This is a genomic window from Photobacterium sp. CCB-ST2H9 (assembly GCF_023151555.2).
Classification (GTDB): Bacteria; Pseudomonadota; Gammaproteobacteria; order Enterobacterales; family Vibrionaceae; genus Photobacterium.
This window is the reverse complement of the sequence record NZ_CP100426.1, coordinates 115,343-173,013: the sequence shown is the minus strand read 5'-3', so window position 1 is coordinate 173,013 and position 57,671 is coordinate 115,343. Positions and strand designations below refer to the sequence as shown.

At 46.4% G+C, this 57,671-nt stretch carries 49 protein-coding genes and 1 pseudogene (1 of these 50 cut by a window edge); 9 read left to right on the top strand and 41 right to left on the bottom strand.

All coding sequences use genetic code 11. The features are described 5' to 3' along the window. Window positions 1-49: the 5' end (the start) of an AraC family transcriptional regulator gene (locus tag L4174_RS17290; protein ID WP_248142668.1), read on the bottom strand. Its footprint begins 659 nt before the window's first position; the window shows 49 of its 708 coding nt (coding positions 1-49); it begins with the start codon at window positions 47-49; the stop codon falls past the left edge of the window. A gap of 139 nt (window positions 50-188) precedes the next feature. Between L4174_RS17290 and L4174_RS17285 the strand changes: the two genes are divergently transcribed. Continuing rightward, complete coding sequence (locus L4174_RS17285) at window positions 189-830, top strand: DJ-1/PfpI family protein (RefSeq protein ID WP_248142669.1); 642 nt, start codon at window positions 189-191, stop codon at window positions 828-830. 63 nt (window positions 831-893) lie between these two features. Here the strand turns inward: L4174_RS17285 and L4174_RS17280 are convergent, their stop codons facing one another. From L4174_RS17280 to L4174_RS17265, 4 genes are all read right to left on the bottom strand, one after another. Then, complete coding sequence (locus L4174_RS17280) at window positions 894-1,229, bottom strand: DUF1840 domain-containing protein (RefSeq protein WP_248142670.1); 336 nt, start codon at window positions 1,227-1,229, stop codon at window positions 894-896. Between the two features lie 11 nt (window positions 1,230-1,240). After that, the gene (locus tag L4174_RS17275) at window positions 1,241-1,819 is read right to left on the bottom strand and encodes a rhomboid family intramembrane serine protease (protein WP_248142671.1); all 579 of its coding nucleotides are present in this window, start codon (window positions 1,817-1,819) and stop codon (window positions 1,241-1,243) included. Window positions 1,820-1,892: 73 nt separating this feature from the next. After that, window positions 1,893-2,702, bottom strand: a complete 810-nt coding sequence (locus tag L4174_RS17270) for a crotonase/enoyl-CoA hydratase family protein (protein WP_248142672.1) — start codon at window positions 2,700-2,702, stop codon at window positions 1,893-1,895. 103 nt (window positions 2,703-2,805) lie between these two features. After that, the gene (locus L4174_RS17265) at window positions 2,806-3,360 is read right to left on the bottom strand and encodes a hypothetical protein (protein ID WP_248142673.1); all 555 of its coding nucleotides are present in this window, start codon (window positions 3,358-3,360) and stop codon (window positions 2,806-2,808) included. Between the two features lie 136 nt (window positions 3,361-3,496). Here L4174_RS17265 and L4174_RS17260 point away from each other — a divergent pair, with 136 nt between their 5' ends. Continuing rightward, the gene (locus L4174_RS17260; protein ID WP_248142674.1) at window positions 3,497-4,030 is read left to right on the top strand and encodes a DUF4136 domain-containing protein; all 534 of its coding nucleotides are present in this window, start codon (window positions 3,497-3,499) and stop codon (window positions 4,028-4,030) included. A 57-nt stretch (window positions 4,031-4,087) separates the two neighbouring features. On the opposite strand, the gene aroG is transcribed toward L4174_RS17260, so the two are convergent. The 6 genes from aroG to L4174_RS17230 all read right to left on the bottom strand — a co-directional run bounded on the left by aroG (window position 4,088) and on the right by L4174_RS17230 (window position 11,090). Next, a complete protein-coding gene (gene aroG / locus L4174_RS17255; RefSeq protein ID WP_248142675.1) occupies window positions 4,088-5,143 on the bottom strand; it encodes a 3-deoxy-7-phosphoheptulonate synthase AroG in 1,056 nt (351 codons plus the stop codon). A gap of 267 nt (window positions 5,144-5,410) precedes the next feature. After that, window positions 5,411-6,913, bottom strand: a complete 1,503-nt coding sequence (locus tag L4174_RS17250; RefSeq protein ID WP_248142676.1) for a cobyric acid synthase — start codon at window positions 6,911-6,913, stop codon at window positions 5,411-5,413. Between the two features lie 290 nt (window positions 6,914-7,203). Next, window positions 7,204-8,139: a bile acid:sodium symporter family protein gene (locus L4174_RS17245; RefSeq protein WP_248142677.1), complete on the bottom strand. Its 936-nt coding sequence runs from the start codon at window positions 8,137-8,139 to the stop codon at window positions 7,204-7,206. A gap of 23 nt (window positions 8,140-8,162) precedes the next feature. After that, on the bottom strand, window positions 8,163-8,990 hold the full coding sequence (locus tag L4174_RS17240) for an alpha/beta fold hydrolase (protein WP_248142678.1): 828 nt from the start codon (window positions 8,988-8,990) through the stop codon (window positions 8,163-8,165). A 24-nt stretch (window positions 8,991-9,014) separates the two neighbouring features. Further along, window positions 9,015-10,382: an MATE family efflux transporter gene (locus tag L4174_RS17235; RefSeq protein ID WP_248142679.1), complete on the bottom strand. Its 1,368-nt coding sequence runs from the start codon at window positions 10,380-10,382 to the stop codon at window positions 9,015-9,017. A 129-nt stretch (window positions 10,383-10,511) separates the two neighbouring features. After that, the gene (locus L4174_RS17230; RefSeq protein WP_248142680.1) at window positions 10,512-11,090 is read right to left on the bottom strand and encodes a nucleoside triphosphate pyrophosphohydrolase family protein; all 579 of its coding nucleotides are present in this window, start codon (window positions 11,088-11,090) and stop codon (window positions 10,512-10,514) included. Window positions 11,091-11,655: 565 nt separating this feature from the next. On the opposite strand from L4174_RS17230, the gene L4174_RS17225 reads away from it, so the two are divergent. From L4174_RS17225 to L4174_RS24050, 3 genes are all read left to right on the top strand, one after another. After that, window positions 11,656-12,369 (top strand): glycerophosphodiester phosphodiesterase family protein, encoded by a 714-nt coding sequence (locus tag L4174_RS17225; RefSeq protein WP_248142681.1) that lies wholly within the window; start codon window positions 11,656-11,658, stop codon window positions 12,367-12,369. 183 nt (window positions 12,370-12,552) lie between these two features. Further along, window positions 12,553-13,845 (top strand): DEAD/DEAH box helicase, encoded by a 1,293-nt coding sequence (locus L4174_RS17220; protein WP_248142682.1) that lies wholly within the window; start codon window positions 12,553-12,555, stop codon window positions 13,843-13,845. 190 nt (window positions 13,846-14,035) lie between these two features. Then, a complete protein-coding gene (locus L4174_RS24050) occupies window positions 14,036-14,161 on the top strand; it encodes a hypothetical protein (RefSeq protein WP_256549386.1) in 126 nt (41 codons plus the stop codon). A gap of 419 nt (window positions 14,162-14,580) precedes the next feature. Here the strand turns inward: L4174_RS24050 and L4174_RS17215 are convergent, their stop codons facing one another. Further along, on the bottom strand, window positions 14,581-15,708 hold the full coding sequence (locus L4174_RS17215; RefSeq protein WP_248142683.1) for a M23 family metallopeptidase: 1,128 nt from the start codon (window positions 15,706-15,708) through the stop codon (window positions 14,581-14,583). Between the two features lie 363 nt (window positions 15,709-16,071). Here L4174_RS17215 and L4174_RS17210 point away from each other — a divergent pair, with 363 nt between their 5' ends. Then, window positions 16,072-16,365 (top strand): hypothetical protein, encoded by a 294-nt coding sequence (locus L4174_RS17210; RefSeq protein WP_248142684.1) that lies wholly within the window; start codon window positions 16,072-16,074, stop codon window positions 16,363-16,365. A 75-nt stretch (window positions 16,366-16,440) separates the two neighbouring features. Here the strand turns inward: L4174_RS17210 and L4174_RS17205 are convergent, their stop codons facing one another. The 7 genes from L4174_RS17205 to L4174_RS17175 all read right to left on the bottom strand — a co-directional run bounded on the left by L4174_RS17205 (window position 16,441) and on the right by L4174_RS17175 (window position 21,585). Continuing rightward, a complete protein-coding gene (locus tag L4174_RS17205) occupies window positions 16,441-16,902 on the bottom strand; it encodes an isoprenylcysteine carboxylmethyltransferase family protein (RefSeq protein ID WP_248142685.1) in 462 nt (153 codons plus the stop codon). Between the two features lie 49 nt (window positions 16,903-16,951). Then, window positions 16,952-17,782 (bottom strand): PhzF family phenazine biosynthesis protein, encoded by an 831-nt coding sequence (locus tag L4174_RS17200; protein ID WP_248142686.1) that lies wholly within the window; start codon window positions 17,780-17,782, stop codon window positions 16,952-16,954. 65 nt (window positions 17,783-17,847) lie between these two features. Continuing rightward, window positions 17,848-18,219 carry a zf-TFIIB domain-containing protein gene (locus L4174_RS17195; RefSeq protein WP_248142687.1) on the bottom strand — a complete coding sequence of 124 codons (372 nt, stop codon included), beginning with the start codon at window positions 18,217-18,219 and terminating at the stop codon, window positions 17,848-17,850. 163 nt (window positions 18,220-18,382) lie between these two features. Continuing rightward, the gene (locus L4174_RS17190) at window positions 18,383-18,853 is read right to left on the bottom strand and encodes a heme-degrading domain-containing protein (protein ID WP_248142688.1); all 471 of its coding nucleotides are present in this window, start codon (window positions 18,851-18,853) and stop codon (window positions 18,383-18,385) included. Then, entirely contained in the window at window positions 18,850-19,890 is a 1,041-nt protein-coding gene (locus L4174_RS17185) for an oxidoreductase (protein WP_248142689.1), read from the bottom strand. Before L4174_RS17185 ends, L4174_RS17190 begins: the two co-directional genes overlap by 4 nt. A gap of 1 nt (window position 19,891) precedes the next feature. Continuing rightward, window positions 19,892-20,659, bottom strand: a complete 768-nt coding sequence (locus tag L4174_RS17180; protein WP_248142690.1) for a DeoR/GlpR family DNA-binding transcription regulator — start codon at window positions 20,657-20,659, stop codon at window positions 19,892-19,894. A gap of 140 nt (window positions 20,660-20,799) precedes the next feature. Continuing rightward, entirely contained in the window at window positions 20,800-21,585 is a 786-nt protein-coding gene (locus tag L4174_RS17175) for a helix-turn-helix domain-containing protein (protein ID WP_248142691.1), read from the bottom strand. A 107-nt stretch (window positions 21,586-21,692) separates the two neighbouring features. On the opposite strand from L4174_RS17175, the gene L4174_RS17170 reads away from it, so the two are divergent. Further along, the gene (locus tag L4174_RS17170; RefSeq protein WP_248142692.1) at window positions 21,693-22,658 is read left to right on the top strand and encodes a DMT family transporter; all 966 of its coding nucleotides are present in this window, start codon (window positions 21,693-21,695) and stop codon (window positions 22,656-22,658) included. 89 nt (window positions 22,659-22,747) lie between these two features. Here L4174_RS17170 and leuE read toward each other — a convergent pair whose 3' ends face one another. The 22 genes and pseudogenes from leuE to L4174_RS17065 all read right to left on the bottom strand — a co-directional run bounded on the left by leuE (window position 22,748) and on the right by L4174_RS17065 (window position 52,862). Continuing rightward, window positions 22,748-23,386 (bottom strand): leucine efflux protein LeuE, encoded by a 639-nt coding sequence (leuE, locus tag L4174_RS17165; RefSeq protein ID WP_248142693.1) that lies wholly within the window; start codon window positions 23,384-23,386, stop codon window positions 22,748-22,750. A 111-nt stretch (window positions 23,387-23,497) separates the two neighbouring features. Continuing rightward, a complete protein-coding gene (locus L4174_RS17160) occupies window positions 23,498-24,127 on the bottom strand; it encodes a LysE family translocator (protein ID WP_248142694.1) in 630 nt (209 codons plus the stop codon). Window positions 24,128-24,208: 81 nt separating this feature from the next. Then, window positions 24,209-25,030: an AraC family transcriptional regulator gene (locus tag L4174_RS17155; RefSeq protein ID WP_248142695.1), complete on the bottom strand. Its 822-nt coding sequence runs from the start codon at window positions 25,028-25,030 to the stop codon at window positions 24,209-24,211. A gap of 109 nt (window positions 25,031-25,139) precedes the next feature. Further along, window positions 25,140-25,487, bottom strand: a complete 348-nt coding sequence (locus L4174_RS17150; RefSeq protein ID WP_248142696.1) for a GFA family protein — start codon at window positions 25,485-25,487, stop codon at window positions 25,140-25,142. A 90-nt stretch (window positions 25,488-25,577) separates the two neighbouring features. Further along, the gene (locus L4174_RS17145) at window positions 25,578-26,072 is read right to left on the bottom strand and encodes a GNAT family N-acetyltransferase (RefSeq protein WP_248142697.1); all 495 of its coding nucleotides are present in this window, start codon (window positions 26,070-26,072) and stop codon (window positions 25,578-25,580) included. A gap of 120 nt (window positions 26,073-26,192) precedes the next feature. Then, window positions 26,193-27,380: a hypothetical protein gene (locus L4174_RS17140; RefSeq protein WP_248142698.1), complete on the bottom strand. Its 1,188-nt coding sequence runs from the start codon at window positions 27,378-27,380 to the stop codon at window positions 26,193-26,195. Between the two features lie 130 nt (window positions 27,381-27,510). Then, a complete protein-coding gene (locus tag L4174_RS17135) occupies window positions 27,511-28,710 on the bottom strand; it encodes a hypothetical protein (protein ID WP_248142699.1) in 1,200 nt (399 codons plus the stop codon). Between the two features lie 1,572 nt (window positions 28,711-30,282). Continuing rightward, entirely contained in the window at window positions 30,283-35,004 is a 4,722-nt protein-coding gene (locus L4174_RS17130; RefSeq protein WP_248142700.1) for an OmpA family protein, read from the bottom strand. Beyond that, window positions 34,997-36,217 (bottom strand): hypothetical protein, encoded by a 1,221-nt coding sequence (locus L4174_RS17125; RefSeq protein ID WP_248142701.1) that lies wholly within the window; start codon window positions 36,215-36,217, stop codon window positions 34,997-34,999. Before L4174_RS17125 ends, L4174_RS17130 begins: the two co-directional genes overlap by 8 nt. Before the next feature lie 13 nt (window positions 36,218-36,230). Next, window positions 36,231-37,592: a hypothetical protein gene (locus L4174_RS17120; RefSeq protein WP_248142702.1), complete on the bottom strand. Its 1,362-nt coding sequence runs from the start codon at window positions 37,590-37,592 to the stop codon at window positions 36,231-36,233. Between the two features lie 485 nt (window positions 37,593-38,077). Next, the gene (locus L4174_RS17115) at window positions 38,078-39,052 is read right to left on the bottom strand and encodes a hypothetical protein (RefSeq protein ID WP_248142703.1); all 975 of its coding nucleotides are present in this window, start codon (window positions 39,050-39,052) and stop codon (window positions 38,078-38,080) included. Then, window positions 39,049-40,038 (bottom strand): DUF2169 domain-containing protein, encoded by a 990-nt coding sequence (locus L4174_RS17110; protein WP_248142704.1) that lies wholly within the window; start codon window positions 40,036-40,038, stop codon window positions 39,049-39,051. The genes L4174_RS17115 and L4174_RS17110 overlap by 4 nt, the downstream gene beginning before the upstream one ends. Next, window positions 40,019-41,359 (bottom strand): hypothetical protein, encoded by a 1,341-nt coding sequence (locus tag L4174_RS17105; protein ID WP_248142705.1) that lies wholly within the window; start codon window positions 41,357-41,359, stop codon window positions 40,019-40,021. Before L4174_RS17105 ends, L4174_RS17110 begins: the two co-directional genes overlap by 20 nt. Window positions 41,360-41,370: 11 nt before the next feature. Then, window positions 41,371-41,853 carry a hypothetical protein gene (locus tag L4174_RS17100; protein ID WP_248142706.1) on the bottom strand — a complete coding sequence of 161 codons (483 nt, stop codon included), beginning with the start codon at window positions 41,851-41,853 and terminating at the stop codon, window positions 41,371-41,373. After that, window positions 41,853-43,955, bottom strand: coding sequence for a type VI secretion system Vgr family protein (locus L4174_RS17095; RefSeq protein WP_248142707.1), 2,103 nt, complete (start codon window positions 43,953-43,955; stop codon window positions 41,853-41,855). The genes L4174_RS17100 and L4174_RS17095 overlap by 1 nt, the downstream gene beginning before the upstream one ends. A gap of 64 nt (window positions 43,956-44,019) precedes the next feature. Next, window positions 44,020-44,538: an Hcp family type VI secretion system effector gene (locus L4174_RS17090; protein WP_248142708.1), complete on the bottom strand. Its 519-nt coding sequence runs from the start codon at window positions 44,536-44,538 to the stop codon at window positions 44,020-44,022. Between the two features lie 565 nt (window positions 44,539-45,103). Further along, entirely contained in the window at window positions 45,104-45,853 is a 750-nt protein-coding gene (locus L4174_RS17085) for a hypothetical protein (protein WP_248142709.1), read from the bottom strand. 24 nt (window positions 45,854-45,877) lie between these two features. Continuing rightward, window positions 45,878-46,636: a hypothetical protein gene (locus tag L4174_RS17080; protein ID WP_248142710.1), complete on the bottom strand. Its 759-nt coding sequence runs from the start codon at window positions 46,634-46,636 to the stop codon at window positions 45,878-45,880. Between the two features lie 30 nt (window positions 46,637-46,666). Then, entirely contained in the window at window positions 46,667-47,407 is a 741-nt protein-coding gene (locus L4174_RS17075) for a hypothetical protein (RefSeq protein WP_248142711.1), read from the bottom strand. Further along, window positions 47,404-49,671: an HET-C-related protein gene (locus L4174_RS24140; RefSeq protein WP_371929435.1), complete on the bottom strand. Its 2,268-nt coding sequence runs from the start codon at window positions 49,669-49,671 to the stop codon at window positions 47,404-47,406. Before L4174_RS24140 ends, L4174_RS17075 begins: the two co-directional genes overlap by 4 nt. Window positions 49,672-50,166: 495 nt before the next feature. Further along, a pseudogene (locus L4174_RS24135) lies at window positions 50,167-52,266 on the bottom strand (type VI secretion system Vgr family protein); the annotation flags it as partial. A gap of 77 nt (window positions 52,267-52,343) precedes the next feature. Beyond that, entirely contained in the window at window positions 52,344-52,862 is a 519-nt protein-coding gene (locus L4174_RS17065) for an Hcp family type VI secretion system effector (protein WP_036753264.1), read from the bottom strand. Between the two features lie 528 nt (window positions 52,863-53,390). On the opposite strand from L4174_RS17065, the gene tssH reads away from it, so the two are divergent. Both tssH and L4174_RS17055 read left to right on the top strand, forming a co-directional pair. Next, window positions 53,391-56,054 carry a type VI secretion system ATPase TssH gene (tssH, locus tag L4174_RS17060; protein ID WP_248142713.1) on the top strand — a complete coding sequence of 888 codons (2,664 nt, stop codon included), beginning with the start codon at window positions 53,391-53,393 and terminating at the stop codon, window positions 56,052-56,054. Further along, a complete protein-coding gene (locus tag L4174_RS17055; protein WP_248142714.1) occupies window positions 56,041-57,642 on the top strand; it encodes a sigma 54-interacting transcriptional regulator in 1,602 nt (533 codons plus the stop codon). The genes tssH and L4174_RS17055 overlap by 14 nt, the downstream gene beginning before the upstream one ends. Window positions 57,643-57,671: the final 29 nt, after the last annotated feature.

Below are 57,671 nucleotides of genomic sequence, written 5' to 3'. Positions count from 1 at the left end.
CGTGAGCACGCATTTCCAGAGAATAGCTTCGAATCGAGAGTCGGACCATCTTCGTCTTCTGTATAGTTGGCTCAAAAGTCAGTCTTAGCTTAACGAATATCACGCGGTTCACGAACCGAATTTTTTGAATAAGCGGCTGAAGAACTATGCTTTACGGTAAGTAAACCCTGAATGAAAGAAGCAAAGTAATGACAAAAGCCCTTGCCCCTGACAAACAGCGCGAACTCAGTATAGTGATTCCCTTATTTCCCGGTTTTAACCTGCTTGATGTCAGTGGGCCGATTACCCTGTTATGCGGACTTGAAGATGATGTCAGTATTACCCTGATCTCACAAAATGGTTTAGCTGTTGCCAGTCAGCAAGGGGTACAAGTCGTTGCGGATGCCAGCTTCAAAGATGACATGTTCTGTGATGTGCTCCTGGTGCCGGGCGGAAGTGGTGTCAAAGCCGGGCTGGGAAATGCGCAGCTTATTCAGTGGCTGCGGCATCAGGGCAGAAAGACCCGGATCCATTGTGCTGTCTGTACCGGCTCCGCGCTGCTGGCACAGACTGGATTACTGGATGGGAAATCAGCAACAACAAATAAACATCAGTATCACTGGGTAAGTGAACTGAACAGCCGTGTACTCTGGCGCCCTGTCGCCCGATGGGTACAGGATGAAAATACCTTTACTTCATCCGGTACGGCGGCAGGACTTGATATGACGCTGGGACTGATCACTTTCCTCGTTGGCGAAGAAGCGGCCCGGAAAGTGGCAATCGATGCCGAATATCTCTGGCGAAATGATCCGGATGACGATCCCTTTGCTCCGCTTCATGTCGTTGAGTAGCTATGTCATTGAGTAGCTATACCGTTAAATGCTTAGCCGTTGAATGCTTAGCCACTGAATCGCTTAGCTGTCTGATTCCCACATCACAGTGCATTCTTCCTCGATCGCTGCCTCGAGCATTTCGATCAGAGGTCTCGCCCGTGTCAGCATACTGATATCAGGCTCAGCATCATCCCAGGGATCCTTTTCTTTGTCCGCTTCCGCGGCATGTTGCGCGTCTTCCTGTGCCTTTGCCACCACCAGCGATTTCTGCAGGTTTTCAAGGGCTTTGGGCACGTCTTCAACATCAATAATGCCCGGGACGTTTTCGCAATACCCCATCATATGCAGCAGCTGTTTCGCGACATGACCAAACATCGTAATGTTGGCACTGGCTTTGCTGTGAAAAGTAATCAACATATCTTTTCCCCTCATTGTTCTACATTTGCCAGCGCACGTTGTTTATCACGTCTGGCAAACACGTAACCTGCAAATGCACCACCGATGACACCAAACAAGTGGCTTTCGTAACTGATCCAGCTGTGTGCCGGAATGATCCCCGCGAGCATCGAACCGTAAAAAAACATCACAATGATCGCAATGACAATCGACTTAATGCTTCGGCGTAATAATGCGTACACCAGTAAATATGCCCAGAGCCCGTAAATAATGCCACTTAAACCAATATGATAGTGCATTCGTCCGAATAACCAGACGCCGGCTCCGCTGATGGCCCAGCTGATCAGAAATACGGCCATTAACCGGGAAACACCTGAACGCGACACCAGATATCCCAGCGCCGCAAAAGATACAATATTGCTGAATAAATGCGCCCAGGAACCATGAATGAACGGATAAGCCACCAGACCAATAGAATGTGTGACATGTCTGGGCAGAAGACCGTAATCCATCAGATATCCGCCCATCAGCATATTCAGGACATGTACAACAAAACAGACAACAACGACAGCGCCAATAAAATTGATGGCATCTTTATCACTTTGATCCAACAGGCTTTCCTCCATATCTTCATTTAAAAAGTATAAGCCTGTTGATATCACAAGATAAGGAAAAGTTGTTGATTTACCAAAAAGACTGGCGCTTCTGATAAGCCCTGTCAGGATTATTGCGCTGACGAATACCGGCAATTTTGAAATTTTTCCCCAGGATCAGCCGTAGCTGACTGAAGGTTTCTTTGGCAAGCAAAGCTCGTTCGCTCCGGACCCAGCTCTTGTTTGTCGTGGACTTAATGGCTGCAATGGCATCCGGGGATGCCTGACACAGCTGATACGCAAATGTCTGCGCTGCACTCAAGGGATCATTGTGGATTTCTGTCACCAGACCTAACTGCTGTGCCCGTTCCCCGGAAATAATTTCTCCGGTCATGGTCAGCTTCATGGCGACATCCTTGGCAACCAGTTCACGCAGCGACAACAAACCTGCCATGTCGGGCACCAGCCCCCAGCGGACTTCCATAATCGAAAGCTCTGCGTCCGGGGTCGTGAACCGAAAATCGGCTCCCAGTACAATCTGTGTACCGCCCCCATAACAACGTCCTTCAATCACCGCAATAACCGGCACAGGAATCAGTCGCCAGTTTCTGGACACACGCTGCGCAAGGTTCGCATTCCCCGGCAGCCATTTTTTCAGCAAACCAAGTACCTTTTTCGGCGAAGTTGCCACACTTTTCACATCCAGCCCACTGCTGAAATTTCCGCCTTCTCCGGTCACAATCACGGCCCGGATGTCTTTGCGTGTCCGAAGCAAGCGGCTGACTTTATCCAGCTCCTGGAACATCAGAATATCCAGTGCATTCAGCTTTTCCGGCCGGTTCAGTGCTACCGTTACAATCCCCTCACTTTCTGTGATTTTCAGGCGTTGCCAGTTTGTCATGTTACATCCTTGTGAAATATCTGGTCAGTCCAGTTAAGTGTACAGACAGAATGAAAAAAAACATCCCGGTATTTCACAAACTCAGCTTCTGAGTCAGATGCGATTATTGAAAACCCATGATGGTTGCAAAAGACTGCCATTTTTTGTCCTGTGATGAGTACAATGGCTGATACGCATGAATCACAGCAATGATGCCGCCAGCCTGACACGCTGAGCCCTCTGTCCCGAACGATGCACTGAAAAGCGCATTCTCTGATACGTTTTCCGCACACCACTCCCCTCGCATTCGCCCATCCAGCCGATGGCAGAGTACGCTTATCTGCGCCTGATAGTCTTCATCTGAGTATCGCGTTGAAAAACACCAGGCACGCTCAAACTCAATATAACCCTCCACCGGATGAATCAGCACTCCAGGGATGAGGGAATCTTCGGGCGCATCTGCCCGGAGTGACTCTCGCCAGGACTCTCGCATGGATTCTTGTGGTGACTCTTTTGGGGAACTTAGCTGTATGACAGTCGTCTGCCGGATGAAATCACGGGAAAGGCTGATGATATCCATCGACGGGTGATGGTGCCGTTCATCAGCCGCAAACAGCTGATGCGCCAGTATCCCAGCCATGAACAGTGCCACGCCAAGGCAAACGAAAGCGCATCTCATGCGTTACTCCTGTCACGACTGTCTCAGTGCCTTGATTATAGAATCGGCGGAAACGCTATACTCAAAACAAACGATAACTGTACGGATATCCGGCGGGTACCGTTCAAATAACCTTCGGACAACGAGGACAAATGATATGCGAGCCTTACTGAGCCTTGTTCCCTGTTTCCTGATTCTGCTGGGCGGATGCAGCGCTAAAGTTGCGACTGATTACAATGCCAGCGTGGACTTCAGCCAGTATCACACTTATCAGTTCGCCGAAGTGCCTCAATCCTCGATTGTCAGCCTTGATAAGGATCGACTGGAAGAAACCATCAAACGAGAGTTACGTTATAAAGGATTGCAACCCGCTGAGGGTGAGGGAAAGGCTGATCTGACCGTAAATCCTTACATCCGGGAAATGACGGATTTCGATTCATACGGCACATCCGTCGGATTTGGTGTGGGTTACCGATACAGCAGTATTGCCTATTCAACGCCGGTACGTTTTCGTGAATATACCTACGGCAAACTGATCGTCGAGCTGATTGATAATAAAACAAATAAAGTGATCTGGCGTTCGATTTCCCGTCGGCAACTGTCAGAAAGCATGACGCCGTCAGCACGGCAGAGTTTTATTCAGGAACAGGTCGGAGAAATGTTTGCACAATACCCGCCATCGCGGGGCTGACAACAATAAAAAAGCGAGGAACCGGTCAATTCCTCGCTTTACAATCACAAAATCAGATCAGGCTCTCTGACGACGCTGCGCCACTTTATCAGCCAGTTCACGCAGAACTTGCTCAGTATCTTCCCAGCCAATACAGGCATCGGTAATACTCTGGCCGTAAGTCTCGACTTTTCCGTCAACAATATCCTGACGACCTTCCACCAGATGGCTTTCAATCATGACGCCGAAGATTGCCTGATTACCCTGAGCAATTTGCTCGCCGACATCTTCAGCAACCAGCATCTGACGTTTGTATTGTTTCAGGCTGTTGGCATGGCTGAAATCGATCATCACTTTCTGGCGGTGACCTGCCTGTTCCAACTGTTCAATCACAGCATTAACATGCGATGCGCTGTAATTCGGTTCTTTCCCGCCCCGCAGAATAATATGGCAATCTTCATTACCAGCTGTTGAAACAATCGCAGAGTGGCCAAACTTCGTCACTGACAGGAAATGGTGCGGCGCGCTGGCAGAGCCAATCGCATCCGTGGCAATTTTAATATTTCCGTCCGTTCCGTTCTTGAAGCCAACCGGACAGGAAAGACCAGAAGCCAGCTCGCGGTGCACCTGAGACTCAGTCGTCCGGGCACCAATCGCACCCCAGCTGATAAGGTCGCCCATATACTGTGGCGTGATCATATCCAGAAACTCACCCGCCGTCGGCATGCCCATATCGGTCAGATCAAGCAGCAGTTTACGTCCCATCCGCAGGCCATCGTTCAGCTGGAAGCTGTCATCCATGTATGGGTCGTTGATTAAACCTTTCCAGCCGACCGTGGTGCGTGGTTTTTCAAAATAAACCCGCATCACAATTTCCAGACGATCTTTCAGTTCTTCGCGAAGTTCCTTCAGGCGGGAGCCATATTCAAGCGCAGCTTTTGGATCGTGAATTGAACACGGACCGACAACGACAAGCAGGCGGTCATCTTCGTCATTCAAAATATCATGAATCGCTCGACGGGCCTGAAATACGGTCTCAGACGCATTTTCAGTTGCCGGATATTTCTCCAGCACAGCCACTGGCGGTAATAATTCTTTAATTTCTTTAATTCTTACGTCGTCTGTTTTATGCATACTGCTTACTTCCAATTAACATGTGCTGGCCTGATATGGTCAGTATCAGGCCGATCATCTACTCCAACAGCCATTTAACTTATCGCCTTCAACCGGCATGTGCAAACGGTAATTGAAAATGAATTACAGCCTGAGTCGCTGACTTTCAGCCTGATTTTGTATGTCCCAGACGACTGATCATACAAACCTGGAATTCTGTGCAGATTTTTCTCTGTTCATCCTCATGATTTACTAAGCTTTCACGCATATGCAGCAGATTGATTTAATTTACTTTTCTGCTGATTCAAAAACAGATTGCCACTCCGGCCAGATTGCGGCCAAATTCATATGCGATTCAATGGCATCAGCCAGCCTTTCAATATTCTCTGCCTTGATTTGCGCCATATCCGGTGTCTGGCTGTCAGACAGCCCGGCCCAGGTCAGGATCGCATTGCAGGCTTCCGGCAAATCAAATACGCCATGCAGATAAGTTCCGAAGACCTGTCCCTGTAGACCCACAGCCCCCTCATTCACAGGTCCTGATTGCGTCTCCAGCAGGACAGGGGCAGCATCAGCGCTGACACCCGAAGTTACCCCGGCATGAATCTCGTAACCACACACTCGAACCGGCGCCTGCCCCGGCAACGTTAACGTTCCCCGGGATTGCTTCAGCTGTTTTTCCGGCTCCAGCACTGTCTGAACCGGTAAATACCCCAGCCCCGGGCTCTGACCCGCATCGCCTTCAAGTCCGTTGGGATCTGCAACCAGTTTACCCAGCATCTGATAACCCCCGCAGATCCCCATTACTTTGCCGCCCAGACGCAAATGGCGTTCAATCTGCCGATCCCAGCCCTGTTCACGCAGGTAAGCCAGATCACTCCGGACACTTTTTGTGCCGGGAAGAATTATCAGATCAGCCGCTGGTAAAGGCTGCCCTTTGCCCACCAGATGCACATTCACCTGCGGGTGCATCCGCAGCACATCAAAATCAGTATGGTTGCTGATCCGAGTCAGTACCGGAACAACAACCTGCAACGGCCTGGCAACCTTAGTCACCTGTTCGACCGTAATGGCATCTTCAGCTTCAAGCATTAAACCGTGTAAATAAGGTAAAACACCCAGCACCGGTTTCCCGGTCTTCTCCTCCAGCCAGTCCAGTCCGGACTGCAGCAGCGAAATATCCCCCCGGAAGCGGTTAATCACGAAGCCTTTCACCCGCGCCTGTTCTGACCCAGATAGCAATGCCAGCGTCCCGTACAAATGCGCGAAAACCCCGCCGCGATCAATATCCGCCACAATGATGACTGGCACATCCGCCACTTCAGCAAACCCCATGTTTGCCACATCATTTTCACGCAGATTAATTTCTGCCGGACTGCCCGCCCCCTCAATCAGGACGGTGTCAAAATCTTGCTGTAAACGGGAAAACGAATCGAGAATCGAGGGAAGCACAAACTTTTTGTAACCCTGATAGCCGATAGCATCCATGTCTTGTACGGCTTTGCCCTGAACAATGACCTGGGCGCCGGTATCCGTGTTTGGTTTCAACAGGACCGGATTCATATCCACCGTAGGCTCAATCCCACAGGCAAACGCCTGTACCGCCTGCGCTCGGCCAATTTCCCCGCCATCAGCCGTCACAGCGCTGTTCAGCGCCATATTCTGTGGTTTGAATGGCGCGACCTGAATCCCTTTTCTGGCCAGAACCCGGCATAAACCGGCAACCAATACACTTTTTCCTGCATCTGAAGTTGTCCCCTGAACCATCAGAGCGCGATGTGTCGATTGCATTTCCAGATCTTCCCCACATTGAATAGTGACACTGTCACATAGATTATCGATACAGGATGTCTTTCTACCCTATCTGATTTCAGAGTACCAGCTGTCATCTGTACGCATTCGTACATCACAACATAAAATAGAAGGCGGAATTCATGGCTGGAAAGCATTGCGAATAACGAAATGACGAACAGTACGAGAAAGGAAACAGAGTGCACTGACGATGTCAGTGCACAACGGAGAGATTTATCCTGCCATTTGCCACATTATCCGCGATGCCCGTCTTCTTTTATCCCGCAATTTTAACCTGCGAGTTGCCCGGCAGATTTATCCGCCCTGCTTTTCGACCAGTATGCCGCCAGCAGAGAACCGGAAATATTGTGCCAGATAGAGAACAGGGTTCCCGGAATCGCTGCAACCGGACTGAAAAACTTCATGGCCAATGCTGTTGCCAGACCAGAATTCTGTAGCCCCACTTCAATCGCAATCGTCCGGCTGATGGTTTCATTAAAACCCAGCAGGCGGCAAGCGAAATAACCAGCAGCGAGACCAATGCTGTTGTGAAGAACGACAGCCAGTGCCATCACCGGTCCGACATGTACCAGACTGCCTGCATTCAGTGCCACCACAATCGCAATAATCACCACAATTGCAAATACAGACAGCAAAGGAAGCGCCGGAGCCAGCCGGGTCGTGACACCTGAAGCATAACGGTTCAGCAGCACCCCGCCCAAAACAGGCAAAAGGACAATTTTCACCAGACTCAGCAGCATCGCCCCCATGGGAACTTCAACACTCAGCCCGGCCAGAGCGCCGGTCAGCACAGGCGTCAGAAACACCCCCAGTAAAGTTGAAATCGCGGTCATGGAGATCGAAAGCGCGACATCGCCTTTCGCAAGATAGCAGATAACATTGGATGCGGTTCCCCCGGCAACACTGCCCACCAGCACCATGCCCACGGTCTGTTCAGGATTAAACCCTAGCGCCAGACTGACCACGATAGCCACCATGGGCATGACAGTGAACTGAAGCAACACACCGACACTCACCGCCCGCTTTTTCTTCACCACATCCAGAAAGTCTGACGGCTTCAGCGTTAACCCCATGGTCAGCATCACAACCGTCAGCAAGGGCACAATTGCCGTTTTCATCTCAATAAAAAAAGCCGGATATACCATGGCATATCCCGACAACAAAACGGCCCAAAGCGGAAAAAGCCGGATGACCATCCCTAGCATGTTCATTCCTTTGTATGATCTTGTTATGCCATCACTTTCTGACAAAAGTTCAACAGCCCTTCTGTCACGATTTCAGGCTGCTCCAGCGGACATAAATGCCCGGCACGGGGAATGACCTGAAGCTGACTGCCTGTCATTCCGTCATGCATGAGATTGGACTCCAGCACAGTGCGAATGCGATCTTCAGCTCCGACCATCAGCAGGCAAGGGAGCGCAAACATTTCTGCATCCTCAAAGCTGTCCCGGCGGCCAAACCACATTCTCCCCGCCTGCGCTAAAGCAGTCACCTGCTCTCCCTGACAGCTTTCCAGCCTGCGGCGAAACGATGCAACAAGCTCTGGATGTAAATTTTCTGCATCATGACCGAACTGCAATGATGTCCATGTATCAATCATTGCGGAACTGAAACTTAAATTGTCCCCGGCCTCACGCAGCATTGCCTGATATCTCAGGTTCGCGACTTCCGGTTCCAGGCCGGCGAAACTATCCATCAGGACGAGTGCCCTGACTCTGGCCGGTACCTGAACACCAAGTTCAATGGCCCAGCCGCCACCCATTGAGTGACCAATCAAACCAACCGTTTCAATTTCAAGATGATCCAGCAGCCCGCACACCGCCTGCGCATAACCGGCTAAAGTCGCACTGGCCGCAGGCGCCGGTTCTGACTCACCATGCCCCCAAAAGTCTGGCACAATACAGCGGAAATGCTGGCTGAGACGCTCGAGCTGATGTGCCCACATCCCGCTGTCCCAAAGAAAAGCATGCCCCAGAACCAGCACTTGTCCCTGTCCGATATCCAGATAACTGATCCCTTGAAAACGCTGTCTGTTTGCCGGAAAAATACCGCTCATGATTACTCCAGGTTAGATTCGTTTTTATCCGTTTGATTCTGCCATCACCCGCGGTGTGAACTTCGCTACCACCCGGTGCATGCCCTGCTGGAAGCAGAGCCAGGCCATAATACCGGCGGCAAGATTACCAAACATCGCGCCAATAAACAGACCTTTGATGCCGCCCATTAATGCTCCCAGCCAGATCAACGGCAGAAAACAGGCAAACAGCCGCAGGCAGGAAATCACCAGCGCACGCATTGGCATGCCCAGCGCATTACTGACGGAAACCATCAGCATACAGACCCCCAAAGGTCCCAAACTCACGGGCACCCACTGAAGGTGAAGCGTAAGTATTTCACGGACTGATGGGTCACTGCTGAGTAATGTCGGTAACCAGAAACACAGGGCAAGGAGAACAGCTGCAATCCCTAGCTGCCAGATGAAGACGAACTTCACCGCCAGTCTGATCAGCGTGGTGATGGCAGGCATATCCTGACGACCCAGAGACCTGCCAACCATGGGCGGCAAAGACATCGTCAGCGCCAGAACCACAACAATCGAAAAGAATTCCAGTCGGGAGCCCAGAGCCCAGGCAGCAACCGCCGCGGCTCCAAAACCAGCCACCAGTTTTGTCGCCAGCATGGAAGCCAGTGGCGGCATCAACTGGCTGAGCATGGCCGGTGCCATAATGTGAATGAGTTCTTTGACGGAACTGAGAATATTCAGCCCGCACCAGTTGAACGTCATCCAATGACGGTGAATCACAGCCGGAAACATCACCAGCATCCCGATCCCAAATGCCACGATCGTTGCCAGTGCCGCTCCAACCAGCCCCAAATCCAGAGTGAAAATGAAAATGGGATCCAGAATCATATTCAGCACACTGGTCACAACCATCATGATACCGGGCAGCACAGTATTGCCATTTGCCCGGCACAAACTGTATGCAAAATACACCATGGCGCCAAACCAGCTGCTGATCAGCCATGAGGGCCAATAGGCGTCAATCAAAGGCCATACATCACTTGGGGCGCTCAGTAGTGTCAGAATCGGGCCACGCAACAGCCAGATGCAAACCCCTATCAAAGCAACAATGGCAGCGCCAGTCAGGACAACCAGACCGCCCAGTTGCCGGGCACGTCTCTCATCCCCGCTGCCGTGCACCCGGGAAATCACCGCTGTTGTCGCAATGCCCAATCCGACCTGAAGGCCGATGATGATCATCTGCATCGGCAGAGTGAAACCCTGGGCTGCCAAAGGCAGAACGCCTAACTGGCCGATAAAGGCACTGTCGACAAGCTGAAAACTCATCAGGGAGAGGACGCCGAACATCATCGGCCAGGTCATGGAAAAAAGCTGTCGCGACAGCGCGCCTGAGTGCTGAGGATCAGCGACATTTCGTCGGAGCATAAGCAACATTCATCAGATTAAAAAAGGTAGTGTAAAGCGTTCGGTCAACAGTGCGAAGCCTGTCCAGCAGGAGTCTTTCAGACGATCCCCGCAATGCCGCAGGGATCAAGGAATAATGAAAAAGTGTTATTAGTTAGTTACAATTTTCACCAGATTAGCCGGGCGATAGTATACAGATTTCAATACCTTACCTTTTCTGATCACTTTATCTTCAAGTTCAACATCTTTTGCGCACTTCGCAATGATGTAATCCCCTTTCTGACTGCCCGTAATCTCAACGCCCTGCTTGGCATAGTAAGCCTGAGTTTCAGAAAATTCCTGCTCATTCCGGCAGACTTTACTCATGTTACTGGCATGAACTTCATCCCAGCATGGTACAAAATCAATATTCAGACGCTGTGCAATCTGCAGCAGCAAATCAATCATATAACTGACACCGAGGTTTTCTTCGAGCTGTGCATGACCCAGATGCACCAGACGACCCATCAGTACATAAACTGAATCCACAATTGCATCAGCCTGCTCAACCAGAGAATCTGCTTCTGCAAGTTCGGTCAGCTCTTCCACTGCCAGTGAAGTATGCAGCTGATCCATTTGCTCATTCAGAGTCGACGGACTCTCAATGTCCAGATCAAACGTCGTGCGAAACTCTCGAATGTCACGATACAAGTGGTCAAACAATGCCTGATCCAGCACAGTCAGCTTCATACTGAAATTCCTCATTTTTTCATCATTATTGCGCAAGCCGGGGAACCGCTGTTCACAGGGGGCAGGCTGCCGCAGTCATCAAGTGGGCGCATCGTATCACACTTCCTGACTCGCTTTCACAGATCTTGATAATGCCTGACGCTCTTTTGACAACCTGAATACTATTTGCTCGGTATGCAGGTATTTAAATAACATCATGCTTAATATGCAACAATGTTTTGTGATTCATCTCTCAGAAAATCTCAATTGGTCACCTAAAATGCGACCATCGTTTCATAAAAAAGGTGATGCTTATGTGCCCTCACTGCAAAAGCAAAAGTGTGCCTCAGCGAATTCGCCGGTCTTTTTTCGACAAAATTGTCCACAAAAACAGCCACAAATTTCAGTGCAGCAGTTGTAACCAGCGATACTTTGTCAAACTGGGAAGCTATGTGGGCAGCGCCACGGTCGGGCGCTGAGACACGCACTTCCATTTCGTCATCGAACTGTTATATTTCAGGCGCATACTTCAGGTTCAATGATCCTGTTTCTCCGGCCTTATTGATTTCAACGGTACAGAATACTTATGATTTCCGGACATCGCGGAGCCGCTGCGCTGGCTCCAGAAAATACACTTGCCGGGCTGCAGGAAGCAGCCAGAAGCCACATTCAGTGGGTTGAAATGGATACCCAACTGTGTGCTGACCTTATTCCGGTCATGTTCCATGACGCAAAAGTAAACCGCTGCACCGATGGCCGCGGAAAAGTGCGGGAACTCGATCTTGCCCAACTGAAAGCGCTGGATGCCGGCAGCTGGTTTGGACCTCAGTTTACCCATGAGCGGATTCTGACGCTGGACGAAGCGCTCAATGCCTGCCATGAGTACGGGTTGAATCTGAACCTTGAAATCAAAGTTCACGACGACCATGAAACTGAACTTCTGGTTCAGCAAGTCGCACATACCATTGCCAGCAATGGTATTTCAGCCGATGAACTGGTGCTTTCCAGTTTTTCTGCAGATGCCGTATCACATTGTCAGAAACTGATGCCGCATATTCGCAGAGGATTGATTTGCGAGAAGCTGCCCAAGAATCTCTTTGCTTTAGCCGATCAGCTTGAACTCTTCAGCGTGCATCTGGATTACCATTTACTGAATGCTCCGCTGGCGAACCAGATTAAACAAGCGGGGCTGGATCTGCATATCTGGACCATGAATCAGCCAGAGCTCGTTGATCAGTTTTATCAATGGGGCGTTGATATCATCATTACAGACAATCCTCCTCTGCTGCTGCAAGCCTGATGATGGCCGGGGGATGCCCGGCCAGTTTTCACGACTTCCGCTTAAATTTTCAGCCAATACGCAAATCTGCTGCCACAGACGATAATTATTGCTCTATAATCCCCGGTTTTGGTCTGTCATACCAAACGGAATCATCTAACCTGAAGGTTGTTTCGTTCGGTATACCGTCTGTAGGAATCTAAGATGTCTTTTGCTTCACAAAATTTTGCTCCGGAAATTGTTCGCGCACTGGATGAGTGCGGTTATGAAAAAATGACCCCTATTCAGCAGAAAGCGATTCCTGCTGCCCGTCGCGGCGAAGATATTCTGGCGAATGCCCAGACTGGTACGGGCAAAACGGCTGCCTTTTCTCTGCCAATCATTCAGCGCATTGCGGACCAGCCGAAACCACGTAAAGGATTCAGTACCCGGGCACTGGTGCTTGCGCCAACCCGTGAACTGGCAGAACAGATTGCACGCAATATTTCTGATTACAGTCAGTACCTCGACTTAAAAGTACTTGCTGTTTTTGGCGGCAAAAAAATGTCCAGTCAGGAAAAACTGCTGGAAACTGGTGTCGATATCCTGGTTGCCACACCTGGCCGCCTGCTGGAACATATCGAGCTGGGTAATGTGTCTCTGGCGAACCTGGAATTTCTGGTGTTCGACGAAGCCGACCGGATGCTGGATATGGGCTTTATCGGCGATATTCGCACAATAATGAGCGGCATCCAGGGACATCCGCAAACGATGCTGTTCTCCGCGACCTTCTCCGGCATGATGAACAAGCTGGCCGGAGAAATTCTGCAAAAGCCAAAACGTATTTCGGTGACTCCGGAAAACTCAACCGCAGAAACCGTTGCGCATGTTGTCTACCCGGTTGATGAAGATCGGAAACGCGAATTGCTGTCTGAACTGATCGGTAAAAAGAACTGGCAGCAGGTTCTGGTTTTCGTCAACTACAAAGAAACAGCCAATGAGCTGGTCCAGGAACTGAAACTGGACGGCATCAAAGCCGTGATTTGTCATGGGGATAAAGCGCAAAGTGCCCGCCGCCGTGCACTGGAAGAATTCACCACAGGCAAGGCCCGGGTGATGGTTGCCACAGAAGTTGCTGCCCGTGGACTGGATATCCAGGGTCTGCCGCATGTCGTGAACTATGACATGCCATTCCTGGCAGAAGACTATGTCCACCGGATCGGCCGGACCGGACGTGCCGGACAGCAGGGCCATGCGGTTTCCTTCGTCAGCCGCGAAGAAGAACTGACTCTGTTGCAGGTAGAAAAGATTATCAAGCAACGTATCCGCCGGGTGCTTCTGGAAGGCTACGAGCCGGCGAAACGCGATGCTCTGATCGAAAAACTGAGCACCAAAGCGGCATACCGGGATCGTAAAAGCCGTACCAACAACCCGGATCAGTCTGCTGCTGAGCGCCGGATGCGTTTACAACGTGCCATCCGTAACCGGACCAGCGCACCGAAAACGCTGAAGAAATAAGAAATACATCCCCTGGCAATGCCGGGGGATTTTATTTCAGCGTCATCTGTCAAACCGCCAGACTGATTTTCAATCACCGTTATCACCTCTTGTGATCAGACTGAAACAGCCCACCTGCCGACTTCATATTCTTTATCGCCATCGGTAAACTGAACTACACTTTTCCGGTCTGGCAGCAGGGAGATATGGCATGAATACAGAGTCTGAGGTCATTCATTTCATTGCTGAGTTTACTTCGGTCGATGCAGAAAAAATCTCTCCAAGCACTTCCATTAACTTTGATTTAGGCGTTGATGGAGACGATGGCGCTGAATGACTCAATGCATATTCCTTGCGATTTAACGTAGGTCTGAGCCCGGTTAGCGAAACCTATTTTGGTCCCGAGGGGATTCCCCCTTCACTTTTCATTTTCTGATGCATTGGATTTTTCGACGAAAACTAAATCACCTTAAGCCATTACCTGTGTCACAGCTGGTGAAATCCGCAAAAGCAGGGGTATGGGTCGCAGATAAAAATATGGATGGCTGAAGCTGGTTTCCCGGTCAAAACAATCGACGATACGCCATTTTCTCTTATCTCAATCTCTGCCTCTGATTTTCTCTTCGAGAGAGTACATCACCTGTCTGTAGCAAAAGGCTTAAACGGGGCACGACTTCCGCCCCGTCTATCTGACGTACAGACACCTTCAAGATATTCCGATGCCCGTTTTGTTGCCACGATAGCTGAAATAGCCTGTCACATCGCCGGGTTATCAATCCGATTCCAGAAGCACACTTTCTGGTTGCTGCGCTTATCCACCAGCCAGCTGTAGTTACAATTATCGTCGTAGCTGTAACGTCCGGTTTGCACCTGATACGGCCCGAAACTGCTGCCTTGCATGGACTGGAAACGTCCCTGATATAGCAGTGAGAAATGCAGGTGCGGTCCGGTTGATGAACCGCCTTCGCACAGCGCAACCGATTTCTGGCTGGCATAGACACCAAGTTTGGTGTTCTTGCTCACCCACTGTCCGTTCGAGACCAGAATTCCGTCCATGTGGTAATAGTTGGTTCCCCAGCCATTGGAATTGGTTACACGGACCTGACAACGGGACAGCACAGTGACGTATCCATCATGCGCGGCTGTCACACTGTAGGTTGCCCCACCCCAGGATGGCCAGTCGTAGGACACATCAATCGAAGATAGCGGGAAGCCAGAACCGCTGTGCGCATGCGGGCCATTCGGCACCCAGTTATACCCTTGGCGCCAGGGCATTTGCATGAAACCATAAGGAGGCGCAACCGCATTCAGCGTCCTTGCTTCAGCATGGCTGGCCTGACTCTCAAGCGCTGGTGCTGGTTCACCAAACCATGCGATATATTGTTTTGACCATGCCGGCGCCAGCTGACTGTCGTTCAGAGTGCTGAGAATCGCAAGTGTCGAAGCATTCGCGGGCAGCTTCGTGTCTGCGTCATAGCGATAAAAATACTGTGAAAGATGATTCGCGATCCGTTTGATTGCGGCTTTGATATGCGTCACTTCAGCGTCAGTGATTTCAGACTCCGGCTCCCACTGTTCCGATAACTGCAGGGTCACCAGAATGACTCGCGGATCAACACCCGTTGCACCACTCCAATGCATTAACGTTTCTTCCAGCGACAACCAGTTCGGCGCATAAGTCTCAAAGAAAGTGCTGGCGTCAAATGGATGCTGATAAGGTCTGAACACAAAATCGGCATCAGATACCACCGTCTGAACCTGAATACCCTGTTGTTTGATTTGTTGCGGTACGGATGAACCCGCAACCGCCGGATACAAGTCGTGTGCGAATGCAGCCTGACTTGTGAGATAAGATAAAGCCACTAACGTGATTAACTTTTTCATGATTATTTTTTCTCCAGTTGCATGATATGCACTAAGGAGTCTGGCAGGGTAAGAAACAAACCGGAGAGATGTCTGAAAAATTGCGAGTCGATTTAAATTAGATTGTATGCACCTGTAATTGATAATATTAAAAGTGGTCATGTAATAAAAACGACAGCCAGAAATAAACTGTAACTCTCCTCCCTCATTTTCAAGAATATTAAATCATTGATCATGATATGACGAACCTCCATTCATGAAATCAAAATAGTCGTTTATCATTCAAATTTTTTCAGACAAGCTGACTCATGAAATATCCTCAAATTAATATTTACAGACAAAGGAGAAGCAAGGTTATCTCTGTTTAAAAAAATGACGTTTGTGATGGCTTTAAGCCTTCTTTCCCCACTTACTTTTGCAAATACCGGGGCGAATCAGACCATCGAACAAATCTATTATTGTGCTGAAGACTTTGCATTAAAAATGAGCGGGGGAGACTGGTATCTGGTTCAAAAAAGCGTTGTGGGAGAAAAGAAGTTTGACCACTTTCTCTCTTTATCGATGTACATGATGTCGACCGGAAAGAAAACAGCAAATATTTTCCCCAAAGAACCCATTGAAACCTGGTGTGGGAAATCCGGATTTAAACCAATCACAATTCTGAGCGTTCAAAACTGAGCGCACTGATATTCAGGGCTGCTGAAATACAGCCCTATCTCCAGAGAGCATCTTTCCAGTCATCATGCACTCCCCTTACAGCCATCGTCTGACCGTCATCTGATATCGTAAATACTTTTCTCCAAAGCACTGAATCATCGCACGCTCTTCGGGCAGGATCTGAAAACGATTCATATAAAGAATAAAAGCGATCACCCCGAAAATCAGAAAAGGTGACTGAAGGAAAACGGCCTGTGCCACCAGCAGGCTTGCAAATCCAACATACATCGGATTCCGGGAACGCTGGTAAACCCCAGAAACAACCAGCTCAGAGGCTTTTTCCGGCTGTCGTGGATCCATTGTCGTCTGACTTTTTCTGAATTCTTTGACACCAGAAACGGCAAACCAGCAGCCAAAAATTGCAATCAGCAAAGCAATGCTCGTCGATGGGACGGTGCCCAACGCCATTGATGGCAGATATGGTGCGAGCAAACCCATGATGATCGCGATTATCCCCATCACCAAAAGCGGGGGGATCTTATTTTCCAGCGTTTGCATTCAGCCTCCTGTCGCGTCTTCCAAATCAATAAACGGGCATCTGATATCGCTAAGCAAGACTCACCGTCGCTTTCTTCTCAGCCTGTACCGTGAACAGGAGGCCCTTCTGTGCTGGCGAGACCCGAAAATACCCGCCATCGGATGAGAGCTGATGAGCTTCCAAATCTTCCTGTCCCAGTTTTTCCAGCCAATAAGGGGCCAGCGAACATTGTGCCGAGCCTGTGGCTGTGTCTTCATTGATGCCAATCTTAGGAGCAAAGTTTCGCAGCACATAACCACTTTTGCCCTGAGATGCCGTGAGTATCACAGCATGATGGTTTTTCAGGTTTTTTATCAGAGTGAAGTCTGGCTGATAATCCCGGACCTGTTGTTCACTGTCCAGCACGATGACTAAATCGCGGGTCGAGAACACATCTGCAGGCGTCAGCCCCAGCCTCTGAGCATCCTGCCAGTTTTGCTGATTGCGTGTCCCTTGCCAGGCTGGCATTTTCATACGGTAACTGTTCCGCATATCATCGTCTGCACGATCGGCTGCACGCTCAATCACCACATTGCCATGCGGACTGAACAAGGACACGGTGTCCTCCTCTGCAGTCTCTAAAATACACGCAGCAGCAGCCAGACTGCCATGACCGCACAAATTAATTTCCGCATCCGGGCTGAACCGCCGAATGTCATATCCCTCAGCACGTTCGACAAGAAACGCGGTCACAGGCTGCGCTAAAATTTGGCTGATCCGGAGCAAAGCTTGCGCAGTAGGCCAGTTCTTAAGCATTACGACAGCCGCGGGGTTCCCTTTCGCGCATTTCCCACGGAAAGCACGGCCGGTAAAAGCATGAATGATGTGAGCTGTCAGCGCTGTTTCCTGATGAATGTCCATTCCCGGCCTCCGGATCAAAATCAGCAAAGCCATTGGCTTTGCTGATAATCGTTACAACATTTGTATTATCGGCGTTCTTCTGTGAACAGTTTCTTGAAGAAATCCGACAAATCAATTTTTGCCAGATCTTTAAATTCACCCGCATCATAGAAACGTCCTTTACACGTCGGGCAGCTTTCAAACCAGATATGCGGCTGCTTCGGGTCAACTAACCTCAGCAACTCATTGTTGGGACAGACCGGACATTGAATCTGATCAATTTTATTGAATGACTTTCCAATATTCGCATCACCGATGTCCACGGTATCCGCCAGAGGTTTCATTTTTTCAATTTCATAGGCATCCAGCCACAAACCTTTACAAGCGGTACAACGCTCAATATCGCCCAGCGGGGTTGTTACATGTTCAAAATTCGAATGACACTTCGGACACTGCATTCGAAACTCCTTTCATTATTATCATTGATTTCAGATACATATTACATTCACCCGAACTGATACCGATAGGCAAATTGACTCATAAGTCATGATTCTGTGATACAGGAACAAGAAAGCAGAATTGTCTGACAGTGAAAAGCCGCCCTGTAGAGCGGCATGATGCTCAAGAGCGCTGTTGTAATTGAATCGATCGCAGGGCTTCCGTCACCAGTTGGTGATCGTCTTCCTGGGGCAGACCGGAAACCGTCACAGCCCCAAGGAGTCCGCCGTTTTTCACACGGATCGGAAAGGAGCCGCCGTGGGCACAATATTCACTCGCATCAATGTGCGGCTGACTTTCAAACTCACGCTGTTTCTGAGCATTATAACGCCCGAGATAGTAAGAGCTTTTGGCAAACCGCAGCACACTGTTCCGTTTCCGGCGAATCCAGTCCTGATGATCGCCGCTGGTCTCCGGCATCGCATACGAAAATAACACCTGCCCGAAACCATAGACTTCGATGGCCACAGCAGCCTGTTTCGCTTCCGCACTGCTTTTCAGCAAACAGCCTAACACCCAGGCTGTTTCATGGCTGAAATAATCCAGCTGTAAACTGACTTCTTGTTCCGCCAGAACTTCCAGTGTCAGGCTCATGCGTCCACCTTCATGGTTTGACCCAGCTTGCTGCTTTCCAGCGCCAGTTGAATCAGTCTGATATTCAGCAAAGCTTCCTCCGCCGGTACCGGATTCGCAGCGCCCAGCCGGATAGCATTCGCCACACCGGCAAAGAAATGCTGATAGCCGCCCAGCTCGGTGGGAATCACCTGTGAACCCGTTTCCTGATGGAACTGACCATAGTGTGAAGAGGGTTCCTCAGCCCAGGCTGGCAACTCAGGTTTCACGCCAGCTTTCAAGTACTCTTCCTGCGGATCCAATCCGTATTTTTCATATTTCCCATGCGTACCCAGCACCTTATATCGCAGATTTGGTTCCGGGCTGTACAGGTTGGCATGCAAATGCACAAAATGCTCAGGGTAATGCAACACCAGATTGAAATAATCGATGGTTGTTGCACCCGGGCGCATGATTTCGCACTGTGCGGTCAATGCCTGCGGTGCACCAAATAAGGCCAGCGCCTGATCCAGCAGGTGCGGCGCCAGATCGAACAATATCCCACCGCCGTCTTGCGCCTGCTCTCGCCAGCGCTGGCGAACAACCGGCCGGAAACGATCGAAATGAGATTCGAAATATTTCACTTCCCCCAGCTTGCCTTCATCGATCAGCTTTTTCACCGTCAGGAAATCACCGTCCCAGCGGCGATTATGAAACACACTCAGCACCAGCCCTTTTTCTTCCGCCAGTCGGATCAAGGTTTCCCCGTCTTCCACTTTCGTGACAAAAGGCTTTTCAATAATCACATGTTTGCCGTTTTCAAGCGCCAGTTTTGCCAGGCGAAAGTGAACGTCATTCGGCGCGGTAATGATCACCAGCTCCGCATCACTTTCCACCAGCATCGTATCGGCATCTCCGTAACAGGTGATACCCGGAAAATCGGTTTGAACTGCCGCCTGCTGACTGCTGCTGATTGCGGTCAGTTCCAGCGCTGGCAGCGCCTGAATAAAAGGCAAATGGAACGTTTTTGCAGAAAATCCGTAGCCAACAACGGCCGTTTTTACGGGAGCATCAAACATATCAGCGTTGTCCTTGTGTTGTGTCTGCCACAATCACCTGAATCTCATGGTGATCAAAAAGTTCGGCATAAGCGGTGGTCAGGGGTTGATCTGTAATCAGTACGTCAATCGCATCCAGTGCACAGATATGGTGAAAGTTGTCCTGCCCGATTTTGTGCTGTTCACAGACCAGAATGACCTGCTGGGCCTGAGCCATCATGGCTTTTTTCAGCGAAGCTTCCTGTTCATCGTTGGTCGACAGCCCGTGTTCAGACAATGCGCAGACGCCGATAAAGGCTTTATTCACTCTGTATTCCGCAAGCTGTTTTTCTGCCTGTGCCCCCAAAATGGCACGGTGGAAGGTATCAAATTGCCCGCCCAGCAGATGGACACTGACGTCCGGAGTCCCGGCGAGCTGCTGGAGAATATCGACGGAGTTCGTGACGACAGTCGATGGCTGGCTGAGATGGCTTGCCAGTAAAGTGTGTGTCGTACCGGTATCCAGCAGTAAAGAGTCATTCGCTTCCACCAGTGTCGCCGCATATCGCGCGAGACGCTGTTTCGCTTCACTGATCACTTTTCCGGCATAGGGTTCAAGATGAGCACTGACCGCTGCCCGGACTGCACCGCCACGAATCCGCTGAATGCCGGGCTGCTGCGTCAGCTTCACCAAATCACGACGTGCGGAATCGCGCGACACTAAAAACTGTTCACAAATATCATTCAAAGTCACTTTACCTCGCTGTTCGACCAGCGAAGTTAAGTGAATCAGACGTTCCTCCTGTGTCATTCACCCATAACCACTTAAGTAATTTTAAGTGATTATGAATGAAATCCTGGCAATTGCCAAACAAAAGCGAGAGCAAGGTGAAAGTGATTGCGAAAGCTATGCGATCAAAGAAGAACCAGCAGAGTCCCCACTTCATCCACTCACAAGTTTCGCCGGTACTCGTCCGGGGTCACGCCCATCAGACGGCGGAACATTGCGATAAAGGCTGAGGCGCTGGCATAGCCGAGATCGTGGGCAATGTTTTCAACTTTCCCGCCAGCCTCCAGCATGGGCATGGCTTTGACCACGCGTAATCGCTGCCGCCATTCCGACAGCGGCATTCCGAGATCTCTTTGCGCACGCCGCATCAGGGTACGTTCCGTCGTGTGCGCCTGCCGGGCGAATTCTGTCAGTGAGGCATTGCTGCCGGGATCGGCTTCCAGCCAGCTCAGTACTTTACTCAGCGCCGTATCCGTGGAGGTTGGCAGATAACTGCCCAGCGGCGTGGCGTCACCGAGCTGATCCACCAGTACAGTTAATAACCGGGTTTGTGCCTCGGAATAAGGCAAAGTGGTTTGGGTCTGGCGAAGATGTTCCAGCATCGCTGTAATGAGTGGACTGATTTCAAGCGCACAGGTCGTTTCCGGCATGCGTCCGCACAAGCTGGCATCGATATAAAGAGAACAATGCGTCACTTCGTAGCGATTCAGTCCCTGATGTTCAACGTCAGGCGGCAGCCAGAGACCGTACTGAGACGGCGTCAGATACTGACGATTCCCGATCTTCACTTCCATGATACCACTGAAGGAATACACAAATTCTCCCCACGGGTGTCGATGAACCGGATACGTGGCATCAGCCGGCATGCAGGCCGTCCGGAACACTACCGACGCGGGTAATTCTGTGCTGAATGGCGGGCTGTGAAATTGCTTTCCGGGAATGCTCATCAATCATTCTGTCATTTCATCGTTATCAGTTGTCGTATTCTAGCTATATCCCTGAATCACGACAACGCATACTGTGAACAGGATGTTAAGAAGCAGTAGAGGATTGCATGAACGAGCGGAAGCCAGTCGACACCACCGCAGTGAGTATTATGGTGGTGTTTTGTTTTGTCATGGGATTGCAGCAAATTTTCCTGAAAGCTACCGGCGACGACATTGCACCGATCCTCCAGATTGGCATCCGATCTGGCATTGCCGCCGTTCTGGTTTGTCTTTATGTCGTACTACGGCGCAAGCGCCTGTTTTTCGCCGATGGCAACTGGAAACCGGGTCTTCTGGTCGGCACCTTGTTTGCACTGGAATACCTGTTCCTCGGAGAAGCGCTGCGCTACACCTCAGCCGCTCACGCGGTGGTGTTTCTGTACACATCGCCTGTATTCAGTGCGCTGATGCTCCATTTCCTGATCGATTCAGAGCGCCTGTCACCAGCACAATGGGCAGGGATTCTGCTGGCCTTTGGCGGTATTGCCGTTGCGTTTCTTCTGCATTCGGAAGCGCGTGTGGCTGTCTCCCAGCCAGACCAGCTCTGGGGCGATTTTCTTGCGCTACTTGGCGGACTGGCATGGGGCGCGACGACAGTTCTGATCCGCAGTACTAAACTGGCCCGGATCTCCTCAGAACAGACTCTGCTGTATCAGCTGACCATGGCCTTTGTGATTCTGGTTGGCGCCGCATTCATCATGGGACAGACTCAGATCAACCCAACGCCGCTGGCAATCGCGAGCGTCGCATTTCAGACGTTCATCATTTCCTTTGCCGGATTACTGCTGTGGTTCTGGATGCTCAATACTTACATCGCTTCCCGTTTAGGGGTGCTGTCATTCATGACACCACTGTATGGGGTTGTACTGGGGGCCTGGCTGCTGGACGAAGCTATCGAGCCCGGATTTGTGTACGGCGCAACCATGGTCATCACCGGAATTGTGCTGGTCAGCGGTCACAGTTGGCTCAAACAGCTGTTCTTTGGCAAACAGCGTCAAAACGATATCCAGGCCGACAAGTCCTCAGAAAGATAAGCGCCTGCTTATCGCAAAACAGAACAAATAAAAAAGGCTCAGGGGGATTGCACCTGAGCCTTGAATTCAACGTTCAAACGTTCACATACTCACGCGTTCGATAATGCCAGCCTTGCAGCAAAACCGATAAACAGTGTCCCCATGAGCGTATTGCCGAGTTGTCGGGCCCGCTTGCTGGCTTTCACCAGCCGGGTCACATACGAGCCGGCAAAAATCAGGACACTGAGGAAAATCAGGCTGAACACCTCCAGCACCGCCGCCAGAATCATAAATGGAATTGCGGGGCTGTCAAACGTCATATCGATAAACTGCACAAAGAAAGACACGTAAAACAAAATGGCCTTCGGATTGGTCAGACTGAGGATCAGGGCTTTTCGAAAAACCCGCTTTCCGACTGTCGCAGGTAAGGCCTCCTCAGATTCACCGGGTTGAAAAGCGCTGTAGACAATCTTGCCGCCAAGAAACAACAGATAGATTGCCCCCAGATACCGTACCAGTGTGAAGAGGATCGGCGTGGTCTGAATCAGGGTCGCGACGCCGGCATAGGCGCAGAAAATCAACACCGCATCTCCGATGAAAACACCCAAGGCCGCCATATATCCCGGGCGGATTCCTTGGGTCATTCCGGTTTTCAGTACAAACAATGAATTAGGGCCAGGCAAAAGGACGATAAACATGGCCCCGACCACATAAGCCCAAAAATTCAATACGCCGTAATCAGCAAACATAGCCCTTCCCCTTCAACCGACTGAGTTCTTACTGTTTCACAGCACTATAAACGGTTTGAGCACGGATGCAATTGGCGTATCCGATTGCGATGAAATGAACTATCAGTACGCTCAGCCCACTGGGATCAGCTGCTGCCAAAGCGGGTTATCCACCAGCAGCCAGAACGCTACAACCATCATCAAAGCAAAATAGATGAGTCCCTGAATTTTCTGGTTTTTCCGGTTCCCGGAAAGTTTCGCCAGCAAACCGCCCGCCCAAATCCAGACCAGATGCATCAATATATTCAGCACAGCAAGCCATGCAACCAGCACCCAAATCGCATGCTCGCCGAACTCCTGCTGCGCTTTCTCCGAAAACAGGGAGAACATGAGCAACACCAGCAACCAGCCTTTACTGTTTAGCAACTGGATAAGCACCCCATCGGTAAATCCCAGATGTTTCACTTGTCCATTCGCCGTGTGCAAACTAGTTTTTAAAAATCCCTTTGCCAGATACATGATGTAACAGGCCCCGACAACCTGTAACAGTTGCAAAACCAGCGGATTTTCGTGAATCAGTGCGCCTAATCCCAGACCGATCAACAGCGACTTCATCAGGAAAACAGTATCAATTCCCAGTAACAAAGGTATGGAACGCCGGACACCGACACTGGCCCCCGATGCCGCAAACACAATATTGGCCGGCCCCGGACTAAAGACCAAAGGAAACATCACCCCTAACCAAAGCAATAAAAAACTCATTCATTCACCTCCAGATTCAACAGTGAATGCATGGTATTGCGTGCCGGTCATTCCTTCTTGTACAAAATTGCAGGCCAGGCGTCAGACGAGATAATGCTTCGGCGGTACCCCGAAAGCACGCTTGAAATTGCGGGTGAAATGGCTCTGGTCAAAGAAGCCGCAGCTGAGTGCCGTATCGACACAACTGTGCCCGCTCATCAGCAACCCTTTAGCTTTCTGCACTTTCAGCAGCAGCAAAAACTGATGCGGTGTCAGCCCGTAATGCGCTTTAAAATAGCGGATCAGTTGATATTTTGTCAGGCCACTGACGGCTTCAAGCGCTTCTAAAGAAACATTCTCCTGCCAGTGGTCATGAAGATAATCTCTGACCTGTTTTGTCCGGTTCTGCGCTTGACCCGCAAGTTCATGTGCGGGCTTCGCCGTGCCGTATTGAGTGAACAAATGCTCGAGAGCGAGTGTCAGCAACGACGACTGCGTTAAATTCAGACTGGGAACTTCCAGTGCAATATGACACTGCAAAAGCCGCCCGAATAAAGCAGGATTATCGATTAAAGAGGTATTTATCACAGGCTCTGCGTGCTTCTCGCTGGCATCAAAATAGCCCGAGATAAATTCAGGCGGGAAATAGAACATCCGGTAACGCCATCCCTGCTCGCATCCGGCGAACCCCGTATGAACCTCGGAAGGGTTAATTGCGACCACGTGGTGCTGAGGGACAACAATATTGTTACCCCGATAAAAAAGACCTTCAGCACCCGATTCAATCACGCCAATCGCTAATTCATCATGCCAATGCCGTGAAAATTCAAACTGCTGAAACGAAGCCGACAATAGCTCAACCTCTGGTATTCGTGCAGGACGCCAGAGTTTTGAAAATTCCTTTTTCTGTGGTTTTTCCCGCATCGCGGTTACCTCACCGCCTCAAACCAACGGGAAATGGACTCAATTGCTTTCATCATTTGCCCCATCTTCCTTGTGCAATGGGACACATCATCACATCCGCCAATATGGATTACAATGTCCGACCGTCGAAATACTTCACTGGAATGACGTCTAAATCGATCTCATCCAGGCATCGGATATTCACTGCGACAATAGCATTTCCCTGCTGGTCTTTGCCTTCACCATAGGGATGAATTCCGCAGGTCGGACAGAACCGATGTTGAATCACATGTTTGTTAAAGGTGTAAGTGCTTGCTGCGCTCTCGGGCGTGAGTAAACGAAACTGACTGCGAGGGACAAACCACAATAACGATCCTTTGCGCCGACAGATAGAACAGTTACATGCCAAAGCTTCCTCAATCTCGCCTTCGGCCTCAAACGCAATATTTCCGCAGTGGCAGCTACCTGTATATTTCATGCTCTTTCCCCTCGTCAGGTTCATTCTGAAGTCGGACGGCGACTGCTTGATGCAATCGGATTGAGTATAGCTTGGCAACGAAACTACAACTCAGCATTCACAATGCGTCGATTTCAAAACAGTTTTTTGCATCCAAAGCGAACTGATAGACTCACCATTTTTTTGGGCGTAATTTTGAAAAATACCGACCTCTTTAAATCCGAACTTCTGATGTAAAGCCACAGAGGCATCATTCGGCAGAGCAATCCCCGACAGTACACAACGCACCGGCTGGCTTGCCAGCGTTTCCAGTAAAGCAGCCATGAGTGCACTGCCTGTGCCTTTTCCTTTTGCATCCGGATGGAGATAAATGGTCACTTCAACCGTTTCCGAAAAAGCCGGACTTGGCCGGTAAGGCTGGCTGCAAGCAAATCCCGTCACGGTTTGATTTTCGATCGCGACAAAAAGTTGATGCGGGGAATCTGGCTGAAACTGTGCAAACCAGTCATTGCGATTCCCTAACGTCATCGGCTCAGTTTCAAACCTTGCGTTTGTCTGCGCAATATAATGATTAAAAATGGCAGTGATTGCGGGAATGTGAGTCATGGTGCCTCTTATGATTTGTGTCATATTTATTTCATCGTGAGTTTGAGAAGCGAAAATCATGGCGAATCAATCGTTTATTTTCAAGTGCAATGCTATGACTACTATGCATGGATAACATTTTTATTTATATAATAGTTTAATTAATGTATCTTCATATTTTTCTTTTGATGGTAACTCAGGGAAATATTCTGAAAGATTTATATCTTCAAATCCCTCTTGCATACTCTTTGAAAGATATAAATCATCATAAACTTTTATTTCATAGTTTTCACCGGCATCATATATATAATTTATTTTCGTGAGAGGTGTATCTTCCTCCTTTTGAATTACTCGGTATATGCTTCCATCCTGCATTCCCCAGGCACCCGATTTTATCACTCGAAAACCTAAGCTTTTCCCTAAAATTTTTTCAGGTTCATTTGAATCATATATATTGTAAACCAAATTCTGTCTATCATAGTTGCAGGTAAATAAAGTATCTTTCACTCCAAAAGATCCACCAGATTTGCACTCAGCAGAAAGATAACTCCCTCTTTTGGGGTTTTTGAACCCAGGCATATCGTAAATAATCTGATCTCCATCACCTTGTACAGACTGTAAAAAATCGTTGTTGTTTTTTACTTTTGCGATAGCCTTATTTTCTTTATTTATAATGAAAAATCTATTATTTGCATCATCAAAATCATAACTATATAAAACTTTAAAAGATATAACCTCTTGCGATTCTAGTGTCAATTGTGCTGTCTCACCATCATTATTAATTAACGCTATTTTTCTATCGTCATCCCATGACTCTACAAAACATCGTCCCGAGGTAACCTCATTACCTTTTCTAAGCTTCAAATCATAAAGAGTGCAACCATACCCATTTTTATATGATGTGGAAATTATATATCTTCCATCAGGAGAGCGATTAGGTTCAGTAAAATAGCCAAAGGGTAAAACACTTGATCCAAAGTCATCATGAGTTGCAATAAGTTTGACATTCTTTCCATCTACTCCCATCGAATAAATATTATAATAATCATCTCCATTTTTTCTTGCTTTAAACAATACTCTTGGGATTTCATTATTTTCATCCCAATTTTCATACCCTAATTCTTTAGGGATATTTACGCTTAGGCTCCAAGAGATGACATCACCTTTTGATTTCCAATGCTTTAATTCAATTGCCTTGACAATTAAATCCAGCTGCTTCTGATAATCCTCATCATAAGCTAACTTCTCTTCAATCATCTTCCAGGCTGGGTATGCCATTGACCCAAGGCAGATAACAACCAAGCTTAAATCCAGTATTTTTTTATTCATAGTATATTCCATATTAATATAGACAATAAACAAAATGTTAATTTGTGAAATTTATAATTGTTATTTACAAACATTAGAGAACAACCATATTATTGATTCACCAATTTACACCAAGTCATTTAAATCATATTTACCCCCTTCCACCAAACTTCATTTTATAATATGCTTCACTATATTCTTCTTCAGTTGGTAGTCTCGGGAAATATCCAGTTAAGTCAACCTGTTCAAACTTATCCAAAATATCTTTTGATAAATAGATATCATCATAAACAAGCATTTCATATTCTTCACTTATCTCATAATAATAAACTATCGATTTAAATACACTTTGTTCGTTATTTCTAATAACTCTATAGAGCCTTTCATCCTGGAATGCCCATTGCCCAGGCTGAATCACCCAGAATCCAAAGCTTTGGAATGCTCTTTGTTTTGGGTTGTCCATTTGATACACTGGATATTTTTCATTTCCTTCATCATAGCCACATGTAAAATATTTTCTATCCGCACTATAATATCCACCATCAGCACATTCTTCTGGTAATACATTATCTCTTATTGGATTTTTAAAACCAGGCATATCATAAATAACTTGCTTACCATCACCTTTTATTTTTTGAGTAAAATTATTTTCCTCTGTTATTTTAGAGAACATTTTATTACCATTACCCATTGTGAATAATCGACCATTCCCTTTCTCAAAATCATTGCCGTACTGGTCTTCAAAAAATGCTATTTTATTTGAATCAACATCTAAAAAACCACTTTTACCAGAGTTACTGATCAATGCCGTTTTACTGTCAGAAGACCAATAGTCCACCCGGCAATCGTGTGGAGCGAATCTAATACTTATTTTCTCTTTAATATCGAACTTAGTGCACCAGAAACCTTTATTAAATAATGTTGTTATAATAAATCGACCATCAGGAGAACGGCTCGGCTTATTTATTCCTCGCCTCGGCCAAAACGCACCTCCAAAGTCTTTATGGGTTGCAACAAGCTTTATATCTGTACCATTCAAGTTCATCGAATAAATATTATAGGCTTTTTCTCCTTTCTTCCTTGCTCTAAATAGTAATCTCGGCATATCATATTCCTGATCCCATTGTTCATATTCTACATGCTCAGGAATATAGACCTTTATCTCCCAATATGCTGGTGACAGTTTTGTTGACCATTTTTTTATTTCAATAGATTCTACTAACAAACTTAATTGCTCATTAAAATCTTTTTCTTCTTCATATTTATTACTTAAATATTTAAAAAACCAAAAAAACAATATACTGAGTGAAGTTAAAAACATCAGAATAACAACTATTTTATTTATTTTCATAATCACCATTTTTCATTGTAAATTTGTCGCACTCATGTTGATCGTTACTCAATTATTCATAAGAAAGTTCACTAAAAATAAATTCTGCGCTATGTAGATCTTTCAGATTCGTAATGAATAGGGTGAGTCTTCCCTATTTTAGCAAATCAATGAACAAATCTTGATGCCAGCAGGATACTTCAAGTGCCTCACATTCCTTCATTAAAACTGATTGTTTCCAGTCATTGCTTTCGTCTGCCAATCCCGCATGAGTAAGCGAAAATTCTCCAAAAACAGAGGAAACAAGACCGAATTCAATTTTAAAAGTAAATCCGACATTCAGAACATTCACATCCTCCAAATAATGTTGGTTGCAGTATACTCTTCAAAAACCGTACACCGATGACTAAACCATATCTGAGACTCCTTCAATGTGGCTACGGAGCTGCGCCGACTGAACACCTGACATCTGTTTGCACGGTGAAAAAATTTTTCATTTGAATAAACAGAAATCTCTTTCAGTTGTAAGGCTTCTAACAGCATTTTAATGAATGAAACTGAATAAGAAATCAGAAACATAGCGCTGTTGAATATAGCTAAATTCATAAACAGTATGAACATCTATTGGATGATGAAGAGTCAATTGAGTGACATGCTGCCCATCATGCTAATATTCCCTCAAATATATCCCCCGGAAAATCGTGATCATGTAATATTTGTCCGGCTAAAAAATTGACGTTTATCTAGAATACCCGTCAAAAGAAAGGCAAACAAGTGAGCCAAGAACACAGAGCCAATGCCCCAATAGATAGCAGTCGTCCTGTCTTCGCTCATTCGGATCACCATCACCATTGCAGTAATACTAAAGAAGCACCGAACTGACGGTTAGCATTCAATAGCGCAGTAGTCATTGATGCATGCTGTCGACAAACTACCTGCAAGAAGCAATCCTGGGGCACTGGCAGGAGTTACAACATCAGCAGCACTATTCGTAAATACCTGGAACCAGAAACTGCACCATAGAAGGACGGCGATAGCTGCAAACTCCATTCGTTAAGATGTACGGGGTGATTCAAACAACAACTGCCTGATCGGCATATTATGTTCCAATGGCAAGCAGTGATTTGGCATACAATTTCAAACACCAGACTTACTGATCGCCTGTTTAACCTATTTACAACTTGTTCAATCCAGAGCACTCAATACGAGTCAGTCCAGATATCCCAAAGGCAATATAAAAATAAGAATAAAAACAATATAACAAAAATATATCGTATTAGAAAATATGGAAATCAATACAATGAATTTTCTAAAAAAAAATTACTATCATTTGAATTAAATAAAAATGTTAAAACCATAACAAAATCAATAAATATTCGAGCGAACATAAGATCAGTATTAGCTATTAACCTTAATAGAATTCGATAGAAATTGAAATGAGCACCTTTCACTTTAAAAAATTGACGTTAATATTGATAGAACATCATAAAACACATTATTAATGATAACATACCAATGAAAAATATTACCAATTAATATATTAAACCAAAAGCATGATATAAAAAATTGGCACCCTAGGTGCCAATTTAATGATTAAATATTCATCCATTCGAAAATTAACTTACGTCTCTCATCATTAATTTCAAAAATATTCTCAGGATCGGATTTAACCCAAGAAATATTTGGATCTACATCATGCGCATGAATATTATATTTCACAACATTGCTTCTCATCCCGAAAATCTCAGCCTCTTGAGACATATTCTCCTTGTTATTATTTGTTTCAATTTGTTTCTTCGCAAACTCTATACTTTCATCACTAACTGGTTTATACCAGTTAAACGGCACTTTCTTTGGCTTGCCATTTAATTTTATATCATTTGACTTAGAATTTTTCAAACCAGAGTCTACTGGTCCGTTAATGTTTACACTAAACCTTACAAAATCAAGTGTTTTTCTGTCGGTGATTCTATCGCTCTCAATTATATTTAATTCTTCCGGATAAATCATAGGCGTCAATCCTTCCACCTTAGCTCCAAGAATATTTACATACTTCAGCCAAGAAGAGTTACCCCATATTTCCGTTGTCTCTAATCCTCCAAATATATTCCTAACAGCATGTTTCTTTAACTCTTCATCTGACAATTTTCTATACAACGATCGCAATACATCTATTTTGGAGGGTAGATCGTTTTGATCATACTCAGCAGAAATAAAACTGATGCTACCTGACTCATCAACTTTAATGGTCCCAATGCGATAAATACAGTTAATTTCTTCTAATTCAAATTCATAATCAGAAACACTGAACATTTTCTCGACAACCATTGACCTCTTAGCTAAAAATATACAATTGGGATCATATTTTTGATTAATGAGTTGTTCTTTGGAGCCATCCACTATTTTTGTTCTAATAATTAACGTTAAATAAACACTACTATTCCAATCAAAATTGTCAATTTCCCCTTTTAACATCCTTCTGCTTAAAAGAGGGTCATCTTTTTCTAAGTCATTCTGTTCACTATTTAGATTTAGTCCAATTTTTCTATTTGTTTGACCTAAATATAAATCAACTTTAGGTTTATGGAAGACACGAACGAAATTAGAACTTTGACCTTTAAACTTATTTTCTAAAAATCCCTTTTCATGAAAAATATGATCCGATTTAACCAAATTGGTCGTATATCTGCCATTATCTTTAACAAATTGATATTCTCTGTTTGGATCTAAAGTTAAAAAGAATTCTGACTTAATATAACCATGATTATAATGTGGCGTTTTATATCTATCATAACAAACTCTCATCTTCGTTTTAGATCTTTCAGGAACCTTTATTTGATAATAATAAGGAAGATACTTTTGTGAACCAATTAATTTTTCATTCGGTTTATCACTTTTTTTAGAAGAGAATAGAGACATCATCGTCGAATCATTGTAGTTAACGACTGGTCGCGTCCCAAATATCTGATGAACACCATAAAAGAAATATGGCTCTATTATTACACCCCAAACATCACCTTCACTAATTTGATCTAGCTCGAACTTTTCAAGATCTTTTCTATTGATTTTATGAACATATTCTGTATTAGTAGATGCAATTTTTTCTGTGACAGCAGTTTCCAGTCCCATCACGTTATTTGTATAATTAACTTTGACTGCCTCAGCTACAATCGGAAAATTAATAAAATCATTCAATTCAAAATCTGCTTTGTCTTCATCAATTATGACAAGTATACGAATTTTATCAAATGGAGAAAGTTTTCTTTCTCTTATTTGTTGGTAATAATCTTTAAATTCAACCCATTTTTCACCGTCTGGAGCACGAACAGACATAATCACATGCTTAAATATATCTTTGTCTATATCCTCAGGAATATGAGAAGCAAATACAGTTCCGAAATTCTCAATAGAATCGGCAGCCAGATAATGGATGGGGAAGTATTTATTACTTTTTCTGGCATCTTCCAGAATCAGCTTTCCATTATCATCCATCTGTGATTTATTCCAGACCATCCTTCCGCCGGCAATTACTGTTTTTAATGTCGGGAATATATACCCATCAGTATTATTTAACTGTTTTACATTTAACCAAACATCATCAAGATGAATAGGATCTAATATTCCCTCACCAAGTTCCCAACTGTCATCCAATATATAATGCTTAATATATCCTTCGAGATCAAAATCTGTTACAGATATATCTTCATCAGTATTATATTGAGCATAATTTATCTTTTTTATAAGCCGAATTAACCCATTCAGAGCTAGCGATCGTTTCAGATAAGACTTCATTAATATTGTTTGATGAGACTGAGAACCTGTTTCATTAAAAAAACGTCCAACAATGCTCATATCAACATGAGATAATAATTTAAGTATATCTTTAGCTAAATAGCTCTCTTTACTTATTGACTTTTCCAACTCTTGATAGCTTGTTACAATAAGCTCTAAACCAGATTTTACAACAAGCAAAACATTTGCCATTGGATAGACTTTTGCTATTGAACCAATAATTATGTCAAATGCTAATGAAGCCATTTCGGCAGTAAAACCAATAACATTCTCATCAAAATTCATTGATGCAACAATTGACGCCTTTCGAGATTTTTCAACTTCAATAAGAGCAACTCGACTTGCAGGATAGTCAAATTGTGCACTAAATTTCATCAACAAATCTACTCGGCGATTTTTTGCCCTGTTTTCTTCACTCGTATTTGGGACTAAGTTATCATGCTCGCCGTAACCAATCACTTGAATTCTTGGTTCCCATATCGGTAGAAGTGCACTATTTTTATTATTTATAGCACCGAGAATGCAAGATTTAACAGCTTCAGCTCGTTCTAATGACAATGTTAAGTTATATTTTTCTGTACCAATATCACATGTATGACCAGATACAATGATATCAATAGGATCAGTTAATTCAGATAATAATGAGCCAATTTTTTCAAATGCTATTGCAATACTTTTGTTAGTAAAATTTGGCGTTGCTCGATCAAATCCAAAAGTTGTACTATCAACTCTGAATAATGTGTCATTTAGAACAAGACTTGAAGATAAATGGTCTCCTTTTGTATTTGAAATAGTCATTAACTTCAATTGTTCTTTTAATAAGTTAAGTGCACGCTCTTCCTTTTCTTCTAATTTTGCATCATTTTTCAAAGCTACTAACTTATTTTCCGTCGGGGAAATAGTAGATAGGCTATACTTTAGCACATCTCTCGAGAAAAACTTTTCAGCTTTTTCTAACTGATTACTGCTATCGACACTCTTTGATATAGCAATACCAGCCGTTGTAAGAGACAGTGGCTTATCTAAAAGGACACCAGCTATTTTACCTGCATCCGAAATGAATGGCTTCAAACTATCAGACATTGGAACAACATTTAAAACTTTTGTTCCCATCACATTTTTAATTTTCTTTGCTCTCGCAACAGATGCATTATTCAGTTTCAAATTAGAAACTGAACTAATAAAACCATTTGCTGCACCAGCAACACCTGCAGCCGCTAAAGTTGCGCGTGCTAATTCAGAGTTTTCACCTGTAATGGCTTTGGACAAAATAGCATATGTTAATTTAGATAACATTTGCCACGTTGCACCCTTTTCTAATAACATTACACTCGAGTCAACAAATCCCTTATATGTCTGAAGATAATGCCAAAGCTGTGCTTGCTTATTTGTAGGCCCGCCTTTTTCTGTTTGCACGTTTTGTGGTAAAGCCAACGGATTTTTATTTAACTGCTTAATAAAATTTTGATATAGATCAGGCGCTTGCAGTAATAGAGATTCCTCAACACTAATCGGATCTCCATTGACGACTGCCGTTCTCCCAATAACCGTTTTTATCGGGAGGTGAAATACACGTTCCTTTAAACTATACTCATCAATCCCTTTACTCTCAAAGTAATCTATTCCCGCTTCATTTTTAACTGACTTTACATCTACATTTATTCGACAAAATTGTTCAATCTCATTACTGATACTTAATATATCATTTTCAATCCAGAAAGTAGCACAGAACGAGAACTTTTCTTCTCCATCAAGATCAATAAAAGGTACCTTCTCAACTATTGACGTTGCTGAGGATTCGGTACCTGAGATACATAATCCCTGTGGAAAATCCGACAACCTAACGGTTGAACCTTCATATTTTGAAGAAGAAAACATTACCACAATTGTATAATATTGAGGCACTTCTAAAACACTGATATTAGTATTTTCGCTTTTTAATCTTTCAATTGAATCTCGCCAATTTATATAATTTTTAAAATATAAACTATATGCTGAAAGTTTCTTTCTTTCGTCAAATGGTATATGAATCAACTCTGAAATAGATGAATTTAAATCCAACTCTTTAATAGAATTTTTGAACAAGTTACTTGATTTTTTACTGTTTTGACCCAAAACTTCGTATAAATTTTTAGCCCATTCATTTCCATGACTTGACTGATATGCATAAATTAATCTCGCTGGAAAGAAAAATATACTTTTTTTCGATCTAGCGTGACCAGTCTCTCCTGGTTTTACAATAACAGGACTTCCAACTAATTTTAACTCTTTGTCAGATGATATATCATTTGATAATAAATTTAACTTTCCATGTTGATCACTAAATGCGAATGGATTTTCAGCTTTAACAGTGCTCGATAGATTATTTTTATCTGTATAACCTAGCTCTTCACTCCATGATTCGGCTGAAAGCAACAATGTTTCATAAGGCAATGGGAATAATTTTGCACCTTTAGCTACATTTCCATCTTTCCCGTAAACACGTCCCATCAAATATGTGCCGGATAAAGGGTAATCAGTCATGAGAGTTCTCCCTCTTTAAAACATTATTAAGTGCTTCTTGATAAAGAGTTTCATTCGGCATAGGGGGGAAGTATTGATATAAATTAATATTATCACTTTTATTAATTAAGCTTTCTGGAATAAAGTACGATAAAGGACCAATTTCATAGTCTGAATTTCTCGATTTATATATATATAGTAAATCTTCCAAAGGTGAATCATCGCTATTTTGTGAGACCCTAAGAATTGCATTTGTATTATCAAGCATATACCATCTACTAGCTTGAATAATCCATGGTTCAATGGCATTTCCTAGTGACAATTGAGGTTCATCCAGACGGTAATAGTGATTACCATCTTTTGAGAAAACACAAGTGAAATATTGTCCGTCCGCGCTTATTTGTTGCCCATCATTACATTCTTTGGGAAAAACATTCTCACGAGATATATATTTCATCTCAGGCAGTTTAAATATTACATGTCTACCTAATTCAGGGCTATTATTAATAACATCATGTTTCAGTTGTCTGATGAAATATTTACCATCAGCTGAACGACGTCCACCGACAATATCATCTTCATAATTCAAATCAGCCAGTTCACTTCTATTTGAAGGAACGAGATCCTTTAGTTCATCATGAGCTACGTCAAAGTAAAAAGGTTGACTCCAATTGTCACCACCCACAAAATAAATTCCGTTGCTATCTTTTTCCCAATCGAAATTAAAACAACGCCCATCACCTAAGTTTTTCACTTCTCGTTTTTTTAAATCAAACAAAGCGCATGTGAAATTAAATGCATCTTGCTGAACTGCAGTAATAATGAATCTTCCGTTTGGAGAACGTGAGGGTCTTGATGTTCCTCTTCTCTCTGGGACTCCTCCAATCTCTTCACGGGTGAATAGTAAGCGAACATCAGAACCATTCATATTCATAGTGAAAAAGTCGCCATTTTTATTCCCCATTCGAGATGTAGAATAAAACTGTATTTGTGGCATGATATGTTTGGCATCCCATTTTTCTAAAATTAAAGGCTCTGGAATATCGATATTGATAATCCAAGAATGCGATTTTCTCTTTAATCCACGTATTTCTCTATTTTTTACAATGATTTCTAAATTTTCCATATATTCATCATTATATGGACTTTGCGCTTGTATATATGCATACGTTCCTGCTGTAGCTAATATGCCTAGACCGACCATTGATAATATCAATTTTATTTTTTTATTCATCAAATCATTCCTATTATTCAATTCCTAATGCTTCTTTTTTCCACATTTCCATTAGGTTAAATTTATTTTCTTCTTTAGCTTTGATTTCATCTTCATTGATTGCCTCATTTTCTGGTGCTGGAGATATTGGCTCCAATCTTTTAGGTTCCATAATTTCTTGAAATGATCTATGTGCAAAAACACACTGTCCACTGAAAGGATCACAAGGCGTTGCAATAAATAGTGAAAACTCACCATCCAATGGCAAACCAGAAAACAGCCCTCGAACAAAATGTCCACAACCATCCTCTAATTCTTCCAACAAAACAGCTTGTTGCCATCCACTCTTTTGATCTTTCAAAATCGCATAAAGTTCTTCAACACACGCAATATTTTCATCAGCTAAACCTCGCTCAAGTGTGATTGTAAATCCTTTATTATGGCCATCCACATACGCCACAGCTGTATTTGATGGAGAAAACTGTTCAAAGACAGAACACTGATGACTCAACCATGACATATCCTCCCCTTCCATAACTGAATGGAGTTGTGCTGACTGAATATCCGCGGTATGTTCCTGCGATTGAAAAGCTTTACCTTTCGAATAAACAGAAAGTTCATCCAAGGGCGTTGCAACGGAATCCAGTTTTGCCGCATCACTTTCCAGGGATTCTATTTGTTGGAACGTCTTTTGTTCAGGAGAAAACATCACTTTAACGCCATTTGCCCCTTCCTGAACCTCACCCGCAATTTTATAAGGCACCCAGAATTGAGGGATATCAAATCCGTCAGCTTCCCGGTGTTCAATCACAGGATGTTGGTTCTGGCGTTCCTGTTTGTCTCTGGCCCGGTAATACTCAGTATCAATATCCTGGTAATAACCACTCTTATTGACTTTCAGCTCGCGCCAGAGTTTGCCTTTCCAAAATACATACAAGTAGCCGCCTTTCAGCTCTGCTGCTTTGTTTTTATCTTTACTGCCATCCAGATAAGCCAGTGCACGAACGGGTATCAATACGGTGTCCCATTCGTCCATTTCTGCTTCCTTTTCAACTGGCATCAGGTTCTCAGCCAATAAGAAAGTCAGCGGGTTTGGCATCCCTCGCAAAGGCGATACCAGATACAAGTTCTTCGGTTCATTTTCTAGTCCCTGAAACGTTGCAAGGGTTCGGTGTCCATTTTTTACGTCGGCTACGGCTCGGGTAATTTTTTTTGCCTGCTTTTCAGTTTTCGCTAACTGAAAGTGAGCCCAGTTCCCCTGCCACTGCCCGGCCAGTTCAACCACCAGTTTATGATCCGGGACGGGTTCAATAGCTTGAGTCACAACATTGCGCGGCAATGGGGTAATATCTTCAAGTGGCGTGTAATTCGCCTTTACATATCTCACTTTTTCCATATGAATCTTCTCGTTTTTTATCGCAATGGCGAAGCGGAATCATATTGTTTGCCGGAAGATACTGTGCACAAAACGACAGACATTCTGACAGACAGCATGAGGGAAACAGGCCTGTTATTCAGTTCACAGAACATCAGGCTACGTGTTATATGGTGTGAGAAGAGTTTTCGGCAATCTGATTGGTCATTCAGTCTCTGTAGACAGCACATCGAGATGACAGTCTCCGCAGCGTTGTTTGCATGTAATCTTGCTGGCTGCGGGTGCTAATGCCAGATTCAGAATTACACCAGCCAGGATTCACTTTTGGTTTGTCCGTTCTTGAAAGAACAATGTGTACCATCATCCAGACGTACAGCGAAAAACCCTAACAGATTGAATGACCTAATCAACTGATTTAATACTCTGCCCGTATTCATTACGTGACTTTGTGGCATTGAGCCAAAAAATTCAGTTTTTCTCTTCACACACAATAAGTTCCCTGCTTATCAGGCAGGTTTCGGTATTTCAGGTAAAGACAGGGTGAGCATCGCCCGGCTGCTGTCCGCACCAAACAGAAACAAACTTCGGATCAGATGCTGGCTATTGTGATGCACAGCCAGTGCGAGCGTGGCGAACAAGGAAGCATCGCCGAGATAGCCCCACAGAGAATGGCTGAGTATGATCTGCTCTGGATTCACAAGCCGTTCGCCTCGGGCGCCAATCGCAAAACCATAGTCTTCCTGATGTTGTCTCAGGTTAGTCATGTCGCTGAACAGCAAACCAAAGTCGTCCACGGTTTTACATTGCCTGCGTAAAACCCGGGACATCAGGCGGAAGTCCTCACCCGGCTCATGGCACCAGCTGTCCAGCACAGCCAGCGGTTTGATTTTCATGGCCTCGACAAAGCTACGGCTGGCCAGTATTGCACCGGCTGCACCTTCACTGGCAATGACGCCCCACGGCTGACGATTCGTTTGCAGCCACTGTTGTTCTGACAATTCATCCAGTTTGGCAATCGGGGAATCGATGGATACTGCAATCAGAACTTCCTCATCATTCAGTGCCTTCTGTACCTCTGAAAAATGCTGATGGCCGGAGACATGGCTGAGTACCACACGGGAAATTGTTTTCTGGGAATCTTCATCCTGCTGCAATTGCGCCAGCCACTCATCGAGCATGCGCTGCGTGGCAACATCCGGCATCCGGACATACAGGGGCACCGACGAAAGACTGCCCGGGAGCTGAACCGTCAGCTGATTCACCAGCAAAGTCAGCAGCGACAGCAATCGGTCGGTCACGCTCTCTTCTGTATCCAGATAGCAGACGGGAGCGACCGTTGCCTTTTCATCGCCCTCGCCCAAAATGCGGGTTTCATACATATCCAGATTGGCTTGCGCCACAGCAACAGACACATCCAGATTAAATCCGGCAGCCGTTACTGCGTCTGCACTTAGCAGATATCTTGCTGATGTCGCACTCATACAGTGGCCTTCTCTTCAGAAATGACGGTATTGATGAGCTGCGCTTCCCGTCCCTGACACGGGAAAGCGGCTGACCAGGTTGCCGTAACAATCAGCGCATCGGCATCCACCGATAACGTGTGTAATGCCATGGCCTGCTTTTCTTTGTTTTCACCAAAAACGGCCTGCGCTTCATAACTGCGTCTCGGCACGGTGAAATACAGGGTTTCTTCGTGGCTGAAGCCGGAGACAATCAGCCGTTCTCCCCCTTCTAACAAACCCTTGGTTTGTTGATCAGCAGGTGCAGACTGATAAAATGCAGGGTTGAAATCCACCGGATAAAGCGGGCGGCGCTCCTCTTCCCATGCTTCATCAAAGGTACCCGCCAGTCTGGACCGGGGCATATCGAACACGGCGATCGGGCCGAAACTGGCAGGCTTGATTTTCGACGCTTCCAGTTGCCAGTCCTGCCCGGGGTAAAAGACAGACGGGACCGGCTGCGTCAGCAAGTTCTGAGTTTTCTGCGCGACACCACAGCCAACACGGTTCCTTTCATCTTCGCCGCCTATGGTCTGTGCAGAAGACACAGGTTGTTCGATAAAGGCAGCGGGCACGGTCACGCCCACCTGACCGGCCTGAGTGATCCACTGACGTGTCCCCAGCACCAGCAGCGTTTTATCAATGTGCCCTTCGATTAAAAGGCGGCAATTCATTTTCGTGACGGGCGTTTTGCCATAACTTCTGGCATGGCCGCTGACAAGCACATCCGTGTTGGCTTTGGTCACCACAAAATCCTGATCAGCCAGCAATGCAGAAAATCCGGGCTCTCCTGCAAACACCGGTGTGGAGTAGATGTCCGGTTGAGATTTGAGCGGCTGCCATTGTCCGCCCACCAGCTGCCAGCCGGTCTTCATGCAAACGACCCACACAGATTGTCCGTCATGATCCCGGACGAACTGCCCTTTCGTGGCATAAGGCAAAGAAGATTCAACGTCCCACAGCTGCATCGCGTATCCTCAGGTCATACCGCTCTGCGGCAGTCGTGTTATTGGAGAGTGTGTAAATCGCGCGGCGCTGACGTTCCGGCCAGCTCATCGGATCGTAAGCCACATAAATACCGCCGTTCAGACAGAGTTCTTTCCAGACCCAGGTCCGGAACTCAGCCGGTAACGACTGGCTGCGCAATGCATCAATACTGCTGGTGTAGCTCAGTGCGCTGCCCATCCGCATCATCGGAGACAAGGTGTACCCGCCATGGTTGTGCTGCCACCAGTACGCCAGAATGTCTGCCGCTTGCTGGCCGTCATATTTCACACCTAACTCAGACACCCGCACCGGTAGCAGCTCCCCCAGGATCAGGGTCAGCGCATGGACCCAGTTTTCAAGACGCGTGTCATCATCTTCCTGCCGGATCGCTTCAATCATGGGTTGGACGGTGTCCGGATCCCCTGCCAGAGCAGCCTTCAGATAAGCCCGTTCATCCTGCTGATAATCAGGCTGTTCAAACGATTCCGGCAGGCGATTGAGAATGGCATATATTGGCACGTCGGTCAGATAGTCCGCCTGCGGCAGCAATTCACCCCGCAGCCAGGCGACTTTGTCTTTGCGGACCAGAAGATGGGTGAAAAGTGATTTGGACGGATGACCGTGCTCGTTGATCCAATTGATCCCCGCCTCTTGCCCCATGCGTGCCAGATGATACCGAGCGAGCAAACTGACTTTGTCCGTTCCTTCACGAATACACAGTGAGGCAAATGTTTCAGTAAGTTCACTCCGCCGGATCAATGCCTGCATGGCAGGCTCGGCCTGATTGAGTTCGCTGATCGCAGCCGACTGCAATATCAGCGGCAATCCTGTAGCAGTCGCCAGGGTCACCACTTGCTGCCACTGTTTCGCCGGCATTTTCTCCGTCAGCAAAAGTGCCAGTTCGCAAGCTTCCGCATCAAGTGATTCGAGATCAGCGGAGGTCAGTACCCAGAGCAATACCTGAGGGTAGATGTCAGCCAGCCAGAGGATATAGCCCGGCTCTACCCGGTACAAAGCAATCAATACCGCCAGATACTGGTTCAGTTTCCGGTTCACCAAATGGTAGTAATGACTGCGTGTATCCGGCAGCCCGGCATTGAAAGCACGATCTTGCTGCATCAGTAAAAAGCGAATTTCTGTTGCAGCCGTTTCTGCTTTTTCTCTGGCAAAACGCAGAATCCCCGGCGACGTCGCATTGGCCTGTTCAATCGCCTGTTTCATACGGGCGGCCAGCTGTTGGATATCCTCATCCTTTAACTTGGCAAACCCCGGCGTTTCCGGCTTAATCAGACTGTTCATCATGTCAGCATCCGTCAGTTAATCGCTATGATTGCACCCTGAATCTTCTGGGATTTCTCGGCCTGGCTATGAATATACTTACCTTCCGTTGTGACCCGTTTCTGCCTGGCTTCATAACGGGTTTGTGCTTCGCCGCTGGCGACGACTAACTCGTTTTCGGCTTCAATCCGGATATTTTTTGCCTTGAGAACCAGCTCATCCCGCTGTTCTATGATCGAAAAAAAGATATCCGTGATCAGCGGTAAATTCGGATCCTGACCGACAAACTCAACCCGGCAGGACAACGCGTTTTGCCTCGCCAGTTCCAGCTCAGCAACCGAGAACTGTCGACCGAGTCGCGCAGCCATGCCCGATGGCATGTCGCAGCCATCGAAAGTCACACGGACACAGTCCCCCTCAATCGCCAGAATCCGGCCGAAGCGGGGATGCAAAGACGCCGGGGATTCCCCGGCACCTGTTTCAAAGAACTGACTTCGTTGCGTCTGCTGTTTTTGCATTAGTTCACCGATACTTTTCCGCCTTGAACAACAACTTTATCTGAACCATTAATCGTGATGGACGCGCCCGTCACCTGGATCGTGCCATCACTGTTCAGCACAATTTGCGACTGACCGGCTTTCAGGACGATTTTGTCTTTACTGATAATCTGGGTCGTACTCTTTGACTCAGAAGTAATATTGCCAGTGACTGTGAGCGTCGAATTTCCGTCAACATTAAGGTTGTTGTCTTTATCAACCTGCGTCTGACGTGAGCCATGCACCGTCAGCGTCTGGTTTTCCATCACCGTCAGTTCATCGTTCTTTCCGATTTCCGTCGTGCGGTTCTGGTTTACCTTCAGGCTGGCGTTCTTCACAACCGTCACAGATTCGTTACTGTTGTATGTGACCGTGACATCACCATCGACGGTTTCCGTGAAGGTACCCTTCACTTCAGTCGTTTTTGTGCCCTTAATGGTTTCTTTCTGATTCTGACCAATCTCATTGGTTTTATGACGGGCTACTGTCAGCATGTCATCGTTGCCAATCTGTTCGAAACGGTCGTTCAGCACTTTTACGGACATGTCTTTCTGTGCCCGCAGATACAACTCTTCCTGATTGTTTTCATCATCCAGGCTGATTTCGTTGTATCCCTCACCCTTATGGGTTTTAGATCGCAGTGTGGTTCGTGTTTTCTTCAACGGCAGATCATAAGGCGGGCGGTGCAACCCGTTATAAACGGAGCCGGTCACCAATGGCTGATCCGGGTCGCCTTCGAGGAAGGTCACGACCACTTCATGGCCGATACGCGGCAGGAATACTGCCCCCCAGTTGGGTCCAGCCAGCGTCTGACTGACACGCACCCAACAGGTCGAGTGCTCATTCATGCTCCCCAGTCGGTCCCAGTGAAACTGCACCTTCACCCGGCCAAGATTGTCGGTATAGATCTCTTCGTTTTCGGGACCTACCACGACGGCTGTCTGCGGGCCTTCGATCACAGGCGCAGGCAATGCAGGCGCGCGGTAGGTCATTTCGGCAGGAAATGCCTTGAATTCGTTGTAGTAAATGGTCGGTTCGCCGCTGTTTTCTTCTGCATGAACCTGAGGATCCCGGCCGACATGTTTCACTTCCAGCAGGATAAAATCCCGGTTCAGCGACTGACGCGGATGGCTTTCCATCACAAAGCTGTAACCCGGCAGAAAACGCATCACACAGCCCATTGCCTTCAGTTCAGTACCGGAAATTTTCAGCGCCGACAGGCGATAATCCGACTGCAACTTACCGTGGGGCTGCTGGCCGTAACGGCCCGGATAATTGTAAATCGCCAGATCGGTATACGCTTCTGACTCATCAGACTCTGGCACATTCGCCATCAGGCTGGTTTTCGGCGTCAGATAGTTATAATCCGTCTGCGACACCGCGCCTGTGTGGGCCCGTTGACCAAAGTCAGCCTCAAAGATATGCTCCCGATCCGGCACACCGCCAGAATCACCGTGGAACAAAATAGTATGTTCGCTGGCACCCGGCACCAGCGTCGCATTGTCTGCAGTACTTGGAAGCTCACTCAGGAGCTCATTTTTATCCACGATCACCAGCTCGTGGCCGGTTTCCGTATGATCAAAGAAGTACCACAAACCGTGCTGAGACATCAGGCGATGAACAAACGCCAGATCGGTCTCGCGGTATTGCAGAATGTATTCCTGCTGTTCACCCGCATCAGCCAGCATCCGGAATGCCGTCACACCTGCACCTTCCAGCACTGACTCAATGATTTCATGAATCGTCAGACCCTGGAAAATCCGGCAGTCTTCACGCTGAGTCAGAAACCACAGTTCTGGTACCAGAATCAGTTCATAACGACTGAACTGCCGGCCGGTACCAAGAAACCGAACTTCATTGACAATACCGTGGAACAAACGGGAAACATCGCGTCCCTGGCCATAAAGTTTCAGTACACCGGCTTTACGGACCAGATCATCGAGTGAAATATCTGCATCACGTGAAAGCAATGACACCTTAATTTCGAATGGTTGAAACAGACGCTCTTTGATTTCAAAACTTTCAACGCGGAATTCGTGTTCTGCTTCTTCGATTGAGAACGAAAATTGAACCTGATTACTCATTACTTTTACCTGATGCAACTAAGACAAAAGGGGCCAAACGCGGCCCCATTTCCAATCAGCGTGATTACGCTTCGCGTGGTGTACGCCAGTCGTCGTTACCTGCTGTACCACACACTTCGTGCGTCACTTCGATTGCGCGGTAAGTAAACTTCAGTACTTCTTCAACCACACGGTCAGAAGTTGCTGCGTCCTGGCAGTGAGCCATACGGGTTTGCATGTCAACCAGCAGCGCATCGATCAGCTTCACTGTGTAGTAATGCTCTTGTTTGCCCTGAGTCGAGGTACGGTAGAAGTTAATGTAAGCTTCTGGCAGCTTCTCACCGCTGACCAGTGCGTTGAACAGCAGCGGAGAAGTACGGTCTTGCTGTTTAGTGACGATAACCGGACGGTGAACACGCTGGCCCGTTGGCTGACCGCTTTGCGGGTCACGTGGTACAGTCAGTACATGATCCAGCTCCTGTACCAGGAATTCATTGACGTGAGCTTCCTGCCAGGTATTACCAACAGAGTCTGCAGTGTACGCATCTTTTGTAATGTGGCCCTGAGTTTCACCGTGAATCGACATATAAGCTGGAGTAGGCATATCGCTTTCCTTTCAATTTCAATTATTTCAATTATTTTGATTAGTTTGATTAGTTTGAGCATATCGCTAAACGTTGCGATGATTTTATTATTGCAACTGCCATGCCAACTTTTATAAACATAAAAATCAATCACTTATAATAACAGCAATTTCAGTAAGCCGTCCTGGCATCCAATTTCTTAGAAAAATTTCTCAATTCTTGGAAACCTGTGGTTTTACCCGAATCATCACTGAATGTGAGGTTCGGTGCTTCGTGATGGGGTGTCGGTTCAAAGAAAATGGGGCTGAGAAAGAGAAAAGGCGCTTAGTTAGAGAGGTTGAAGAGAAAGTGAGATCAGGTCTCCAATCAAAATATTCTAAAACCCGAAAAGCATACGACATCATTTAAGAAAGGACGGGTAGAAATGAGGAATATAGACATACTGCCCGCATCTGCAATAACTGCAAACTTGGTGATGATTGCAGTGACTGAGCTTCAAAAAAACTCTGGCCGGTTAATTTGGACTCGTTACATTGATTACTGTGATATCATGTTTCCTTCTTTGTACCCGAACAAACCCAATCACTACCGGGAAACAACCTGACCAAAGTACTTCACTTCATTTTCGTATTTTAATTTTGAGGATGGATAAACTGTTAACATAACGGCTAATTCAGGCTTTTGTCCCCAGAAATGGTGAAACGCGATAGATGCATCATGTGTCTCAGAAGCACTGGCTCTCACTAAATTAAAGTGCTGATCCATTTGGGTTCCTGCACCATACTGAAGCACTTGTTCTTTCTGAATATTTCGATCAACAATTGCACCATAAAAATTGATTGCATAATCTGCAAACATCGTATTGTATGGATGGCTTTTATATTTCGCCTCACTAATGCGAGGAGGATCAATTTGGTTCTTTGAATTGAGTCTGATCCTCACATCAACAATATATCGACTCATGGGATCATTCAGCGTACCTACTTGTCCATTCACCCAGTCAGAACTAGGCGATTTTGTATTTCTTTGCACTTCAAGATCAATCCCCAACTCAGGGTAGATAAACCTCTTAGATTTAAATGCAGCAACCGAATCACGCTCGCCTTGAATATAGTTGTCTCCAAGTACTTGAATCCAATCTCTCAGGGGCTTTTCAAAACGAAGTGGCTTACTATCAAAGGTGATGGATTCTGGAGTAATCACCAAACGAACGGGTTGATCGCTGGTGTTCGTGATCCCTGTTTGGCAATAAGATGTTGCTGAGAAAAAAACAGCCACAGCCGCCAATATTTGGGGAGCTAGAACATGAAAGCCTGTGCCTGATATCAGGATCACCCTTCCTCCATACCGCCAAATAGACTACCGGGAAACAATCTGGCCAAAGTACTTCACTTCATTTTCATTTTTTAATTTCGAGGATGGATAAATCTCTAACATCACTGGGACTTCGGGTTTTCTTCCCCAAAAGTCATAAAATGAGATCGTCGCATTATGTGTTGCAGATTCACTGGCATTGACTGAGTTGAAGTGCCGGTCCATGACGACACCTTCACCATATCGGATGACATTCTCTTTCTTTACTGAATCATCAACAACCGCTCCATAAAAACTAATGGCGTAATCTGCAAACATCGTATTATATGGATGTGACTTATATTGTTCCTCAACCGATAGTATCTCTGTTTTCGTATTGGGTGTAAGTGTTACTCTCACATCAACAAGATATCGGTTCATTGAATCCTGAACAGTTCCAACTTGTCCATTCACCCAGTCAGATTTGGGTGCTTTATTATTTCTTTGTACTTCAAGATCGATCCCTAATTCTGGATAAATAAACCGATCAGCATAAAACCCAGCTACTGAACCATGATACCCTTGAATGTAATTGTCCCCGAACACATAAAGCCAGTCTTTCAGGGGATTATCAAAGCTTAATGGCTGACCATCAAAGCTGATGGATTCTGAAGTAATCACCATTCGAACAGGTTGGTCGCAGGTGTTCGCGCTCTCTGCTCTGCAAACAGAGATTGCAGAGAGCAACATAGACATTACAGCCAATAATGTGGGAGATAATACTTTTAGACGAACATGAAAGCCTGTGCCTGATATCATGCTCATGATCACCCTCCCCCCATACCGCAAAATAAACTACCGGGAAACAACCTGACCAAAGTACTTCACTTCATTTTCATGTTTTAACGTCAAAGATGGATAAACAGTTAACATAACGGCTAATTCAGGCTTTTGTCCCCAGAAATGATGAAACGCGATAGATGCATCATGCGTCTCAGAAGCACTGGCTCCAACTAAATTAAAGTGCTGATCCATTTGAGTTCCTGAACCATACTTAAGCACTTGTTCTTTCTGAATATTTCGATCAACAATTGCACCATAAAAATTGATTGCATAATCTGCAAACATCGTATTATATGGATGGTTTTTAAATTTCTCCTCGCTAATGCGAGGAGGATCAATTTGGTTCTTTGGATTGAGTCTGATCCTCACATCAACAATATATCGATTCATGGGATCATTCAGCGTACCTACTTGTCCATTTACCCAGTCAGAACTAGGCGATTTTGTATTTCTTTGCACTTCAAGATCAATCCCTAACTCCGGGTAGATAAACCTCTTAGATTTAAATGCAGCAACCGAATCGCGCTCACCTTGGATATAATTGTCCCCCAGTACCTGAATCCAATCTTTCAGGGGCTCTTCAAAACGCAATGGCTTACCATCAAAGGTGATGGATTCTGGAGTAATCACCAAACGAACGGGTTGATCGCTGGTGTTCGTGATCCCTGTTTGGCAATAAGACGTTGCTGAGAAAAAAACAGCCACAACCGCCAATATTTTTGCAAAAAAAGAACAAGGATGTGTTGATATCATGGGTTCACCTTTTTCATCAGATCCGTCGTAAATTTCAGTTGATAATCATTTAATTCAGCAAGCTGTTTCAATTTAAGATACTCATGCTCTAGATGGCCCTGATAGCTTCTCGCCTGATTCAGCTGAACGGGGCTTGATGCAGCCCATTCGGCAATCACATGATATACATTTTGTATATGCCCCGGGCTCTTTGGCGAAATATGCTCAGGGTGAACAAAGAAATCATCGACTAATGACAGGAGCATATTACTATTTTCTTCACCATCCCAAACTTCACTCATGATCTCCCCAAAAGTCCGCACCATTTCACGGGCAGCTTCTGCTGCAATCGTATGCAATGGATGATCGTCCGGATCTTTTGCCAATTGTGTATGAGTCGGATCCGTCGGGGAACTATCATCCTGTGCATTCTTCATTGCTTCCATCGCCTGACGAGCCAGCAAAGCAGTCAATCGGTTAATAAAGCCAAACATTGCCTCCATCACCGCATGATAACTTTCTCTGAAATCATAAGATAACTCATCGAGCTTTTTGGCATTTTCAAGGGCTTGCTCAGCCGTTTTTCTTTCATCCTCGCTTGAATATTCCAAGCCGAAGGCATCATAAATCATTTCAACGGCATTTGGCGCAAAATCTTGCATTAAAATTAATGCAATACTTAATTGAGTTTGAAAATGTGCCTCTTCCACTTCCGGACTGTGATCCTTCGTTTTTTCAACCACCGACAGCAAACTCACTAAAGTATCGGAGGCACCAAACACACCGGTTGTCAGAGGACGAATGTTCTGAGCCGTCTGATCGGCACTCTGGACTGGTACAGCCTGAACCCAATCATTCACATGCCGCCGCTCATCTTCGGAAAAACCGGGAAGTTCCTTCAAAATTCGGTTGAGCGCCAGTTCCACGAAGTTAGAATGCGCGAAGATATCTTCCATCACATGAAGCGCCTGACCAAAATGAATCAAACCTTCCGGTGTTCTTCCCAATGAAACAGCAAGTCTGAGCTGACTCTTGGCATATTCAATTGACTGTTTAAAGTAATTTTTATACCACTTCCCAGAGTCAATCTCGCCTTCGATCGCTTGATAATCCCCTCTGAAAATATTTGCGTACTCAGGATTTTCCGGCGCTGTAACACCTCGAGGGTTATCCAAATGTTCTTTAGGCAAATAAGCACCCAGTTTCTCCGGGGTTAATCGATAAGGAGAATTATCCTCTTGAGCAAAGAGCATTGGAAACTCTTTTCTTGCCAAAATTTCAACAACTTGAGTCAGTGCCTCATGAGAAATACCTTTGCTTCCGATCGTTTTACCACCACCGGTAAGGCCTGATGGGTCATCGACCTCTTTGGCTGCAATTTCCTTCGTTGCATTGAATGCGGAATCGATATGATCTTCCAATGCCTGAATCTTCTGCTGAGCCTCAGGAATATGCTTTTCTTGCTCTGCAAAAAACTTTTCTGTTTCGAGCTGGGAGATTTCCTGTGAAGATTTGTCCAGCCCAGCCTGAGCACTTTGACTCGCAGATTTTTGCTGAGTATTGCCAGCTTTAACTTTAGCCTGCAGAGACTCCATTAATTCCAGGTGCTGTCGATTGCTTTCAATCGCATGCTCAATGTTCACACGGCTTTTCACATTATCAGCAGATAAATTATCCTTTGTTTTTTCTAAATCTGACCGCTTTTTCTCAAGGATTTCATTTTGCTGTTTCAATGTTTCTGAGTATCCAAACAATCTGCCGGATACATCATCTGCAAAATCAGAAAGACCATCACTGAATCGCTGTGTATATACCCGAGCGGTATTGAGTCCTTGAATTGCACTTTTTTTCAGTGATTCTGTCGTGTCTGCTATTGTTTTTAAATACGATGACAGTTCATTGCGAAGTTTGTCCAGACCCAGATCTGTTTCTACCGCCTGTTGTATGAGTAAGTTAAGATTCAGGTCTAATACCTTGGGATCGACGACCTGTGAGTAATCCCGCAGCCAGTTTCCATAGTAAATTGCCTTAATTTCTTGTTCAGTAAAATATTCCAGTAAAACCAACTCGACAGACTGGTGGCCATATTTACCTTTCAGTGCTTGCTCAGCTGTGCCGCCTGCCGAGAAATATTCACGATCGCCATTCTGGCTCTTCTGATCATTTTCAATATAATTTCTCTGCTCTTTGAGCGCCGCATGCAGTGCTGGATATTCCAACGAAATTGATTGTGTTCCCAGCGAACCCGTGTACTGCGCAATGAGGGTTGATGATTGTTTCCGCATATTCAGGTTGCCAAGAATCGCTGCGAATGCTGCTCCCTCATCAAGCATCGCATCACCGCCCAATGTGCTGTAAACATTTCTCAGAGAATAATCGATGTGATGTCCGAACTCATGAACGAGAATGGCCAGCAGCTTTCCTTTACTTTGTTGATCCTGACTCTCTATCGCATCCTGAATCAGTCCCTTCCCGACAAAAATCGTTTGCTGAAGATTGTCATAAAAAGCAATGTTGCCTAAAGTCACTTCAATTGGCGGATTCTCGAATGCTCCATTTTGCAGGTCTTCAAATAAGCCAAGATAAGCTTCAGGTGGAATATTGTACCCAAACACGCCACTGAGCCACATAGCAAATTTTTCACGATCAAAAACTGTTGTGAGCCCTTGAAGATGCTCAATCGCATAAGTTGACTCCAGAAGGTGGGTTTCATCATTAAACTGAGCAAGTACCGCTGCTGCGACTGGAATATCCGTATGCAGTGGTGTTTCCTGGCCCGGATTTATCTTTACATTTCCACCCTGAACATTCAGTTTATCCGCCCCATCCAGGGTCACATTGAGGCCAGAGAGCAGAATTTTCCCGTCACTTTTTAAAACAATACCCGATGATCCTGTGAGCAGTTGAATTTCATCCGCACTGATAATGGTTGTCTGACCATCGGAAGTAACTGATACATTTTTCCCGACACTGAGTGCAAACTGACTATCCACATTGAACCCATGATTCCCCCCAATGTTGAGGTTGCGGGATGCATGAACCGTAGTCACTTGATTTTCACTAATCTCTAACCGATCGTCTTTACCGACTTCACTATCCTGATGACCAAGGACTTTTCTTGTCTGATCCTGAGCAATATTGACAGATTCATTCGCGTTGTAAGTGATGACAACATCTTTTGCCACATCTTCGACAAACGTCTGCTCAATCAACGAAGTTTTATTCCCGCCGATGGTTTCCTTCTGGTTCCCCAGAATTTGATTGGTTTGTTGATGGCCGACAATCAATTCTTCATCTTGCCCGATTTCACCAAACCGATCGTTGAGCACTCGGGTACGCATGTTCTTCTGCGCATGAAAGAACATTTCCTCTTGATTGGCTTCATCTTCAAACGAGATTTCGTTAAATCCGGTGCCTTTATGAGTCTGTGTACGAAGAACGGTTTTTGTTTTATGTTCAGGCAACGGGTACGGCGGCAGGTGCAGCGCATTGTATACAGTGCCGGTGACAAGCGGTCGGTCAGGATCACCATCCAAAAATGTCACCACGACCTCATGGCCGATTCGCGGCAATACCACGGCGCCCCAGTCAGGACCCGCCAGGGTCTGACTGACGCGAACCCAACAGGTTGAATGTTCATCCAAAACACCATGACGATCCCAGTGAAACTGCACTTTCACCCGTCCCAGATTATCGGTGTAAATTTCTTCGTTCGCCGGACCCACAACGACAGCCGTTTGCGGGCCATCCACAACAGGGGGTGACAGCACAGGCGCCCGGTATGTCATTTCTGCCGGGAATGCGATGATTTGGTTGTAATACGTGGTAGGTTCGCCGCTGTTTTCTTCGGCATGAACCTGGGGATCACGGCCGATGTGCTCCACTTCGAGCAGGATGAAATTACGGTTCAGCGACTGACGTGGGTGACCTTCCAGCAGGAAACTGTAACCGGGCAGAAAACGCATCACACAGCCCGTGGCTTTCAGTTCGGTCCCGGAGATTCTATGCGCAGACAAACGATAATCCGACTGCGATTTACCGAGTGGTTGCTGGTCGTACCGGCCCGGGTAATTGTAAATGGCCAGATCCGTATACGTTTTTGATTCATCCAGTTGTGCCACACTGGTCATCAGATTCGTTCTCGGCGTCAGGTAGTTATAATCTGACTGCGACACCGAGCCTGTGTGGACACGTTTGCCAAAATCCGCATCAAAAATATGCTCGCGATCCGGCACACCGCCAGAGTCACCATGAAACAGAATGGTATGTTCCCCGACATCAGGAACCAGTGTTGCATTGTCTGCTGTACTGGGAAGTTCACTCAGGAGTTCATTTTTATCGACGATCACCAGCTCATGGCCGGTTTCCGTATGATCAAAGAAATACCACAGGCCGTGCTGAGACATCAGACGATGAATAAATGCCAGATCGGTCTCGCGGTATTGCAGAATGTATTCCTGCTTCTCACCGGCATCAGCCAGCATCCGGAATGCCGTCACACCCGCATCGGTCAGCACAGATTCGATGATCTCGTTAATTGTCTGGTCCTGGAAGATCCTGCAATCTTGACGCTGGGTCAGGAACCACAACTCTGGCACCAGAATCAGCTCGTAACGACTGAACTGGCGGCCGGTTCCGAGAAACCGCACTTCTTTGACAATTCCGTGGAACAAACGGGAAACATCGCGTCCCTGCCCAAAAAGTTTCAGTACGCCGGCTTTACGGACCAGATCATCGAGTGAAATATCTGCATCACGTGAAAGTAATGAGACCTTCATTTCAAAAGGTTGAAACAGACGCTCTTTAATTTCAAAACTTTCTACGCGGAATTCGTGTTCTGCAGCTTCGATTGAAAACGAAAATTGAACCTGATTACTCATTACTTTTACCTGATGCAACTTGGGCGGTTAACCTAAAACAAAAGGGGCCGACAAGGCCCCTGTTCCAATCTGCGTGATTAAGCTTCGCGCGGCGTACGCCAGTCGTCGTTACCCGCAGTACCACACACTTCGTGCGTCACTTCGATTGCGCGGTAAGTGAGTTTCAGCACTTCTTCAACCACACGGTCAGAAGTCGCTGCATCCTGGCAATGTGCCATGCGGGTTTGCATGTCAACCAGCAGCGCATCAATCAGTTTGATGGTGTAGTAATGCTCTTGTTTGCCCTGAGTCGAAGTACGGTAGAAGTTAATGTAAGCTTCTGGCAGTTTCTCGCCGCTGACCAGTGCGTTGAACAGCAGTGGTGAAGTACGGTCTTGTTGCTTCGTCACAATAATCGGACGGTGAACACGCTGGCCCGTTGGCTGACCACTTTGCGGGTCACGTGGTACAGTCAGCACGTGGTCCAGTTCCTGTACCAGGAATTCATTGACGTGTGCTTCCTGCCAGGTGTTACCTACAGAATCTGCAGTATAAGCATCTTTCGTGATGTGGCCCTGAGTTTCACCGTGAATCGACATATAAGCTGGAGTTGGCATATCGCTTTCCTTTCAGTTTCAAATTCAATTGTTTTGATTAGTTTGAACATATCGCTAATCATTGCGATGCCAATATCAAAGCAAGCACTGTGCCAACTATTTTAGTTATTTCAAATCAACAACTTACAATTAATCATTACGATAACCCCAAGAAATCCGTCTAACTTATTAGAATATTTTCTCATTTTTCAGAAATTCATTTTTAAATATGAACATCATATTCTGCTTTACTCTTCCTCTCTTTTTATTACTATCCATTTTTAAAAATTCCCGACAGAACACGCTTATTTAGTAAATTCTGAAACCCCTGCCACACTTTTGAATATCCGTGAATTTCACAGGACAAACTTTCATTTCTCCTACAAGAAAGCTCACTTCGAAACGCCTGATTGGAATGTCCCTATGCGGAATGTCATTCAGCCATGAAATAGTCACTAATACAGCCACTTAGAGCCCTTGTCTCCGCCGTCAGCAATTTTTGAATCTGATTATAATCAAGGCTTTCCACGACTCGAATTTGATGGACCTATGATTAACGTAAATTTAGCTTCTCTGATTCAGCGTCTGCATCCCATTGCAAAAGTTGCTCTGGAAGATGCAGCCGCACTTGCTGTGTCTGAACGTTCAACAGAAGTATCGATTGAACATTATTTATTGAGCCTGCTTGAACGCCCGAACAGTGACTTTGATTGTATTCTGGCGAGTTTTGACTGCTCTGAAAATTTAATTCGCCAGTCACTGAATGCTTCTTTACAGCGCAGTGCAAAAGCCGCAGGCGGCAAACCGGTGTTTTCTGCCCTGCTGATTGAATGGCTGCAGGAAACCTGGCTGATGTCTTCCATTGATCTGGGCCATCAGCAAATCCGTACCGGCGCTCTGCTGCTGACACTGGTGAAAAACCCGGTCCGCTACGGCCAACATGACATTCAGGAACTGTTCGAACCGATTAACAGTGAAACCCTGAAACGCAACTTCAACCAGTTTACCGCGGAGTCGATTGAGGCTCAGGTTGCCAGCACAGAAAGCAGTGAGCCGCGTCAGGAAGGTTCGGCACTGAGCAAGTTCACCATTGATTTCACAGGTAAAGCACGCGAAGGCAAAATTGACCCTGTGTTCTGCCGTGACCGCGAGATCCGCCAGATCATTGATATTCTGGCCCGTCGCCGTAAAAACAATCCGATTGCCGTTGGTGAGCCCGGCGTTGGTAAAACTGCCGTGGTTGAAGGCCTGGCCCTGAAGATTGTTGAAGGCGATGTGCCGGATATTCTGAAAGGCGTAGAGCTGTTTGGCCTGGATATGGGCTTACTGCAGGCTGGCGCCAGCGTGAAAGGTGAATTTGAAAAACGCCTGAACGGTGTGCTGGAAGAAGTGAAGAACTCACCCACGCCAATCATTCTGTTTATTGATGAAGCACACACACTGGTTGGCGGCGGAAACCAGGCTGGCGGCAGTGACGCAGCCAACCTGCTCAAACCAGCACTAGCCCGCGGCGAAGTGAAAACTATTGCTGCCACGACCTGGTCGGAATACAAGAAGTATTTCGAGAAAGACCCGGCTCTGGCCCGCCGTTTCCAGCTGGTCAAACTGGATGAGCCCTCTCCGAAAGAAGCCGCACTGATCATCCGTGGTCTGCGTCCGGCTTACGAAAAAGCGCACAATATTTATGTCCGTGATGATGCAATTGCCTGTGCGGCAGAAATGTCTTCCCGATATATTTCAGGTCGTCAGCTCCCGGATAAAGCAATTGATGTTCTGGATACGGCCTGTGCCCGTGTAAACATCAGCCTGCGCTCAACGCCGGCCCCGGTTGAAAGTCTGCAACAACAGATTGCCTCACTGCAACGTGAGCTGGACGGTCTGAAACGTGACGAAATTCAGCAAACCGGTGATAAGAAAAATGCCACGCTGATCCCGCACATCGAAAGCCAGATTGTCGAACTGACAGAAGAACTGGCCGAACTGACCGCACAATGGGCAGAAGAAAAAGCGCTGATTGATGAAATGATCAGTCTGCGCGAAAAGCTACATATCGCGACCGGTGAAGCAGAGGCTGACGCTGATTCTGAAGCAACCGAAGCCGCAGAGGAAACCGTGGACATGGACGAAGCGTCGATCCGCGAAGCCATTCTACGCTGTCAGCGGGCACTCGACGAATGCCGCGGTGATGAAGCACTGGTTCACTTTGAAGTTGGTCCGGCTGAAATCAGTCAGGTCATCGCAGACTGGACAGGCGTCCCGGTCGGGAAAGTGCTGAAAGATGAATCCGCTTCTGTGCTGAATCTGAGCGATTCTCTGTCTGGCGCCATCAAAGGGCAGCCTTTCGCCATTGATTCCCTGAGTGAAGGGATTCGTGCAGCGAAAGCCAGCTTGATGAACCCGGATGCACCGATGGGTGTATTCCTGCTGGTCGGCCCGAGTGGTGTGGGTAAAACCGAAACCGCACGCGTGGTTGCCGATCAGTTATTCGGTGGTGAGCGCTTTATGACCACCATCAATATGTCGGAATTCCAGGAGAAACATACCGTTTCCCGGCTGATCGGCTCACCTCCGGGCTATGTCGGTTATGGTGAAGGTGGCATGCTGACGGAAGCCGTTCGCCAGCGACCTTACTCCGTTGTCCTGCTCGACGAAGTCGAAAAAGCCGATCCTGAAGTCATGAACCTGTTCTATCAGGTCTTTGACAAAGGGGTGCTGAACGACGGTGAAGGCCGTGCGATTGACTTCAAGAACACCCTGATCCTGATGACCAGTAACCTGGCAACACAGGAGATTGAAGCGCTGTCTCAGCAGAGTGACGACATCACGGCGTCGCAAATTGGTGAAGCGATTCGTCCGACACTGAACCGCTACTTCAAACCAGCTCTGCTGGCCCGAATGAATGTGATCCCTTATCTGCCACTGGCTGATGACGCGATGACCGACATCATCAAGCATAAACTGGGCAAACTGGGCGAGCGCCTGAAAACACACCATGATCTCACACTGGCCTTTGAACAGGATCTGGTCGATTTCGTACTGGGCCACTGCCGCCTGAGCGAAACGGGTGCCCGTAACATTGATGCGGTCATTAACCGCCAGTTACTGCCTCAGCTGTCGACCGAGCTGCTGTCGCATCAGGGTGAGGAAAGCACCCATACCACACTGACGATTTCCGTCGATGAACAAGGAATGATCGAGTATGCCTTCAGTTAATTCTGGAGAACTCAGTAACCTGTTACTGGCCATCAGTCAGACTCTGGCCGATCGTACCCAGCTGGCGTCCACCATGGACGCCATCCTGGCAGCGGCGCGTCAGCTGACACAGGCCCGGCACGGCATCATGTACGTGCTGGACCAGACCGGACAGGCACTGGTTCCCCTCAGCGTGCACAAGCACGAACAGCCACTGCAGGAACACCCCTGGGTACCGTTGCAGCTGGATCTGCTGAAAGAAAATGATCCGTTTGGCTATGCCATCACCACAGGCGAAATTGTTCTGATCAACGATCTGTATGCCTACTCCGGCTACAATTGCGATGCGATCTATCAGAACGAAACAGCAATGGATTTGCACAGCGCCAATCTCCTGGCCTGGCCACTGAAAGATCACCAGAATCTGACGGTCGGTCTGCTGGTACTGTTCGATTTGTGTCTGATTGAAGATGAACAGTCGTTGTCTGTCTTTACCAAACTCGCCGGCACCAGTATTCGTCAGGCGATGCTGCTGGATACTTATCACACCAGTCTGCGGAGTCTGGAAGCAGACAATGCAGCCCTGAACCGTGAAAACAAGCAGCTGAAAGCCCGGAAGAAAGCCGACTACAATGGTCCGATTGCCGAAAGCGATCCCATGCGTCAGGTGCTTGAACGTTTACAGCGTATTCTGGCCCTGCCGGTTGATGTCCTGCTGCGGGGTGAAACCGGTGCGGGGAAAGAAGTGATTGCCCGCTATATCCACGAAAATTCAGACCGGGCCGGGAAGCCTTTTATCGCGCAGAACTGCGCGGCAATCCCGGAACAGCTGCTGGAATCAGAACTCTTCGGTCACAAAAAAGGAGCATTCACTGGCGCTGATAAAGACAAAAAAGGTCTGTTTGAAGCTGCCGACGGCGGCACGCTGTTTCTGGATGAAATTGGTGATATGCCATTGTTATTGCAGGCAAAACTGTTGCGTGTATTGCAGGAGCGTAAAATTCGCCCTATCGGCAGCAGTGAAGAACGCAGCATCGATGTGCGTGTTGTGGCAGCAACTCACTGTAATCTGAAGGAGAAAATTCAGAAGAACGAGTTCCGCGCTGACCTGTTTTATCGTCTGAATGTTTTTCCGATCACTCTGCCACCACTGCGGGAGCGTCCGGCTGACATTCTGCCGCTGGCTGAACACTTTATTACTCTCACCAGCCAGAAACTGGGACTGGACAGCGAACCAGTCATCAGCAAAAAGGCCCGACAGAGCCTGATGGATTATCCTTTCCCGGGCAATGTCCGTGAACTGAGAAATATCATTGAACGGGCTGTGCTGTTATCTGATTTCGAAACCGTCGATGCCATTGAGCTCGGTGAAGGTGACACTTTTATTCCGGACGTTCAGGCAGACATCCCGGATGACAGTGTGTTCGACAGTACGCTTCCTGAAGTGGATATGGCTTCCCTGAAAGATTCCGTCACTCAGTATGAGCGCACGGTGATCATGAAAACGCTGGAACGCTTCAACTGGCAAACCCGTAAAGCTGCAGAATCTCTGGCGGTGCCGCTCAGCACTCTGAGCCATAAGATTAAAAAGTATGAAATCATGCCTTAGTCTGCTCCCGAAAGGGAGTGGTCACGCAG

What these genes read in the sequence shown, in the direction of transcription:
- L4174_RS17285 (WP_248142669.1), top strand. Translation starts at nt 189, where the DNA reads ATGACAAAAGCCCTTGCCCCTGACAAACAGCGCGAACTCAGTATAGTG.
- L4174_RS17280 (WP_248142670.1), bottom strand. Translation starts at nt 1,229, where the DNA reads ATGTTGATTACTTTTCACAGCAAAGCCAGTGCCAACATTACGATGTTT.
- L4174_RS17270 (WP_248142672.1), bottom strand. Translation starts at nt 2,702, where the DNA reads ATGACAAACTGGCAACGCCTGAAAATCACAGAAAGTGAGGGGATTGTA.
- L4174_RS17265 (WP_248142673.1), bottom strand. Translation starts at nt 3,360, where the DNA reads ATGAGATGCGCTTTCGTTTGCCTTGGCGTGGCACTGTTCATGGCTGGG.
- L4174_RS17260 (WP_248142674.1), top strand. Translation starts at nt 3,497, where the DNA reads ATGCGAGCCTTACTGAGCCTTGTTCCCTGTTTCCTGATTCTGCTGGGC.
- aroG (WP_248142675.1), bottom strand. Translation starts at nt 5,143, where the DNA reads ATGCATAAAACAGACGACGTAAGAATTAAAGAAATTAAAGAATTATTA.
- L4174_RS17250 (WP_248142676.1), bottom strand. Translation starts at nt 6,913, where the DNA reads ATGCAATCGACACATCGCGCTCTGATGGTTCAGGGGACAACTTCAGAT.
- L4174_RS17245 (WP_248142677.1), bottom strand. Translation starts at nt 8,139, where the DNA reads ATGCTAGGGATGGTCATCCGGCTTTTTCCGCTTTGGGCCGTTTTGTTG.
- L4174_RS17240 (WP_248142678.1), bottom strand. Translation starts at nt 8,990, where the DNA reads ATGAGCGGTATTTTTCCGGCAAACAGACAGCGTTTTCAAGGGATCAGT.
- L4174_RS17235 (WP_248142679.1), bottom strand. Translation starts at nt 10,382, where the DNA reads ATGCTCCGACGAAATGTCGCTGATCCTCAGCACTCAGGCGCGCTGTCG.
- L4174_RS17230 (WP_248142680.1), bottom strand. Translation starts at nt 11,090, where the DNA reads ATGAAGCTGACTGTGCTGGATCAGGCATTGTTTGACCACTTGTATCGT.
- L4174_RS17225 (WP_248142681.1), top strand. Translation starts at nt 11,656, where the DNA reads ATGATTTCCGGACATCGCGGAGCCGCTGCGCTGGCTCCAGAAAATACA.
- L4174_RS17220 (WP_248142682.1), top strand. Translation starts at nt 12,553, where the DNA reads ATGTCTTTTGCTTCACAAAATTTTGCTCCGGAAATTGTTCGCGCACTG.
- L4174_RS24050 (WP_256549386.1), top strand. Translation starts at nt 14,036, where the DNA reads ATGAATACAGAGTCTGAGGTCATTCATTTCATTGCTGAGTTTACTTCG.
- L4174_RS17215 (WP_248142683.1), bottom strand. Translation starts at nt 15,708, where the DNA reads ATGAAAAAGTTAATCACGTTAGTGGCTTTATCTTATCTCACAAGTCAG.
- L4174_RS17210 (WP_248142684.1), top strand. Translation starts at nt 16,072, where the DNA reads ATGGCTTTAAGCCTTCTTTCCCCACTTACTTTTGCAAATACCGGGGCG.
- L4174_RS17205 (WP_248142685.1), bottom strand. Translation starts at nt 16,902, where the DNA reads ATGCAAACGCTGGAAAATAAGATCCCCCCGCTTTTGGTGATGGGGATA.
- L4174_RS17200 (WP_248142686.1), bottom strand. Translation starts at nt 17,782, where the DNA reads ATGGACATTCATCAGGAAACAGCGCTGACAGCTCACATCATTCATGCT.
- L4174_RS17195 (WP_248142687.1), bottom strand. Translation starts at nt 18,219, where the DNA reads ATGCAGTGTCCGAAGTGTCATTCGAATTTTGAACATGTAACAACCCCG.
- L4174_RS17190 (WP_248142688.1), bottom strand. Translation starts at nt 18,853, where the DNA reads ATGAGCCTGACACTGGAAGTTCTGGCGGAACAAGAAGTCAGTTTACAG.
- L4174_RS17185 (WP_248142689.1), bottom strand. Translation starts at nt 19,890, where the DNA reads ATGTTTGATGCTCCCGTAAAAACGGCCGTTGTTGGCTACGGATTTTCT.
- L4174_RS17180 (WP_248142690.1), bottom strand. Translation starts at nt 20,659, where the DNA reads ATGACACAGGAGGAACGTCTGATTCACTTAACTTCGCTGGTCGAACAG.
- L4174_RS17175 (WP_248142691.1), bottom strand. Translation starts at nt 21,585, where the DNA reads ATGAGCATTCCCGGAAAGCAATTTCACAGCCCGCCATTCAGCACAGAA.
- L4174_RS17170 (WP_248142692.1), top strand. Translation starts at nt 21,693, where the DNA reads ATGAACGAGCGGAAGCCAGTCGACACCACCGCAGTGAGTATTATGGTG.
- leuE (WP_248142693.1), bottom strand. Translation starts at nt 23,386, where the DNA reads ATGTTTGCTGATTACGGCGTATTGAATTTTTGGGCTTATGTGGTCGGG.
- L4174_RS17160 (WP_248142694.1), bottom strand. Translation starts at nt 24,127, where the DNA reads ATGAGTTTTTTATTGCTTTGGTTAGGGGTGATGTTTCCTTTGGTCTTT.
- L4174_RS17155 (WP_248142695.1), bottom strand. Translation starts at nt 25,030, where the DNA reads ATGCGGGAAAAACCACAGAAAAAGGAATTTTCAAAACTCTGGCGTCCT.
- L4174_RS17150 (WP_248142696.1), bottom strand. Translation starts at nt 25,487, where the DNA reads ATGAAATATACAGGTAGCTGCCACTGCGGAAATATTGCGTTTGAGGCC.
- L4174_RS17145 (WP_248142697.1), bottom strand. Translation starts at nt 26,072, where the DNA reads ATGACTCACATTCCCGCAATCACTGCCATTTTTAATCATTATATTGCG.
- L4174_RS17140 (WP_248142698.1), bottom strand. Translation starts at nt 27,380, where the DNA reads ATGAATAAAAAAATACTGGATTTAAGCTTGGTTGTTATCTGCCTTGGG.
- L4174_RS17135 (WP_248142699.1), bottom strand. Translation starts at nt 28,710, where the DNA reads ATGAAAATAAATAAAATAGTTGTTATTCTGATGTTTTTAACTTCACTC.
- L4174_RS17130 (WP_248142700.1), bottom strand. Translation starts at nt 35,004, where the DNA reads ATGACTGATTACCCTTTATCCGGCACATATTTGATGGGACGTGTTTAC.
- L4174_RS17125 (WP_248142701.1), bottom strand. Translation starts at nt 36,217, where the DNA reads ATGAATAAAAAAATAAAATTGATATTATCAATGGTCGGTCTAGGCATA.
- L4174_RS17120 (WP_248142702.1), bottom strand. Translation starts at nt 37,592, where the DNA reads ATGGAAAAAGTGAGATATGTAAAGGCGAATTACACGCCACTTGAAGAT.
- L4174_RS17115 (WP_248142703.1), bottom strand. Translation starts at nt 39,052, where the DNA reads ATGAGTGCGACATCAGCAAGATATCTGCTAAGTGCAGACGCAGTAACG.
- L4174_RS17110 (WP_248142704.1), bottom strand. Translation starts at nt 40,038, where the DNA reads ATGCAGCTGTGGGACGTTGAATCTTCTTTGCCTTATGCCACGAAAGGG.
- L4174_RS17105 (WP_248142705.1), bottom strand. Translation starts at nt 41,359, where the DNA reads ATGATGAACAGTCTGATTAAGCCGGAAACGCCGGGGTTTGCCAAGTTA.
- L4174_RS17100 (WP_248142706.1), bottom strand. Translation starts at nt 41,853, where the DNA reads ATGCAAAAACAGCAGACGCAACGAAGTCAGTTCTTTGAAACAGGTGCC.
- L4174_RS17095 (WP_248142707.1), bottom strand. Translation starts at nt 43,955, where the DNA reads ATGAGTAATCAGGTTCAATTTTCGTTCTCAATCGAAGAAGCAGAACAC.
- L4174_RS17090 (WP_248142708.1), bottom strand. Translation starts at nt 44,538, where the DNA reads ATGCCTACTCCAGCTTATATGTCGATTCACGGTGAAACTCAGGGCCAC.
- L4174_RS17080 (WP_248142710.1), bottom strand. Translation starts at nt 46,636, where the DNA reads ATGAGCATGATATCAGGCACAGGCTTTCATGTTCGTCTAAAAGTATTA.
- L4174_RS17075 (WP_248142711.1), bottom strand. Translation starts at nt 47,407, where the DNA reads ATGATATCAACACATCCTTGTTCTTTTTTTGCAAAAATATTGGCGGTT.
- L4174_RS24140 (WP_371929435.1), bottom strand. Translation starts at nt 49,671, where the DNA reads ATGCGGAAACAATCATCAACCCTCATTGCGCAGTACACGGGTTCGCTG.
- L4174_RS17065 (WP_036753264.1), bottom strand. Translation starts at nt 52,862, where the DNA reads ATGCCAACTCCAGCTTATATGTCGATTCACGGTGAAACTCAGGGCCAC.
- tssH (WP_248142713.1), top strand. Translation starts at nt 53,391, where the DNA reads ATGATTAACGTAAATTTAGCTTCTCTGATTCAGCGTCTGCATCCCATT.
- L4174_RS17055 (WP_248142714.1), top strand. Translation starts at nt 56,041, where the DNA reads ATGCCTTCAGTTAATTCTGGAGAACTCAGTAACCTGTTACTGGCCATC.